Origin of the sequence: Nakamurella alba, from assembly GCF_009707545.1 — a bacterium.
GTDB lineage: Bacteria > Actinomycetota > Actinomycetes > Mycobacteriales > Nakamurellaceae > Nakamurella > Nakamurella alba.
This window is the reverse complement of the sequence record NZ_WLYK01000003.1, coordinates 1-57,203: the sequence shown is the minus strand read 5'-3', so window position 1 is coordinate 57,203 and position 57,203 is coordinate 1. Positions and strand designations below refer to the sequence as shown.

At 72.5% G+C, this 57,203-nt stretch carries 51 protein-coding genes and 2 pseudogenes (1 of these 53 running past the window's edge); 42 read left to right on the top strand and 11 right to left on the bottom strand.

The window, feature by feature from the left end; translation table 11 throughout:
- The 7 genes and pseudogenes from GIS00_RS10505 to glmM form a co-directional block, all read left to right on the top strand.
- Positions 1-312, top strand: the 3' portion of a protein-coding gene (locus GIS00_RS10505) for a DNA-directed RNA polymerase subunit alpha (RefSeq protein ID WP_154768418.1). 747 nt of this gene lie to the left of the window's left edge; the window shows 312 of its 1,059 coding nt (coding positions 748-1,059); the start codon falls outside the window, past its left edge; its stop codon occupies positions 310-312.
- A gap of 228 nt (positions 313-540) precedes the next feature.
- A complete protein-coding gene (rplQ, locus tag GIS00_RS29270; RefSeq protein WP_154768417.1) occupies positions 541-1,167 on the top strand; it encodes a 50S ribosomal protein L17 in 627 nt (208 codons plus the stop codon).
- 354 nt (positions 1,168-1,521) lie between these two features.
- A pseudogene (locus GIS00_RS10495) lies at positions 1,522-2,481 on the top strand (tRNA pseudouridine synthase A); the annotation flags it as partial.
- 265 nt (positions 2,482-2,746) lie between these two features.
- The gene (locus tag GIS00_RS10490) at positions 2,747-4,105 is read left to right on the top strand and encodes a DUF7373 family lipoprotein (RefSeq protein ID WP_154768415.1); all 1,359 of its coding nucleotides are present in this window, start codon (positions 2,747-2,749) and stop codon (positions 4,103-4,105) included.
- Positions 4,106-4,379: 274 nt separating this feature from the next.
- The gene (gene rplM, locus GIS00_RS10485; RefSeq protein WP_322097823.1) at positions 4,380-4,820 is read left to right on the top strand and encodes a 50S ribosomal protein L13; all 441 of its coding nucleotides are present in this window, start codon (positions 4,380-4,382) and stop codon (positions 4,818-4,820) included.
- Between the two features lie 66 nt (positions 4,821-4,886).
- Complete coding sequence (gene rpsI, locus GIS00_RS27460; protein WP_154768414.1) at positions 4,887-5,402, top strand: 30S ribosomal protein S9; 516 nt, start codon at positions 4,887-4,889, stop codon at positions 5,400-5,402.
- A gap of 7 nt (positions 5,403-5,409) precedes the next feature.
- On the top strand, positions 5,410-6,804 hold the full coding sequence (gene glmM, locus GIS00_RS10475) for a phosphoglucosamine mutase (protein WP_322097822.1): 1,395 nt from the start codon (positions 5,410-5,412) through the stop codon (positions 6,802-6,804).
- Between the two features lie 271 nt (positions 6,805-7,075).
- Here the strand turns inward: glmM and GIS00_RS10470 are convergent, their stop codons facing one another.
- A complete protein-coding gene (locus GIS00_RS10470; protein ID WP_154768413.1) occupies positions 7,076-8,011 on the bottom strand; it encodes a LysR family transcriptional regulator in 936 nt (311 codons plus the stop codon).
- Between the two features lie 73 nt (positions 8,012-8,084).
- Here GIS00_RS10470 and GIS00_RS10465 point away from each other — a divergent pair, with 73 nt between their 5' ends.
- Positions 8,085-9,008, top strand: coding sequence for an EamA family transporter (locus tag GIS00_RS10465; protein ID WP_322097821.1), 924 nt, complete (start codon positions 8,085-8,087; stop codon positions 9,006-9,008).
- A gap of 167 nt (positions 9,009-9,175) precedes the next feature.
- Here GIS00_RS10465 and GIS00_RS10460 read toward each other — a convergent pair whose 3' ends face one another.
- Positions 9,176-10,045: a hypothetical protein gene (locus GIS00_RS10460; RefSeq protein ID WP_154768411.1), complete on the bottom strand. Its 870-nt coding sequence runs from the start codon at positions 10,043-10,045 to the stop codon at positions 9,176-9,178.
- Positions 10,046-10,585: 540 nt separating this feature from the next.
- Between GIS00_RS10460 and GIS00_RS10455 the strand changes: the two genes are divergently transcribed.
- From GIS00_RS10455 to GIS00_RS10415, 9 genes are all read left to right on the top strand, one after another.
- Entirely contained in the window at positions 10,586-11,419 is an 834-nt protein-coding gene (locus tag GIS00_RS10455; RefSeq protein ID WP_154768410.1) for an amidohydrolase family protein, read from the top strand.
- A 214-nt stretch (positions 11,420-11,633) separates the two neighbouring features.
- The gene (locus GIS00_RS10450) at positions 11,634-12,155 is read left to right on the top strand and encodes an MSMEG_0572/Sll0783 family nitrogen starvation response protein (protein WP_154768409.1); all 522 of its coding nucleotides are present in this window, start codon (positions 11,634-11,636) and stop codon (positions 12,153-12,155) included.
- 10 nt (positions 12,156-12,165) lie between these two features.
- A complete protein-coding gene (locus tag GIS00_RS10445) occupies positions 12,166-13,221 on the top strand; it encodes an MSMEG_0568 family radical SAM protein (protein WP_154768408.1) in 1,056 nt (351 codons plus the stop codon).
- A 1-nt stretch (position 13,222) separates the two neighbouring features.
- Positions 13,223-14,650 carry an MSMEG_0567/sll0787 family protein gene (locus GIS00_RS10440; protein ID WP_154768407.1) on the top strand — a complete coding sequence of 476 codons (1,428 nt, stop codon included), beginning with the start codon at positions 13,223-13,225 and terminating at the stop codon, positions 14,648-14,650.
- The gene (locus tag GIS00_RS10435; RefSeq protein ID WP_154768406.1) at positions 14,647-15,516 is read left to right on the top strand and encodes a carbon-nitrogen hydrolase family protein; all 870 of its coding nucleotides are present in this window, start codon (positions 14,647-14,649) and stop codon (positions 15,514-15,516) included. Before GIS00_RS10440 ends, GIS00_RS10435 begins: the two co-directional genes overlap by 4 nt.
- Positions 15,509-15,826 carry an MSMEG_0570 family nitrogen starvation response protein gene (locus GIS00_RS10430; protein ID WP_154768405.1) on the top strand — a complete coding sequence of 106 codons (318 nt, stop codon included), beginning with the start codon at positions 15,509-15,511 and terminating at the stop codon, positions 15,824-15,826. Before GIS00_RS10435 ends, GIS00_RS10430 begins: the two co-directional genes overlap by 8 nt.
- Positions 15,823-17,079, top strand: coding sequence for an MSMEG_0569 family flavin-dependent oxidoreductase (locus GIS00_RS10425; RefSeq protein ID WP_154768404.1), 1,257 nt, complete (start codon positions 15,823-15,825; stop codon positions 17,077-17,079). The genes GIS00_RS10430 and GIS00_RS10425 overlap by 4 nt, the downstream gene beginning before the upstream one ends.
- Before the next feature lie 29 nt (positions 17,080-17,108).
- Positions 17,109-17,948 (top strand): carbon-nitrogen hydrolase family protein, encoded by an 840-nt coding sequence (locus tag GIS00_RS10420; protein ID WP_322097820.1) that lies wholly within the window; start codon positions 17,109-17,111, stop codon positions 17,946-17,948.
- The gene (locus tag GIS00_RS10415) at positions 17,945-19,111 is read left to right on the top strand and encodes an MSMEG_0565 family glycosyltransferase (protein WP_322097819.1); all 1,167 of its coding nucleotides are present in this window, start codon (positions 17,945-17,947) and stop codon (positions 19,109-19,111) included. Before GIS00_RS10420 ends, GIS00_RS10415 begins: the two co-directional genes overlap by 4 nt.
- Here the strand turns inward: GIS00_RS10415 and GIS00_RS10410 are convergent.
- Both GIS00_RS10410 and GIS00_RS10405 read right to left on the bottom strand, forming a co-directional pair.
- Positions 19,080-19,646, bottom strand: coding sequence for a hypothetical protein (locus GIS00_RS10410; RefSeq protein WP_322097818.1), 567 nt, complete (start codon positions 19,644-19,646; stop codon positions 19,080-19,082). The genes GIS00_RS10415 and GIS00_RS10410 overlap by 32 nt on opposite strands.
- Positions 19,647-19,700: 54 nt before the next feature.
- Complete coding sequence (locus GIS00_RS10405; protein ID WP_154768403.1) at positions 19,701-20,543, bottom strand: dienelactone hydrolase family protein; 843 nt, start codon at positions 20,541-20,543, stop codon at positions 19,701-19,703.
- Between the two features lie 84 nt (positions 20,544-20,627).
- Here GIS00_RS10405 and GIS00_RS10400 point away from each other — a divergent pair, with 84 nt between their 5' ends.
- The 4 genes from GIS00_RS10400 to GIS00_RS10385 all read left to right on the top strand — a co-directional run bounded on the left by GIS00_RS10400 (position 20,628) and on the right by GIS00_RS10385 (position 25,164).
- Positions 20,628-22,301 carry an AAA family ATPase gene (locus tag GIS00_RS10400; protein ID WP_322097817.1) on the top strand — a complete coding sequence of 558 codons (1,674 nt, stop codon included), beginning with the start codon at positions 20,628-20,630 and terminating at the stop codon, positions 22,299-22,301.
- A gap of 267 nt (positions 22,302-22,568) precedes the next feature.
- Positions 22,569-23,537, top strand: a complete 969-nt coding sequence (locus GIS00_RS10395) for a metal ABC transporter substrate-binding protein (protein WP_230313440.1) — start codon at positions 22,569-22,571, stop codon at positions 23,535-23,537.
- Entirely contained in the window at positions 23,534-24,301 is a 768-nt protein-coding gene (locus GIS00_RS10390) for a metal ABC transporter ATP-binding protein (protein ID WP_154768402.1), read from the top strand. The genes GIS00_RS10395 and GIS00_RS10390 overlap by 4 nt, the downstream gene beginning before the upstream one ends.
- A gap of 35 nt (positions 24,302-24,336) precedes the next feature.
- Entirely contained in the window at positions 24,337-25,164 is an 828-nt protein-coding gene (locus GIS00_RS10385; RefSeq protein WP_154768614.1) for a metal ABC transporter permease, read from the top strand.
- A gap of 170 nt (positions 25,165-25,334) precedes the next feature.
- On the opposite strand, the gene GIS00_RS10380 is transcribed toward GIS00_RS10385, so the two are convergent.
- A complete protein-coding gene (locus tag GIS00_RS10380) occupies positions 25,335-26,018 on the bottom strand; it encodes a metal-dependent transcriptional regulator (protein ID WP_154768401.1) in 684 nt (227 codons plus the stop codon).
- 223 nt (positions 26,019-26,241) lie between these two features.
- On the opposite strand from GIS00_RS10380, the gene GIS00_RS10375 reads away from it, so the two are divergent.
- The 6 genes from GIS00_RS10375 (at position 26,242) to tsaE (ending at position 32,712) form a co-directional block, all read left to right on the top strand.
- Positions 26,242-26,772: a 2'-5' RNA ligase family protein gene (locus GIS00_RS10375; protein WP_154768400.1), complete on the top strand. Its 531-nt coding sequence runs from the start codon at positions 26,242-26,244 to the stop codon at positions 26,770-26,772.
- Positions 26,773-26,956: 184 nt separating this feature from the next.
- Positions 26,957-28,840 (top strand): glutamine--fructose-6-phosphate transaminase (isomerizing), encoded by a 1,884-nt coding sequence (glmS, locus tag GIS00_RS10370; RefSeq protein WP_154768399.1) that lies wholly within the window; start codon positions 26,957-26,959, stop codon positions 28,838-28,840.
- A gap of 79 nt (positions 28,841-28,919) precedes the next feature.
- A complete protein-coding gene (locus GIS00_RS10365) occupies positions 28,920-29,297 on the top strand; it encodes a holo-ACP synthase (RefSeq protein ID WP_154768613.1) in 378 nt (125 codons plus the stop codon).
- A gap of 67 nt (positions 29,298-29,364) precedes the next feature.
- A complete protein-coding gene (locus GIS00_RS10360; RefSeq protein WP_230313438.1) occupies positions 29,365-30,819 on the top strand; it encodes an NAD(P)H-hydrate dehydratase in 1,455 nt (484 codons plus the stop codon).
- A 301-nt stretch (positions 30,820-31,120) separates the two neighbouring features.
- Positions 31,121-32,233 carry an alpha/beta fold hydrolase gene (locus tag GIS00_RS10355; protein WP_154768397.1) on the top strand — a complete coding sequence of 371 codons (1,113 nt, stop codon included), beginning with the start codon at positions 31,121-31,123 and terminating at the stop codon, positions 32,231-32,233.
- A complete protein-coding gene (tsaE, locus tag GIS00_RS10350; protein WP_154768396.1) occupies positions 32,230-32,712 on the top strand; it encodes a tRNA (adenosine(37)-N6)-threonylcarbamoyltransferase complex ATPase subunit type 1 TsaE in 483 nt (160 codons plus the stop codon). The genes GIS00_RS10355 and tsaE overlap by 4 nt, the downstream gene beginning before the upstream one ends.
- 227 nt (positions 32,713-32,939) lie before the next feature.
- Here the strand turns inward: tsaE and GIS00_RS10345 are convergent, their stop codons facing one another.
- Entirely contained in the window at positions 32,940-33,242 is a 303-nt protein-coding gene (locus GIS00_RS10345) for a hypothetical protein (protein ID WP_154768395.1), read from the bottom strand.
- A gap of 286 nt (positions 33,243-33,528) precedes the next feature.
- Here GIS00_RS10345 and GIS00_RS10340 point away from each other — a divergent pair, with 286 nt between their 5' ends.
- Positions 33,529-34,275 (top strand): hypothetical protein, encoded by a 747-nt coding sequence (locus GIS00_RS10340; protein ID WP_154768394.1) that lies wholly within the window; start codon positions 33,529-33,531, stop codon positions 34,273-34,275.
- Positions 34,276-34,504: 229 nt separating this feature from the next.
- Here GIS00_RS10340 and GIS00_RS10335 read toward each other — a convergent pair whose 3' ends face one another.
- Complete coding sequence (locus GIS00_RS10335; protein ID WP_322097815.1) at positions 34,505-36,097, bottom strand: amidohydrolase; 1,593 nt, start codon at positions 36,095-36,097, stop codon at positions 34,505-34,507.
- 246 nt (positions 36,098-36,343) lie between these two features.
- Positions 36,344-37,399 carry a LacI family DNA-binding transcriptional regulator gene (locus GIS00_RS10330; protein ID WP_322097814.1) on the bottom strand — a complete coding sequence of 352 codons (1,056 nt, stop codon included), beginning with the start codon at positions 37,397-37,399 and terminating at the stop codon, positions 36,344-36,346.
- Positions 37,400-37,624: 225 nt separating this feature from the next.
- On the opposite strand from GIS00_RS10330, the gene tsaB reads away from it, so the two are divergent.
- From tsaB to groL, 5 genes are all read left to right on the top strand, one after another.
- A complete protein-coding gene (gene tsaB, locus GIS00_RS10325; protein WP_322097813.1) occupies positions 37,625-38,365 on the top strand; it encodes a tRNA (adenosine(37)-N6)-threonylcarbamoyltransferase complex dimerization subunit type 1 TsaB in 741 nt (246 codons plus the stop codon).
- 7 nt (positions 38,366-38,372) lie between these two features.
- A complete protein-coding gene (gene rimI / locus GIS00_RS10320; RefSeq protein WP_154768391.1) occupies positions 38,373-38,855 on the top strand; it encodes a ribosomal protein S18-alanine N-acetyltransferase in 483 nt (160 codons plus the stop codon).
- A complete protein-coding gene (tsaD, locus tag GIS00_RS10315) occupies positions 38,852-39,943 on the top strand; it encodes a tRNA (adenosine(37)-N6)-threonylcarbamoyltransferase complex transferase subunit TsaD (protein ID WP_154768390.1) in 1,092 nt (363 codons plus the stop codon). The genes rimI and tsaD overlap by 4 nt, the downstream gene beginning before the upstream one ends.
- Before the next feature lie 294 nt (positions 39,944-40,237).
- A complete protein-coding gene (gene groES, locus GIS00_RS10310) occupies positions 40,238-40,537 on the top strand; it encodes a co-chaperone GroES (RefSeq protein ID WP_407666833.1) in 300 nt (99 codons plus the stop codon).
- Positions 40,538-40,714: 177 nt separating this feature from the next.
- Entirely contained in the window at positions 40,715-42,340 is a 1,626-nt protein-coding gene (gene groL / locus GIS00_RS10305) for a chaperonin GroEL (RefSeq protein ID WP_154768389.1), read from the top strand.
- Between the two features lie 1,159 nt (positions 42,341-43,499).
- Here the strand turns inward: groL and GIS00_RS10300 are convergent.
- Entirely contained in the window at positions 43,500-43,787 is a 288-nt protein-coding gene (locus GIS00_RS10300; protein ID WP_154768388.1) for a WhiB family transcriptional regulator, read from the bottom strand.
- 602 nt (positions 43,788-44,389) lie between these two features.
- Between GIS00_RS10300 and GIS00_RS10295 the strand changes: the two genes are divergently transcribed.
- From GIS00_RS10295 to GIS00_RS10275, 5 genes are all read left to right on the top strand, one after another.
- Positions 44,390-44,986, top strand: a complete 597-nt coding sequence (locus GIS00_RS10295) for a response regulator transcription factor (RefSeq protein WP_322097811.1) — start codon at positions 44,390-44,392, stop codon at positions 44,984-44,986.
- Positions 44,987-45,269: 283 nt separating this feature from the next.
- Positions 45,270-45,950, top strand: a complete 681-nt coding sequence (gene shbA / locus GIS00_RS10290) for an RNA polymerase sigma factor ShbA (protein WP_154768387.1) — start codon at positions 45,270-45,272, stop codon at positions 45,948-45,950.
- The gene (locus GIS00_RS10285) at positions 45,950-47,446 is read left to right on the top strand and encodes a hypothetical protein (protein WP_154768386.1); all 1,497 of its coding nucleotides are present in this window, start codon (positions 45,950-45,952) and stop codon (positions 47,444-47,446) included. Before shbA ends, GIS00_RS10285 begins: the two co-directional genes overlap by 1 nt.
- 94 nt (positions 47,447-47,540) lie before the next feature.
- Positions 47,541-49,130, top strand: coding sequence for an IMP dehydrogenase (guaB, locus tag GIS00_RS10280; RefSeq protein ID WP_154768385.1), 1,590 nt, complete (start codon positions 47,541-47,543; stop codon positions 49,128-49,130).
- A 149-nt stretch (positions 49,131-49,279) separates the two neighbouring features.
- Positions 49,280-50,416: a GuaB3 family IMP dehydrogenase-related protein gene (locus GIS00_RS10275; RefSeq protein ID WP_154768384.1), complete on the top strand. Its 1,137-nt coding sequence runs from the start codon at positions 49,280-49,282 to the stop codon at positions 50,414-50,416.
- Here the strand turns inward: GIS00_RS10275 and GIS00_RS28920 are convergent.
- Positions 50,376-51,437, bottom strand: coding sequence for an AraC family transcriptional regulator (locus tag GIS00_RS28920; protein ID WP_154768383.1), 1,062 nt, complete (start codon positions 51,435-51,437; stop codon positions 50,376-50,378). The genes GIS00_RS10275 and GIS00_RS28920 overlap by 41 nt on opposite strands.
- A 235-nt stretch (positions 51,438-51,672) precedes the next feature.
- Between GIS00_RS28920 and GIS00_RS10265 the strand changes: the two genes are divergently transcribed.
- Positions 51,673-52,146, top strand: coding sequence for an anthrone oxygenase family protein (locus GIS00_RS10265; RefSeq protein WP_154768382.1), 474 nt, complete (start codon positions 51,673-51,675; stop codon positions 52,144-52,146).
- A gap of 10 nt (positions 52,147-52,156) precedes the next feature.
- On the opposite strand, the gene GIS00_RS10260 is transcribed toward GIS00_RS10265, so the two are convergent.
- Entirely contained in the window at positions 52,157-53,365 is a 1,209-nt protein-coding gene (locus tag GIS00_RS10260; RefSeq protein WP_196073223.1) for a CorA family divalent cation transporter, read from the bottom strand.
- Between the two features lie 286 nt (positions 53,366-53,651).
- Between GIS00_RS10260 and GIS00_RS10255 the strand changes: the two are divergent.
- The 3 genes and pseudogenes from GIS00_RS10255 to GIS00_RS10245 form a co-directional block, all read left to right on the top strand.
- A pseudogene (locus tag GIS00_RS10255) lies at positions 53,652-54,593 on the top strand (ROK family protein); the annotation flags it as partial.
- A 164-nt stretch (positions 54,594-54,757) separates the two neighbouring features.
- Positions 54,758-55,945, top strand: a complete 1,188-nt coding sequence (nagA, locus tag GIS00_RS10250) for an N-acetylglucosamine-6-phosphate deacetylase (protein ID WP_322097809.1) — start codon at positions 54,758-54,760, stop codon at positions 55,943-55,945.
- 580 nt (positions 55,946-56,525) lie between these two features.
- Positions 56,526-57,203 (top strand): right-handed parallel beta-helix repeat-containing protein (locus tag GIS00_RS10245; protein ID WP_196073222.1); only part of this gene is annotated, 678 nt, incomplete at its 3' end.

Genomic DNA, 57,203 nt, shown 5'->3' with positions numbered 1-57,203 from the left:
CCGATCGAGGAGATGGACCTCACCGTCCGCTCCTACAACTGCCTCAAGCGCGAGGGCATCCACACGGTCGGCGAGCTGGTCTCGCGGACCGAGGCCGACCTGCTGGACATCCGGAACTTCGGCCAGAAGTCGATCGACGAGGTCAAGGTCAAGCTGCACGGCCTCGGCCTGTCGCTGAAGGACTCGCCGGCCGGGTTCGACCCGGTCGCGGCGGCCCAGGCGTACGGCGGCAGCGACTGGAGCGACGGGGACGACACCCCGTTCTCCAACGCCGCCTCGGACGACGACTACGCGGAGACCGAGCAGATCTGATGTGACGACCGACGGTCCGCCGCGCCCGGGAAACCGGCGCGGCGGCCGGACGGTCAGGTCCACCCGGCCACCGGGTGGGCGGCCGGTGAGAGCTGATGTCCTGCAAGGGATGCCAGCTGCACTGGCCGGACGCGGACAGGAAACGTCGGGCCCCGGGAGTTCGCTCCCGGACCGCCCGCCTCACCCGGACCCGGTCGGGTTCCGGACCACGAACACGAAGGACATGAGATGCCCACGCCCACCAAGGGTCCCCGCCTCGGCGGATCGCCGAACCACGAGAAGCTGATCCTGCGCAACCTGGCGCAGTCGCTCTTCGAACACGGCCGCATCACCACCACCGAGGCCAAGGCGAAGCGGCTCCGCCCGTACGCCGAGAAGCTGATCACCACCGCGAAGCGGGGCGATCTGCACGCCCGTCGCGAGGTGCTGAAGGTCATCCGCGACAAGGACGTGGTGCACAAGCTGTTCGCCGAGATCGGGCCGTCGTTCGCGACCCGTGAGGGCGGCTACACCCGCATCATCAAGACCGCCCCGCGCAAGGGCGACAACGCTCCCATGGCGCTCATCGAGCTCATCGGCGAGGAAACCGTCGCCTCCGCCGCGAACCGGGCCACCCGGCGTGCCGCTCGTGTCCGTTCCTCCGCCGCGGCCGCTCCGGCCGCTGCCGAGGCTGCCGAGACCAACGCTGCCGAGACCACCACCGAGGTCGAGGACAGCGCCGCGGTCGAGGCTGTCGAGGCCCCGGCCGAGGACGGCACCACCGAGTCCCAGGCGGCTGCCGCGGCCGAGGAGGACCCGGCGGAGGGCGCCGACGTCGAGGTCGCCGAGGCGGACGATGCGGACGAGAAGAAGTAGGCAGTTCACCCGGACCAGGGCAGGACGCGGCGACGGCTGACGGACCTGACCGGCACACGGACCGACGGGCCCGCCACCGAGGAATCGGTGGACGGGCCCGTCGGTGTGTCCGGGGTCGGTGCGGCCGGGACCGGGTCCGAGGGAGATGTGGCCGCCGGTGACGGCGGTGCGGACGCGGGCATCGCTCCGCCTTCCGGCACTGCTCCGCCTTCCGGCACTGCTCCGCCTTCCGGCACTGCTCCGCCTTCCGGCACTGCTCCGCCTTCCGGCACTGCTCCGCCTTCCCCCACTGCTCCGCCTTCCAGTACTGCGGCGACCGGCATCCGGGACGTCCTCCCAGGACCGGTCGACCCGATGGTCCGGCTGCGGCTCGACCTGTCCTACGACGGCACCGACTTCGCCGGGTGGGCGGTGCAACCGGGCCGCCGTACCGTCGCCGGTGCGCTCGGCGAGGCCCTGCAGGTGCTGTTCCGGGCACCGGTCCCGCTGGTGGTCGCCGGCCGGACCGATGCCGGCGTGCACGCCACCGGGCAGGTGGCGCACATCGACGTGCCGGTGCCCGGCCTGCTCGCCCTGACCCCACGGGACCTGGGCGGGTCAGGCCACGGCCGCCCGACGACACCCGACGGGCATGGCTACTCCAACGGCACCGGCACCCGTGACGGCCCGAGCAGCTCCGTCAGCGCCGGCAGTTCTGGGGGCCGCAACGATCCGGTCGAGGCCGCGGCGCTGCATGCTGCCTGCCGGGGGCTGCTCCGGCGGCTGTCCGGTCTGCTGCCGGCGGACGTGCGGGTGCGGTCGGCCGACGTCGCCGCGGCCGGCTTCGACGCACGGTTCGCGGCGATGCGGCGGCACTACGAGTACCGGATCGGCACGGCCGAGTGGGGCGTCGAGCCCCTGCAGCGCGCCGCGGTGTGGAACCTGCGCCGCACCCTCGACACAGGGGCGATGGAACGGGCGGCGGCGGCACTGGTCGGCCTGCACGACTTCGCCGCTTACTGCCGCCCGCGCGAAGGTGCCACCACCGTGCGCGAGCTGCAGGCGCTGCGCGTTCGCGCCGCCGGTGACCACCTGGTGCTGATCGAGGTCACCGCGGACGCCTTCTGCCACTCGATGGTCCGGTCGCTCGTCGGGGCGCTGGCCACGGTGGGGGAGGGTCGCGCCCCGGTCGACGCCCCGGCCCGGCTGTTGGCAGCCGCCCGGCGGACCTCCGAGGTCCGGATCGCCCCGGCCCGTGGGCTGACGCTGGTCGGTGTCGACTACCCGGCGGACGCGGACCTGGCGGCCCGGGTGTCGGTCACCCGCGCGGTCCGCGAGCCCACGGGTGCCGAGGATTCCGTCCTGATCGGCAGTTCCGTCGTGGCAGGGGATCCGGCTCGGGTCGTGAATCCGGGGCCGTCCGTGGATCCGGGGCCGACCGTGGACCGGGGCACGCCGGCGGGCGCGGGCACGGGAGTCGATCCGACGCCGGCCGTGGATCCGGCGGACACGGCCCGGGGGTCAACCCCGACCGGGTAGCGTCGGGCCGGAGACGGACCCGTCGGCGGAGTCGGCCGGCGGGCGGAAGAGGTGGGTGGCGATGGAACGGATCCGCACGCGGCACGGGGTCGGGCGGCAGGCCCGACGGGCCTGGCTGGTGGCCTGTACGACCGCACTGGCGCTGGTAGCCGCGGGCTGTGCCTCGACGATCTCCGGTGTGGCGCAGACGGTTCCGGGTGCCGCTCCGGTCACCTCCTCCACCGCACAGACCACGGGGTCCACCGAGTCCACCGGGTCCACCCGGACGACCGACACCACCGGCTCGACGGAGACCACGGAGAGCACCGGCTCGACGGAGAGCACCGACACCACGGAGAGCACCGAGCAGACCGACACCACCTCCGGCGGCGGCGGTACCGGTGACTACCCGACCACCCCGCGGGACATTCCGGCGACGCCGGCCTCGGAGGAGTCGGCCGCGCTGCTCGAGTCGCGCCGGCTGGCCTCCGTGGTGGTCGTGCCGACGTTCGTGGACGCCGACTTCACACAAGTGGGCTCCATCTCGACGCTCCCGCTCAAGGGCCCGTCCGCGCTGGTCGTCGTGCTCAACGACCCGGTACCCGAGGTCGCCCGCCGCGGCGGGATGATCTCCGGATTCGCGGCCTCCCGCAGCACCACGGACAGCGACTCCGGCATGGTGACGATGGTGCTGCAGTACGGCACCGCCGCTCAGGCGACGAAGGCAGTCACCGACCTGACGGCCGCCTCCGCGGACAAGGAGTCCGACACCGGGAAGCTGACGGTCCCCGGCTACGACAAGGCCGGCGGCTGGACCGGGAAGAGCTCCAGCGGCGGCACCTACTCGCACGCCTTCGCGGCGGCGGGGGAGTTCGTCCTGTACTCCTGGGTCGACAGCCCGGCCGACGCCTACGACCAGCCCGCGCTGATCGCCAAGGCCTTCGACGCGATGACCGCGTCCGCCGACGCCTTCACCCCGGCCTCCGGGGACGCGCTGATGAAGCTGCCGACCGACACCGACGGGTTGCTGGCGCACACCCTGGCCAACACCGGGGACAACGCCACCGTGCACGACGGTCTCTACGACTCGTCCGGCGTCCTGGTGTGGGACACCGATCCGATCGGTACGAAGGAGCTGTTCGCCGACGCCGGGGTCGACATCGTCGGCCTGGGCCGGACCAACGTCTACCGGGCCGCGGATGACGAGGGGGCGGCGATGGTGCGGGACGCCTTCGTCGAGTTCACCCTCGGGACGGACGGCGGCTGGACGGAGTTCTCCCCGGATGCCTCGGGCGAACCGAAGTGCGCGCAGCAGGCGCTCAACTCGGTCTACTACTGCATGGCCACCTCCGGGCGGTACGCGATCGAGCTGTCCGCGTCCTCGGAATCGGACCTGATCGCCGCGCTGAACGCCCAGTACCAGCTGCTGCAGTCGATCTGAGTCCACCGCGGCGGGGACACGCCGCGGACGCTCCCGCGGCCCGCCCCGGTCGTTTTGCCATGACCGCCTGCGACGGGTAATCTCGATGGTCGGTGTGCCGCTCGTGCGGCACCTGTAGGTCGTGCCGTTCCCGCTGTGCCGTTCCGGAGTGATCCGGCCCGGACCCGTGCGGGCCAGGGGTGCGGACCATTGTCGCCGCCGGCAGCGGTGGGCGGCAGCGCCACCGGCACCCCGGACGGCGTGGACAACCGGTGAGAGACGAAGAGGCATATCCGTGCGCACGTACAGCCCGAAGTCAGGCGATGTGACCCGCGCCTGGCACGTGATCGACGCGACCGACGTGGTGCTCGGCCGCCTGGCCAGCCAGGCCGCGCAGCTCCTGCGTGGCAAGCACAAGGCGATCTACGCGCCGCACGTGGACACCGGTGACTTCGTGGTCATCATCAACGCCGAGAAGGTCGCGGTGCTCGGCCAGAAGCGGGACCACGTGCTGTATCGGCACTCCGGTTACCCGGGCGGCCTGCGCGCGCAGACCGTGGGCGACCTGCTGGACACCCGTCCGGACAAGCTCGTGGAGAAGGCCGTCATCGGCATGCTCCCGCACAACTCCCTGGGCCGTTCGATGGCCCGCAAGCTCAAGGTGTACTCGGGTGCCCAGCACCCGCACACCGCGCAGCAGCCGCAGCCGTTCGAGATCACCCAGGTCGCCCAGTAGTTCATGACCGGGCACTGCCCGATCCGCTGAACCACTGACCACGCCACATTCCGGAAGAGCGAGTACATGAGCGAGAACCCCGACCTGGACGCCCAGGTCACCGACACCCCCGAGGCCACCGAGGAGGTTGTCGTCGACGTCGCCGTCGAGGAGGAGGCCCCCGAGGTCGTCCCCTCCGTGGTCCGCGTCGCCGTCGACCGTCCGGTGCAGACCGTCGGCCGCCGCAAGGAGGCCATCGTCCGGGTCCGCCTGGTCCCCGGCAACGGCACGTTCACCCTGAACGGCCGCACGCTGGACAACTACTTCCCGAACAAGGTGCACCAGCAGCTCGTCAAGGAGCCGCTGGTGTCGCTGGAGAAGGACGGGATCTACGACGTCTTCGCCACGCTGTCCGGTGGCGGCGTCACCGGCCAGGCCGGCGCGCTGCGGCTGGGCATCGCCCGCGCGCTGATCGAGCTGGACGAGGCCGATCGCCCGGCGATGAAGAAGGCCGGATTCCTGACCCGCGACGCGCGGGCCAAGGAGCGGAAGAAGTACGGCCTGAAGAAGGCCCGCAAGGCACCTCAGTACTCGAAGCGCTGATCCCCTCGTGGGTCGGCTCTTCGGTACCGACGGGGTGCGTGGTCTGGCCAATGCCGACCTGACCCCCGTCCTCGCTCTCGAGCTCGCGACCTCCGCCGCCCGGGTGCTCACCGGCACCCGGGCGGTCGGCGTCTCCGGACCAGGATCGGTGACCGCTCCTGCTCCGTCCGGCGGGCCCGGCCGGGTCCGGCCGGTCGCCGTGGTGGGCCGGGACCCGCGGGCGAGCGGCGAGATGCTCGAGGCGGCGGTCGCCGCCGGGCTCGCGTCCGCCGGCGTCGACGTCGTGCTGCTGGGCGTGCTGCCCACCCCCGGCGTCGCCTACCTCACCGGCGAGACCGGTGCGGCGCTGGGCGTGGTCATCTCCGCCTCGCACAACCCGATGCCGGACAACGGCATCAAGATCTTCGCGGCCGGTGGGCGCAAACTCGACGACGCGGTCGAGGACGCCATCGAGGCCGACATGCAGGCCACCCCCACCGAGGGACGCCCGGTCGGCGCCGAGGTCGGACGGATCCGTCGCGACGAGGTCGCCGTCGAGTCCTACCTGCAGCACCTGCGCGCGGCCACCCCGCACGACCTGACCGGCCTGCGCATCGTCGTCGACTGCGCGCACGGCGCGGCGTCCGAGCTGGCCCCGGAGGCCTATCGTCGGGCCGGCGCCGAGGTCGTGGTCATCGGCGGCGACCCGGACGGCCTGAACATCAACGAAGGCGTCGGCTCGACGCACCTGGACGGCCTGCGCGCCGCGGTGCTCGAGCACGGTGCCGATCTCGGCGTCGCGCACGACGGTGACGCCGACCGCTGCCTGGCCATCGCCGGTGACGGCAGCGACGTCGACGGGGACGCGATCCTGGCGATCCTGGCCACCTCGCTGGCCGGCCGTGGCGAGCTGGCCCACGACACCGTGGTCGGCACCGTGATGGCGAACATCGGCTTCCACCGGGCCATGGCGGCCGCCGGGATCACCGTGCGCACCACCGCGGTCGGCGACCGGTACGTGCTGGAGGAGATGCGCGAGGGCGGGTACTCGCTCGGCGGCGAGCAGTCCGGCCACATCGTGCTCGCCGACCACGGGACCACCGGCGACGGCATCCTCACCGGTCTGCAGCTGATGGCCCGGGTGGCCGAGACCGGCCGCACCCTGGCCGATCTCGCCTCGATCGTGCAGCGCTTCCCGCAGGTGCTGCTGAACGTCCGGGTCACCGATAAGTCCGTGGCCGGAGCGGCGTCCGTGCTGGAGGCCGTGGCGGCCGCCGAGGCCGAGCTGGGTGACGCCGGCCGGGTGCTGCTCCGCCCGTCGGGCACCGAACCGCTGGTCCGGGTGATGGTCGAGGCCGCCACCACCGAGCAGGCCGGCACCATCGCCGAGCGCATCGCCAAGATCGTCGCCGACGCCGCCTGACCCACCCCGCAACTCGCCCCGATCCCACCCCGCACCCCGCCGTTGGCGCGAGGATCTTCTTCGCAGGCGCGCACGAAAGGGGCGACTCCTGTCCGACCCGTCCCATTCGCGACAACTTCCGACGCGTCGTCGACGCCGGATCCCGCCACCCTGCGTGGATCATCGCCGTCCGCATGGGCGAACTCGTCGACTTCTGTCCCACCCGTACCGTTCTCGGCCGAAACAGCCATGCCGAGAGCGTTGATCCAGGCGCGGGTCGTGGTCGGCGAGGTCAGCCGGTCGGGGCCGTGGGTGTCGCCGGGGCAGCGGCCGGGACCGGATCGGTGAGGGCGGCGAGGCGGGTCGAGACCTCCTGCACCGCAGGGCTCTCCGACATGGTCTCCCGCCAGACCAGCCAGAGCCGGCGGACCGGCACCGGATCCCGCAGCGGCACTGCCACCACGCCCTGCGGCAGTGCACGGCGGCCCAGTCGTGGGACCAGCGCGGCGGCGAGACCCTGTGCCACCACCTCGATCTGGGTGTCGTACTCACCGGAGTACCAGCGGATCGGCGGCAGCCGGTCCTGCTGCTCGAACATCACCGTGAACCACTCGTGGCACAGGCTGCCCGGTGGTGAGCAGGCCCAGGTCTCGTGCAGCAGCTCGCCCGGGGTGAGGGCGGGACTGCCGGCCAGCGGGTGCCCGGCCGGCAACAGCACGTCCGCGACGTCCTGGCCGATGACCCGGCCGGCGACGTGGGCGGGGCGGTGCAGCGGTACGCCGCTCCAGTCGTGCGCGACGGCCATGTCCGCCTGGCCGGCCGCCACCATCGCGACGGCCTCCGGTGGGTCCTGCTCGAGCACGGTGAGGGTGAGGCCGGGCAGTTCGGTGATCAGGGCTGCGGCCATCGGCGCGACCAGGCCGCGGACGGCGGTGGCGAAGGCGACGAGCCGGAGACCGCCGGTGGGGGCGGCGGTCTCCAGTCGGGAGCGGATCGCCTCCAGTTGTCCGAACAGCCGCCGGCCGTCCTCCACCAGCAGCCGGCCCTGCTCGGTGAGCACCACCCCGCGGCCGACCCGCTCCAGCATCAGCACGCCGGTCTCCCGCTCCAGCCGCTTGACCTGCTGGGAGATCGCGGACGCGGTGTAGCCCAGGCTCTCGCCGGCCGCCGCCACGGATCCGGCGCGGCCCACCGCCATCAATGCGCGCAGTGCCACCAGGTCGATCATGCAGCGATGCTACCGAGTGGCGTACAGGATCATTCGCTGGACGTTGATGATGCCGGCCGTGGAAGATGACCCGGTGAAACTGCGTGACACCCTGCTCGCCGTCCTGGTCGCCCTCATCTGGGGCGCCAACTTCGTCGTCATCGACGAGGGTCTGGACGGCATCCCGCCGCTGCTGTTCGTCGCCATCCGCTTCGTCGTGGTGCTGATCCCCGCCGTCTTCCTCGTCCGCCGTCCGCAGGTGCCGTTCCGGATCATCGCGGCCGCCGGCCTGCTCACCTGTGTCGGCCAGTTCGGTCTGCTGTACACCGCACTGAAGCTCGGCATGCCGGCCGGCATCGCGTCGCTGGTGCTGCAGGCCCAGGTGATGTTCACCGTCCTGTTCGCCGCGCTGGCCCTGCGCGAGCGCCCGACGGTCCGGCAGTTCATCGGTATCACGGTCGGCGGGATCGGTCTGGTGCTGGTCGGTGTCGGGCGCTCGGCCGGGACACCGCTGCTCGCGCTGATGCTCACCCTGGCCGCCGCGGTCGCCTGGGCCTCCGGCAACATCGTCACCCGCAAGGCCGGCGTCACCTCCGGTCTCGCCTTCACCGTCTGGACCGCCACGGTCGTGCCGGTACCGATGTTCGCGCTGTCCTTGGTCGTCGACGGGCCGTCGACCGTGTGGCACGCACTGGGCAACCTCGGCGTCGGGGCGCTGCTGTCCACCGCGTACACCGCCTACCTGGCGAGCCTGGTCGGGTACGGGATCTGGAACAGTCTGCTGGCCCGGTACCCGGCGGCGTCGGTCGTGCCGTTCACCCTGCTGGTGCCCGCGGTCGGCATGCTCACCGCCTGGCTGGTGCAGGACGAGGTGCCGGAGGTCGTCGAGCTGATCGGCGGTGTCGTGGTGCTCGTCGGGGTGGCGGTCACCGCGTTCGCCCGCCGTCGCCGGTCCGCCGCCGAGCCGACCTTCCTGCCGGTTGATCCGGGCCGGGCCGCGACCACCCGGTCCGGCTGAGGCCGCGGCCGCGCGCCCCACTGATCGCGCGCTCGCCGCGTGGTCGCCGCCCACACGTGACCTCCCGGAACATGGACTGCGCCCCACCGGAATCCGGTGGGGCGCAGTTGCTGTCGGCGCTGTGCTGTTCTGTCGGTGCTGTGTTGTTCTGTCGGCCCTGTGCTGCTTCAGCGCTCGTCCGGCAACCAGCCGGCGACCTGCAGGTAGCGGTGCGACCGCTGCAGGCGGGCGACGCCGCCGATCAGCTGGGCCACGGTGAGGCCGGCGAGAAGGGCCCAGAGGAGGGCGCCGACGGCGCTCGCGGTGACCGCGGCGAACAGCACCTCCATGATCACCAGCACACCCAGCAGCACGGAGCGCGGCAGGAAGCCGATCACCGTCGCGCGGGCGATCTCCAGGGTGGCGCGCCGGGCCAGCGGCTCGGTGGCCGGGACGCCGGTGGCGAAAGCCCGGCGCACCGCGCGGCGGCCTTCGGCGTCCATCCCGCTGACGATCGGTGCCGGGGCCACGGCCATCCCGTCCGCCCGGCGGCTGCGGCCGAGCAGCACGGCCGTCGCGGCGAACATCAGCGCGAGCGGCAGGGCCAGCGAAGCCGCCACGATCCACCAGCCGGCCGCCCCGTCGTTCCACGGCTCCTGCAGCAGCAGCACCGCGATCAGCAGCGCACCGATCATCGCGCCCTGCCGGATGTTCTGCCGCCGGTAGCCGAGTGACCGCGCGGCCCGCTCCCGGCTGTCGAGATCGGTGGGTCCGCCGGTGATCCCGGCCGCGCCGTCGGCTCCGGAGAGCCCCCCGGTCGTCTCCGTTGCCGGGATCTGCTCGATGGCCGGCCCGACCGGGCCGCGGCCCGCACCGGCGTGGAAGGCGGCGAGATCGGCCTGCAGGGCGCGCAGGTCCCGCAGGCCCATGTCCCGCTGCACCGTGTCCTGCCGCCCCATGCCCTCGGCACGGCCGGCGATGCCGTTGCTCGTGATGTCGCTGCTCGTGATGCGGCCGCTCGTGGTGCCGGTGCCGATCTCCTCGTGCTGTGTGCTCATCATCGTGGCCTTTCCCGACCGTGCTGCTCGTGTCGCCTCCCGGCGACCCCGGTGCCGTCCACCGGATCTGTTACCAGCCTCGTCCCGGACGGCGCCGCGGGATGTCGGCCGATCGGCCGGAGCGCCGGTGGAAAGCCGGCTCCACCGATCGGTGGACCGGCCGGCCCGGGCGGGGTCCTGCACGGGTGCACCGGGACGGCATAGGGGTGCACCGGGACGGCCCGACGTCGTCGCGCCGGCGGGTCTGACCGGCGGACCGCCCGTGCGGCATCGGGGCAGCGGCGCGGACCCACGTCGGCCGGGTCGGGCGGGGAAGCGGGTCGGACCGGCGACCGCGCGCGCGGCATCGGGGCAGGAGCGGGGGTGCCCACGTCGGCCGGGGCGGCCGGGGAAGCGGGTCGAGCCGGCGAACCGGGTCGGGCCGGGAAGCGGACGAATCCGGCGATGTGTGACGGTGAGATGACGCGCACGTCGCGCCGCGACACCTGACGTTGTTCCGGATCGAACCCATCCGCAACAACCGGGCCGCCTACTGGAGTCATGACAGCGGGCACCCTGGCCGATTCGCATCGGCACATCGGGCGGCTCCCGGCGTTTCCGTTCTACGGCGGACCCGCGGTGCACCCGGATCTCGCGGCGCGGGAGACCGTCGCCGAACTGCTGCAGGACCTGGCCGCCGAGCGCACCGAGCGGGCGCTGATCCTGCCGAACTACGGCGTTCCGGACGTCGAGATCTCCTTCCGTCTCAACGATCTCGTGCTGGAGGCGGTGCAGAACCAGGACCGGCTCGTCTGTGGGCTCTGGGTGTCGCCGAAGTCGGCGGACGCGGCGCTCACCGACAAGGCGCTCGGCCTGGCCGGCGAGCCGGGCGTCCGGGCCCTCAAGACCAGCTTCCTGCTCGGCGGCGGCGTCGACGACCCGGACTGCCAGGACGGCCTGGGGAAGATCTTCGCCACCGCCCGGGAGCACGGGCTGGTCGTGCACGTGCACACCTCACCCGGCGCGGCGAGCGACATCGACAAGGTGGGGCGGCTTGTCGATCGCTACGGCGACGACGTGGCCATCCACCTGGTGCACATGGGCGGCGGGATGAGCGGTCACATCAAGCTCATCTCCGGTCGTTTCTTCGACTGGATCGAGGCCGGCAAGAAGGTCTACACCGACACGTCGTGGGCGATCGGCTTCGCGCCGCGCTGGCTGGCCGACGAGATCGAGCGCCGCGGGATCGGCCACGACCGGGTGCTGTTCGCCAGTGACGAGCCGTGGGGGGACCACGCCGGCGAGCTGGCCCGCCTGCAGGCCGCCGTCGGCGACGGGGAACTCGCCCGCGCCATGTTCACCGACAACTTCGCCGCCCTCTACGACCGACCCTGACCGCCCCGGACCTGACCTGATTTGACCGACACATCCTGCCCCAACGGCCCCGACAGCCCCGCACCGTCCCGCAAGCCGATCAGCTCCACCGACATCCACTGCCGTACAGCCGATGTCAGCACCGCACCACCGCACGATCCGCCCACCAACCGCATCACACGCCACGGCCGGTACCGCCCGGTACCGGCCGAGTCACAGCCCGAAAGGACCGTCCATGCCGTTCGAGGACAGCATCGCCGAGAACATCGCCGCCTCGCTCGCGGAGATCCCGCACCCCTCACTGCCCAAGGGCAGCAACATCTACGGCAGCACGAAGATCTTCCCCGACTTCCAGGCCGAGCCCGGGCAGAGCTACTTCACCCTGGTGCACGGCATCGCCCACGAGTCCTCGGTGAGCTTCGTGGCGATCCTGCAGGCCACCCGTGCCCTGCGGAAGGGCTTCGAGTCGGCGATGTACTTCTACGGCCCGGGCGCGATGAACTGCATCGCCAACCGCGGCTTCCCGACCACCGGCGACAACGCCTTCCCCGGCGAGCAGAACATCAACGGTGCGCTGGAGACGTTCATCGCCGAGGGCGGCACCGTGTTCTGCTGCCGGTTCGGGCTGTCCCTGCACGGCCTGCGGGAGGAGGACCTGATCGCCGGCGTCATCCCGTCGCACCCGCTGGACGTCCAGGACGCCCTCATCTACTACGCCCGCAAGGGTGCCATCATCAACTCGACCTACATGGTCTGAGGCGTCGACGATGACCGGTCTCGGAACGCGGGTCGACCTGGTTCTGCGAGGATTTCGGTTCGAAGCGCCGGTGCGCCGCGGCCCGGGCGCCGGTCCCAGCGACGACGGGCACGTGCTGGTCGGCGGTCTCGGCGCCGCCATCCCGCGCAACCCGCAGTCGCCCTACGAGGTCGTCGACGGCCGGGTGCTCTACGACGGCGACGACACCGGACTGGACCTGGAGGTGGTGGCCCGGCCGCGGTTCTACGACCTGGCCACCACCGACGGGGTCCCGTTCGAGAAGCTGGCCCGGCTGCACGGCAAGGACGTGCTCGCCACCACGGTGGTGCAGACCTGCGTCCGGTACGACGAGGCCGAGCGTTGCCGGTTCTGCGCGATCGAGGAGTCGCTCGCGGCCGGTGCCACCACCGCGGTGAAGACCCCGGCCCAGCTGGCCGAGGTGGCCCGGGCGGCGGTGGATCTGGACGGTGTCCGGCAGATGGTGATGACCACCGGCACCTCGAACGGCAAGGACCGTGGCGCCAGGCATCTCGCCCGCTGCGTGCGCGCGGTGAAGGCGGCGGTGCCGGAGCTGCCGATCCAGGTGCAGTGCGAACCGCCGGGCGACCTGGCGGTGCTCACCGAGCTGCGCGAGGCCGGCGCCTCGTCGATCGGCATCCATGTGGAGTCGATGGACGACACGGTGCGGGCCCGGTGGATGACGGGCAAGTCGACGGTGTCGCTGGACGAGTACCGCGCCGCCTGGCGCGAGGCGGTGCGGGTGTTCGGCCGCAACCAGGTCTCCACCTACCTGCTCGTCGGCCTCGGTGAGGACCCGGACGAGCTGGTGGCGGCCGCCGAGGAGCTCGCGCTGATGGGCGTGTACCCGTTCGTCGTGCCGTTCCGGCCGATCCCGGGCACGCTGGCCGCGCAGGATGGCGCGGCGCCGCCGCGGGCCGACGTGCTGGAGGACGTGACCCGACGGGTCGGCAAGGTGCTGGTGCACCTGGGCATGCGCGGGTCGGACCAGAAGGCCGGCTGTGCGGCGTGCGGCGCGTGCGGCCTGCTCTCCGGGGTCGGTGCTTGAGATGGCCGCTCACACCAGCGATGTCACCGCCCTGGCGGAGAACGTGCTGACCGGCCCGATCACCCGGGTCGCGCCGCCACCCGCCTTCACCCTGGGCCGCGCCGAGTTCGACTGGGAGGTGCAGGAGTACCGGAAGCTGCGCCGCCAGGTGTTCGTGCAGCAGCAGGAGCTGTTCACCGGTACCGACCTGGACGAGCTGGACGCCGACCCGCGCACCGTCGTCGTGGTGGCCCGGGACGGCCGCGGCGAGATCGTCGGCGGGGTGCGGCTGTCCCCGGCCACCGACCCGGACATCGGCTGGTGGACCGGGTCCCGGCTGGTGGTGGCCCCGCAGGGACAGGCGCTGCGCGGGGTGGGCAGTGCGCTGGTGCGGGCGGCCTGCGTGATCGCCGAGTCCGCCGGGGTGCTGCGTTTCGACGCCACCGTGCAGCCGCAGAACGAGGTGCTGTTCCGCCGCCTCGGCTGGCAGCGTGTCCGGGAGACCAGCGTGCAGTCGCGGCCGCACGTGCTGATGCGGTACCCGATCGAGAGGATCTCCCGACTGGTCCGCGGCACGAAGGCCCCGCTCGCCGGCCTGCTGGACGTCCTGCAGAGCGGCGACAATTCGTTGGGTGGAGATGGTTTCGTCGGGGACGACGGTGCACCGGTGCCGGGCAGCGACGTCATCGCGGCGAGCGACGCCATCCTGCCGTCGATGGTCGAACGCACCCCGGAGTGGGCCGGTTGGTGTGCCGTGCTGGTCAACGTCAACGACCTCTCCGCGATGGGTGCGACCGCGGTCGGCCTGCTGGACAGCCTCGGTGCGCGGGACGTCTCCTTCGCCCGCCGGGTGCTGACCGGGCTCAAGGACGCCGCCGACGCCTGGCGGGTGCCGGTGCTCGGCGGGCACACCCAGCTCGGCGTGCCGGCCTCGCTGTCGGTCACCGCCCTCGGCCGCACCGACCGTCCGGTGGCCGCGGGCGGTGGCCGGAGCGGCGACACCGTCAGCGTCACCGCCGATCTCGGCGGGCAGTGGCGGCAGGGTTACGCCGGCGCGCAGTGGGACTCCACCTCTGTCCGCACCTCCGACGACCTGGCCGCGATGGCCGGCTGTGTCGCCGCCACCCGGCCGCGGGCCGCCAAGGACATCAGCATGGCCGGCCTGGTCGGCACGCTGGGCATGCTCGCCGAGGCGAGCGGCACCGGCGCCGAGCTGGACGTCGCCGCGGTGCCGCGGCCGGATGCCGCCTCGGTCGGCGACTGGTTCACCTGTTTCCCGGGTTTCGGGATGATCACCACCGACCGGCCGGATCGCACCGTCGCACCGGCCGGGCCCGCCGTCACCGCCTCCTGCGGACGGCTCACCGACGGCGCCGGGGTCCGGCTGCGCTGGCCCGACGGCGAACTCACCGACGTCCTGGACGTCGTCACCGGATTGGGGAAGGCATGACCACCACCACGATCAGCGCGGTCGCGGCGCCGTTCGGCCGCGACCTCGAACAGGGGCTCGCCGACATCGGCGGCCACATCGCCCGGGCGCGAGCCGCCGGGGTGGAGCTGCTGGTGCTGCCGGAGGCGGCGCTCGGCGGTTACCTGTCGGCGCTCGGCGGTCCCGGCGGACCGGACGCCGCCCCGGTGGGTGGCCGCACATTGCCGCCTGCGCTGACCCTGGACGGCCCGGAGATCGCCCGGATCGTCCGCCAGGCCGGGGATCTCACCGTTGTCGTCGGCTTCTGCGAGGACCTGGACGGCCGGCGTTACAACACGGCCGTCACCCTGCACGGCGACGGTGTGCTGGGCGTGCACCGCAAGGTGCACCAGCCGCTGGGCGAGAACCTGTCCTACGAGGCGGGCGAGGGCTTCGCGGCCTTCGAGACGCCGGTCGGCCGGATGGGCACGATGATCTGTTACGACAAGGCCTTTCCGGAGTCCGCGCGTGCGCTGGCCCTGGACGGTGCGCGGATCATCGCCTGTATCTCCGCCTGGCCTGCCTCCCGCACGGCGTCGGCGGGAGATCTCGCGCAGGACCGCTGGACCCAGCGGTTCGATCTGTTCGACCGCGCGAGAGCGCTGGAGAACCAGGTGGTCTGGGCCTCGGCGAACCAGTCCGGGACCTTCGGATCGCTGCGCTTCGTGGCCAGCGCGAAGGTGGTCGGACCCGGGGGCGACCTGCGTGCCACCACCGGCACGGCCGAGGGGGTGGCCACCGTGTCGGTCGACGTCGAGGCCGAGCTGGACACCGCCCGCCGGGCGATGTTCCACCTGCGCGACCGGCGCCCCGAGGCCTACACCGCGGAGGTCGGCAGCCATGCCTGAGATGACCATGCGCGTCCGCTGGCCGGACGGGACCCTGCAGGACTGCTACTCGCCGTCGCTGGTGCTGCACGACCACCTGACCCCCGGGACCACCTATCCCGTCGGTGATTTCGTGGATCGGGCCGGACGTGCGCTGCACGAGGCCTCGGAGCGGGTGCGTGCGAAGTACGGCGTCGCCTGCACCTCGGCGATGGGCACGCTGGCCGACATCCACGAGCATGCCGCCGGGCACGCCGACGCGGCCGGCGTCGAGGTGCTCACCATGCTGCCGCCGCTGCCGGCCGCTGTCCAGGGTGGAGGTGCACGATGAACGGGCCCGGGACCGAGTACCAGGACGTCGTTGTCATCGGCGGCGGGCAGGCCGGGCTGTCGATCAGCGCGCTGCTGCTGGCCGACGGCATCGACCACGTGGTGCTGGAGCAGGAGACCGTTGCGCACGAGTGGCGCGACGGCCGTTGGGACAACTTCACGCTGGTGACGCCGAACTTCCAGTGCCGGCTGCCCGGATGCGTCTACGACGGGCCCGACCCCGACGGCTTCATGCGCCGTGACGAGGTTTACGAGTGGGTCCGGTCCTACGCCGGGCGGACCGGCGCGCCGGTCCGCGAGCACACCGCCGTCCGCCGGCTGGAGCAGGTGCCCGGCGGCGGTTTCCGGGTCGCCACCGACGCCGGTGTGCTGCACGCCGGGCAGGTCGTCATCGCCACCGGCGGCTACCACCACCCGGTGGTGCCGGGCTTCGCCGACCGGCTGCCCATCGGTGTCCGGCAGCTGCATTCCAGCGAGTACCGCAGTGCGGCAGCGCTTCCCGATGGTGATGTGCTGGTGGTCGGCACCGGGCAGTCGGGGGCGCAGATCGCCGAGGACCTGCTGCTGGACGGCCGCCGGGTGCATCTCGCGGTCGGCGGCGCCCCCCGGGTGGCCCGCTTCTACCGGGGCCGGGATTGCGTCGCCTGGCTGGAGGACATGGGCGTTTACGACCGCGGCATCACCCCGGATGCCGCCGGCCGGGCGCAGCGGGACAAGACCAACCACTACGTGACCGGCCGGGACGGCGGCCGCGACATCGACCTGCGCGACTTCGCCCTGCGCGGCATGCAGCTCTACGGCCGGATGATCGACATCGTGGACGGGCAGGCCTGTTTCGCGCCCACGTTGACCCGGTCGCTGGACGCCGCCGACGCCGTGATGGAGAGCATCAAGAACGACATCGACGGCTGGATCGCCACCCAGGGCATCGACGCGCCGGTGGAGCAGCGGTACCGGCCGGTGTGGGTGCCGCCGACCGAGCCGACGGCGCTGGAGCTGGCCGGGGTCGGCGCGGTGGTCTGGGCCATCGGTTACCGCGGTGACTACAGCTGGCTGGACCTACCGGTCTTCGACGCCGCGGGCCGGCCCGAGCACGACCGCGGGGTGACGCCGGTGCCCGGCTGCTACTTCCTCGGTCTGCCGTGGCTGCACACCTGGGGCTCCGGCCGGTTCGCCGGGATCGCCCGGGACGCCGGTCACCTGGCCGGGGTGATCGGCGCGCGTTGCCGATCGACGGCGGGTGTGCTGGTCTGAGCGGCGTGCAGGTGGCGCGAAGTGGTCCGGTGCGGCTGGCGGCCGTCGCCGGCCACTTCGGTCGCGACCTGGAGCGGGCCCTGGTCAAGATGTCCGGGATCGTGCAGGAGGCCCGCAAGCAGGCGGTCTCGCTGCTGGTCTTCCCGGACGCGGTGCTCGGCGGGTACCTGGGCGACCTGCGCGACCCGACCACCCAGGAGTTGCCGGTCCCGCTCGCGCCGGACGCGGAGGAGCTGCGCCGGGTGGTGGAGATGGCGCAGGACATGGTCGTCTGCTTCGGGTTCACCGAGCTGGGCACGGTGCCCGGGGTGCGGTGGAACTCGGCGTGGTGCGTGTCCGGTGACGGGGTGCTCGGTACGCACCGCAAGGTGCACCAGCCGGCCGGTGAGTCGCTCGCCTACGCCGCAGGAGACACCTTCGCCGCCTTCGACACCCCGATCGGCCGGATGGGGATGCTGATCGACTACGACAAGACCTTCCCGGAGTCGGCCCGGACCCTGGCCGGCGACGGCGCGCAGATCCTGGCGTTCCTGTCCGCCTGGCCGGCCAGCGTCACGGACCGCGCCGCCCGGCTGCCGCAGGACCGGCAGTCGCGCCTCTTCGACCTCTACGACTGCGCCCGCGCGGCCGAGAACCAGGTGGTGGTGGTGTCCTCCAACCAGACCGGTGTGTCCGGGCGGCTGCGCTTCCTCGGTCAGGCGAAGGTGGTCGGGCCCGGTGGCGACGTGCTCGCCCACACCTGGACGAAAGGCGGGATGGCAGTCGTGGACATGGATGTCGAGGCCGAGGTGCGGCGGGCCCGCCGGGTGCTGCACCACCTGGCCGAGCTGCGGCCGGACGCGTACGCGCCGGGGAACCTGCCCCTGTGACGACACCGAACGCAGCGACCACAGCGAACACCGGGGATCTGCCGCGGATCGCCCTGCTCACCTACTCCACTCGGCCCAGAGGCGGTGTGGTGCACACCCTCTCGCTGGCCGACGCGCTGGTCCGGCGCGGGGTGGAGGTCGACGTCTGGACCCTTGGTCGCGGCGGTGACACCGCGTTCTTCCGCCCGGTGGACGACCGGGTCGGTATCCGGGTCGTCGACTTCCCGCCGCAGGACGACGAGTCGGTGGGGGACCGGATCGTCCGGTCGATCGCCGTGCTGCGGGCCGGTTTCAACCCCGATGCCTACGATCTCGTGCACGCGCAGGACTGCATCAGCGCCAACGCCGTCGACCGGTGCATCCGCACGGTCCACCACCTGGACACCTTCAGCACCCCGGAGCTGGTGGCCTGCCACGAGCGGGCGATCGTCCGGCCGTACGCGCACCTGTGCGTCTCGGCCGCGGTGGCTGCCGAGGTGCAGCAGGGCTGGGGCATCACGCCGACGGTCATCCCGAACGGGGTGGACGCGGCGCGATTCGCCGCGGCGGCGGGACTGTCGGCGGCGGAGGACCGGGAGATCTGGCGCCGGCGGTACGGCGACTACGTGTTGGCCGTCGGCGGGATCGAGCCCCGCAAGGGCAGTCTCGACCTGCTGGAGGCCTTCGCGCTGCTGCGCCGGGACCGACCGGAGCTGCAGTTGGTGTTCGCCGGCGGCGAGACGCTGTTCGACTACCGCGACTACCGCGCACGTTTCGATGCCCGCGCGGCGGAACTCGGTGTCACGCCGCAGGTACTGGGACCGGTCCCGCACGACGAGCTGCCGGCGTTGGTCGCCGCCGCGGGTGCCCTGGCGTTCGTCTCCACCAAGGAGGGCTTCGGTCTGGCGCCGATGGAGGCGCTGGCCGCCGGGGTGCCGGTGGTGGCCCGCGACCTGCCGGTGCTGCGCGAGGTCTTCGACGGCGCAGTCCGTTTCGCCGCTGATCCGCCCTCCATCGCCGCCGCTCTGGCCGACGCGCTGGACCGCCCGGACGCCGGTCTGCGGGCCGCGGGGGAGCAGTTGGCCGACCGGCACTCCTGGGACGACGCCGCGGCCCGGCACCTGGAGTTCTACCGCACGCTGACGAGCGCGCTCAGGAACCGAGTCGCGCGCGCAACTCCGTGAGGTTGGCCCGGATCCGGCCCACCGCGGGCTTGGTGGGCGCCGACCCGGCGAACTGCCGACCCGCCGGCGTGTCCAGGAAGGTCTCCGCCGCTGCCAGCGAGGCGGCGAGGTCGTAGCCGGTCTCCAGCCAGATCGAGTTGCCGTACCGGTCGAGTTCCACCAGCGGGCGCGGCAGCGTGAAGAAGGTGTTCGACGCGTAGGTGCGGATCCGGTTGATCACCCCGTCGCCGAAGTGCACGTGCTGCATCGCCCGGAGAGTGTCCTGCTCGTAGTGGATGTCGAGCACGATGGCGCCGCTGTCGGTGGCCGGGTCGTAGGAGATCATCGGCACCGTCACCCCGGTGATCAGCGCGAACCACCAGGCGTTGTTGTACTCGACGAAGAACCGCAGCGGCATCCGCCGGTCGTCCGACAGGGTGGTCTGCAGGTAGCCCTGGTCGAGGTCGAACAGCCCGGGTTCGAACTGGCAGCCCTCGTACATGGTGCGGAACCGGGCGAGCAGCGCGAGACGCTCCTCCGCGGCGGGTGCGGTCACGCTGTCCTCCGGTCGGCCGGGCTGGTGGTCCGTGTCGGTGGTCCGAGCGGACGGTCAGTGCTTGCGCGCGGCGGCCCGGACCTCCTCCGGATCCTCGACCTTCGTGCCCTTGATCTTCCCGTCGAGCTCGTCGGCGAGCTGGTCCTGGCCGTCGAGGTGTCGGAGGAAGAAGGCGGCGGCCAGGGTGCGGGTCGCCTTCTGCGCGGCGGTGACCCCGGAGCTGCCCATCAGGGCGGTGGTCCAGTGCGTGCCCTCGGGCAGGCCGAGGTGGCCGACACCCTTCATGGTGCGCAGCTGGGTCGGGCCGCCCCACAGCGCGGCGATCTTCGCGCCGTCGGCATCGATGTCCTCGCCGGCCATGTCGTCGTCCCCGCCGACCAGGTGCAGGCTCGGCGTCATGATCCGGGCGCCTGCCGAGATGGCCGACGGCCGGGTCTCGGCGGCGGTCACCGTGACCACGGCCTTGATGTCCGGGTCGGCGCCCGCGGCCAGCACGGCCGCGCCGCCGCCGATGGAGTGGCCCATCACCCCGGCCTTCGCCGGGTCCACCCGGACCCGGCCGCCGCCCAGTCGGCCGGCCGCGGCGATGGCCAGCGCGTTGCGCAGGTCCAGGGCCAGCCCGCCGTGCGAGGCGATCGGGCCGCGGGCGGTGTCCGGGGCGACCACGACGATGCCCCACGAGGCCAGGAACTTGAAGGTCTCGGTGTACCGGGAGACCGGCTGCATCCAGCCGTGGCCGAAGGCGACCACCGGCAGGCCGCGGCCGAAGACCGGGGTGTAGACGACGCCGCGCAGCCCGGCCCGGTCCAGCCGGCCGGACGCGACCCGGTGCGGGCCCTTGAAGTCGAAGTACTCCAGGGAGGGACGGCTGATGCTCGGAGCAGGCGTACGAGCCATGCGGACCTCCCGGGACGGCGGACTGACCTCCGTAGAGTAACGGCCGGAGGCGCCGGACCCCGGCCCGCTCGAGGAGGGACAGACGTGAGCAGCAAGGCCACGCCGGAACCGGCCGACGGCGTCTTCGCCGGCAACCTGCGGCGGTTGATCCGGGCGCGGTTCCCGCTGCTGTCGATCGAGACGGCGGAGGAGTCCCGGGTGCTGTCCGAGATCGCCCGGGTGGCCGGGGACAACCGCTCCCTGAAGCCGCAGCGCCAGGTGTACCGCTGGACCACCTCCGAGGGGTTCGCCGCACTGGGCCAGCCCGGCAACCCGGACACCCGCACCCCGCTGGCCGCACTCACCGCCGCTGCCGCGCTCACCTCGCCGGCCGTGGTCGTGCTGTTCGACCTGCACCCGTGGCTCGGCGGGCCGAACCAGCCGCCGGACACCCAGGTGGTGCGTGCGCTCAAGGACACCGTCCGCTGGTTCACCGAGTCCTCTGTGCCGCGCACCCTGATCCTGGTCTCGCCGACCCCGCGCATCCCGTCCGACCTGGAGGCCCTGGTCACCGTCGTCGACTTCCCGCTGCCGACCGAACAGGAGCTGCGGGAGATCCTGGACCGCACCATCTCCCGGAACTCCGGGCCGGGCGGCATCCAGGTCGACGAGGCGGACAACGCGCTGGAGCGGCTCACCAAGGCGGCGCTCGGCCTGACCATGGTCGAGGCCGAGAACGCCTTCGCCCGGGCCATGGTCGAGGACGGCCGGCTGTCCGCCGACGACGTGCCGCTGGTCACCGCGGAGAAGTCGCAGACCGTCCGCAAATCCGGTGTGCTGGAGGTGGTCTCGTCCACCGTGCGGCTGGAGGACGTCGGCGGGCTGGACAACCTGAAGACCTGGCTGACCAAGCGCAGCGGGTCGTGGCTCGACGAGGCCCGCAGCTACGGGCTGCCGGCGCCGAAGGGCGTGCTGGTCACCGGGGTGCCGGGCTGCGGGAAGTCGCTGACCGCGAAGGCGATGGCCTCCGCCTGGTCGCTGCCGCTGCTGCGGCTGGACATCGGCCGGGTGTTCGGCGGGCTGGTCGGGCAGAGCGAGCAGAACATCCGACTGGCGCTGCGCACCGCGGAGGCCGTCGCACCCTGCGTGCTCTGGATCGACGAGATCGAGAAGGGTTTCGCCGCAGGTGCTTCCGGTCAGGGTGACAGCGGCACCAGTGCGCGGGTGTTCGGCACCTTCCTCACCTGGATGCAGGAGAAGACCAGCTCGGTGTTCGTGATGGCCACGGCGAACAACATCTCGCTGCTGCCGCCGGAGTTCATGCGCAAGGGCCGTTTCGACGAGATCTTCTTCATCGACCTGCCGACCTCGGTGGAGCGGTCGGTGATCTTCGCGCTGCACCTGAGGGCCCGGCTGAAGGCCGGCCCGGCGCTGGGTGACCTGGCCGTGGACGACGCCCTGCTGGCCGATCTGGTGGCGGCGACCGAGGGTTTCTCCGGTGCCGAGATCGAGCAGGCGGTGATCTCCGCCTGCTTCGACGCCTTCGACGGCCGGCGCACCCTCACCCGGGAGGACCTGCTGCGGGCGATCGAGCACACCGTGCCGCTCTCGGTGACCCAGGCCGAGCAGATCACCGCGCTGCGGGCCTGGGCCGACGTGCGGGCCGTCGCTGCCTCCGCCCCGGAGGCCCGTGCCGGCTACCTGACCACCGGCCCGGACGAGATCCATCCCGTCGACCCGGCCACCCTGGTGCGGGGCGGGCGCCCGGTCGAGAGCTGACGGACCGGCACCACCGTCGGACCTACGCACCGTCGTCTCCGGACCGCTGGGGGCCCACACCACCGACGGAACCACGCACCGTCGTTTCCGGACCGCTCGGTGCCCACCCCTCCGACGGTCACACACCGCCGACGGACCCACACCGCGGACCAACCGCCGTTCGCGGCGGTCCTGCCCTTGTCGTTGTGGCAGGCGCCACCCCACCATCGGTAGAGTTCGGTGCACCGAACTCTCGACGCAGGAGAAGCCGAACAGTAGTGTTCGGACATGGGATCAACGCGCGGCGGCGGAACACGGATGCGCCGCGCGGTGGCCGCGCGCGTGCTGCTGGTGCTGACCCTGCTGCTGGTGGCCTGCGAGCCGCGTCGCTCCGGCGCCTCGGCCGACGACGGCCGACCGCTGGTGCTGACCACCTTCACCGTGCTCGCCGACATCGCGCGGAACGTGGCAGGGGAGGACCTGCGGGTCGACTCGATCACCAAGGTCGGTGCCGAGATCCACGGCTACGAGCCGACTCCCGGTGACCTGCGGTCGGCGGCCGATGCAGACCTGATCCTGGACAACGGGCTGAACCTCGAACTGTGGTTCGCGCAGTTCGTCGAGGACCTGGACGTCCCGCACGTGGTGGTGAGCGACGGCGTCACGCCGATCGACATCACCGAGGACGCCTACGCCGGGAAACCCAATCCGCACGCCTGGATGTCGCCGCTGAACGTGCAGATCTACGTGGACAACATGGTGGAGGCCTTCGCCGAGCTGGACCCGGCGCACGCCCGGGGGTTCGCCGAACGGGGTACCGCCTACAAGCAGCAGCTCCAGCAGGTGCAGGACGAACTGACCGCCGGGCTCGCCGAGCTGCCGGCCAACCGCCGGGCGCTGGTCAGCTGTGAGGGGGCTTTCTCCTACCTGGCCCGGGACGCCGGCCTCACCGAGGAGTACATCTGGCCGGTGAATGCCGAGCAACAGGCCACCCCGCAGCAGATCGCCTCCGCGATCGAGTTCGTCCGCGCCGACGCGGTGCCGGCCGTGTTCTGCGAGTCCACCGTGTCCGACGCCCCGATGCGACAGGTCGCCGAGGCCAGCGGGGCGCAACTCGGCGGGGTGCTGTACGTCGACTCGCTGTCCGAGGCGGACGGCCCGGTGCCCACCTACCTGGACCTGATCCGGCACGACACCGACACCATCCTGGCCGGGCTGACCGGCACCACCACGGCCGCGGGAGGTGCGAGCGGATGAGTGCTCTGCCGATACCGGTTGCCGCGCCGGCACTGTCGATCCAGGGGGTGACCGTCCGCTACGGCGAGGTGCTCGCGTTGGATGCCGCGTCGCTGGAGGTGGCCGCCGGGCGGGTGTGCGGGCTGATCGGGATGAACGGCTCCGGGAAGTCGACGCTGTTCAAGTCGGTGATGGGCATGGTCCGCCCGGATGCGGGCCGGGTCGAGGTGCACGGCGAGTCGCCGGCGGTGGCCCGCAGACGCGGGATCATCGGGTACGTCCCGCAGAGCGAGGACGTCGACTGGACCTTCCCGCTGCTGGTGCGCGACGTGGTGATGATGGGCCGGTACGGCGGGATGGGACCGATGCGCCGCGCCCGCAGAGCCGACCGGATCGCCGTCGAGGAGGCCCTCGAACGGGTCGAGCTCACCGAGTACGCCGATCGGCAGATCGGCCGGCTCTCCGGCGGCCAGCGCAAGCGCGCCTTCGTCGCCCGTGGCATCGCGCAGGGGGCGACGGTGCTGCTGCTGGACGAACCGTTCGCCGGCGTCGACAAGCGGTCCGAGGCCACCATCACCCGGCTGCTGCGCGAGCTCGCCGCCGGTGGCGCCACCGTCATGATCTCCACCCATGACCTGCACGCGCTGCCCGACCTGGCCGACGAGGCCGCGCTGCTGATGCAGCGGGTGCTGCTGCACGCCGGTCCGGAGGAAGTGCTGCGTCCGGAGAACCTGGCCCGTGCCTTCGGTCTCGACGTGATGCAGCGGTCGGAGGTGGACCGGTGATCGACGTGCTGCTGGATCCGCTCGGCTACGACTTCATGGTGCGGGCGCTGATCACCGCGGTCGTCGCGGCGGTGGTCTGCGCGGTGCTGTCCTGCTGGCTGGTGCTGAACGGCTGGTCGCTGATGGGCGATGCGGTCTCGCACGCGGTGCTGCCGGGCGTGGTGCTGGCCTACGTGGTCGGCGCGCCCTTCGCCCTCGGGGCCGTGGTGTTCGGGTTCCTCGCGGTGGCACTGATCGGCGTGGTGCGGGACACCAGCCGGGTGAAGGAGGACGCGGCGATCGGCATCGTGTTCACCTCGCTGTTCTCCCTGGGGCTGGTGCTGATCTCGGTGACCCCGAGCCAGACCGATCTGAACCACATCATCTTCGGGAACCTGTTGGGCGTCAGCGGTTCCGACCTGGTCCAAGTGCTCGTGCTGGCCGCCGTCGCGCTGGGCATCCTGCTGTTCAAGCAGCGCGACTTCACCCTGTACGCCTTCGACAAGGTGCACGCCCACGCCATGGGCCTGAACCCGCGGCGGATCGGCGCGCTGCTGCTCGGCCTGCTCGCGCTGACCGCGGTGGTGGCGCTGCAGGCGGTCGGTGTGGTGCTGGTGGTCGCGATGTTGATCATCCCCGGCGCCACCGCCTACCTGCTGACCGACCGGTTCGGCCGGATGCTCTGGATCGCACCGCTGTTGTCCGCGGTGTGCGCGGTGGTCGGGCTGTACGTCAGCTACTACCTGGACACCGCATCCGGCGGCATGATCGTGCTGGCTCAGGGGTGCGTCTTCCTGCTGGTGTACCTGTTCTCGCCGCGTCAGGGGATCATCGGCAAGCGGATCGCCGCGTCCCGGCGGCGGACCGCGGCCCTGGCCGGCTGACCCTGCCGGGGGCGTGTCTCCCAACCCCGGATCGTCGCGAGCGACGTCCTGTCGGGCCGGCGGCAAGGCGGTCGAGGAGCTGGGAATCCTGGTTGGCTTTCCGACGAGACCAACGAAGTCGACGGTCCGACAGGGCGGTGCGCAGCAGATTCGGGGTTGGGAGACATGCCCTAGCTGCCCTCGCCGCCGGACACCCAGATCGCAGCGCAGGCAACGTTTCCCAGCCCGGCCTGCTCGTCCCGGCCGACGACCCGGATGCGCACCTCGTCGGAGAACGGCTCGCCGGGCAGCACCTCGAGCTCGGCGTCCACCACGATGCCGCGGGCCGCGAAGTACTGCAGCATCGGTGCGCTGGCATCCGAGATGCGCTCCACCCGGACGGTCCGGCCGGTCATCGACGCCGACAGGTTGACGGCCTGCGGCGGGCTGACCTCGCCCCGCGCGGACGGGATCGGGTCGCCGTGCGGATCACGGGTGGGGTGGCCGAGCATCCGGTCGATCCGGTCGATCAACGTGTCGGAGGCGGCGTGCTCGAGGTTCTCGGCCTCGTCGTGCACCTCGTCCCAGCCGTAGCCGAGCACCTGCACCAGGAAGGTCTCGATCAGCCGGTGCCGGCGGACCATGGCGACGGCGAAGGTGCGGCCCTGGTCGGTGAGCGAGATGTGTTTGTAGGGGGTGTGCTCCAGCAGGCCCAGCTCGGTGAGCCGGCGGACCGCGTCGGACACCGAGGACAGCCGCAGCCCGGACTTCTCCGCGATGATGGAGGTGGTGACCGGTGCGTCGGACCACTCCTGCAGGGTCCAGATGATCTTGAGATAGTTCTGCGCGCTGGTGGTCAGGTCCGACACGCGCATGCCGCTGAGCCTAGGGCATGCAGGACCGGGTGCAGCCGGACAGTGGTGCGTCCGACGGGCTCGCGGACCCGCCGCCCGGCCGGTGCGGGAACGCTGTGATCAGGTACGCGGGTGCCGGCGGCGGGCGGTGTTGTCGGTGCGGTGCGGTGCGGTGCGGTGCGGTGCTGTGCGGTGCGGTGCGGTGCGGATCAGGACGCGGCCGAGGCGGAGAAGGAGGACGGCGATGGTGCAGTCGGTGGAGCTGCTGCCCGACGCCGCGACCGAGGCGGAGGTGCGGCGACGGTGGTCGCTGCTCGGCGCCGCCGGGCTGCCGCACTCCGGGTTGCACACCGGGGCCTCGAACCGCCCGCACATCACCCTGGCCGTCGCGCCGGAGTTGCCGGCCAACCGGGAGGACGACATCGTCCGGGCGATCATCGGACTGCCACTCCGGCTCCGCCTCGGCGGTCTGCTGCTGTTCCCGCGCGGTCGTGGCGGGGTGGTCATGGCGCTGGCGGTGACGGTGTCCGCGGAGCTGCTCACGCTGCAGGACGCCGTGCGTCGGGCGGTCGGCGACGACCGGCTCGGGCACCAGGCGCCGGGGGAGTGGACCCCGCACGTCACCCTGGCCCGACGGCTCGATCCCGGCCAGGTCGCCGTCGCGCTGGGCATCTCCGGGTTGGCCGCGGACATCGACGGGACCGGGGTCGCGGTGCGCCGCTGGGACGGCGACGCGAAGCAGGACCGGGTCATCTCCTGCGACGTCCCGTCCTGAACCCGTGTCCGGTCGGGAACCGGTGACCGCCCCGCCGGGTCCGGATGTCCGACATCCCACAGCAGGCAACCTGCGGCCCCGTCGCGACGACCGGCCAGGACGCCCCCGGACCGCCTCACCGGCGAGGTCGGCACGCTCGCGGACCTGCGGTTCGGGCGGTGCCCGAGCGGCTAGCCTGATCGGCATGTGTGGCATCGTCGGGTACACCGGTCCGAAGCAGGCGCTGCCCGTCGTCCTGGACGGTCTGCGCAGGTTGGAGTACCGCGGGTACGACTCGGCCGGGGTGGCGGTGCTGCCGGAGCCGGGTGCGGACGGGCTCGCACCCGACGCGGTGCAGCAGACGGCGAAGAAGGCCGGTGTGCTGGCGAACCTGACCGCCTACGTCGACACCGGCGCGGTGTCGCTGGCCGGGCGGACCGGGATGGGGCACACCCGGTGGGCCACCCACGGCGGCCCGACCGACCGCAACGCGCACCCGCACACCGACCGGTCCCGCCGTACCGCGGTCATCCACAACGGGATCATCGAGAACTTCGCGCCGCTGCGTACCGAGCTGGAGAATTCCGGCATCGAGCTGGCCAGCGACACCGACACCGAGGTGGTGGCGCACCTGCTCGGCGCCGCCTTCGACACCGGCGCCACCGCCGGCGACCTGGCAGCCTCGATGGCCGCGGTGTGCCGCCGGCTGGAGGGCGCCTTCACCCTGGTCGCCACCCATGTCGACGCCCCCGGCGTGATCGTCGCAGCCCGGCGCAACTCGCCACTGGTGGTCGGCGTCGGCGAGGGCGAGATGTTCGTGGCCAGCGACGTCGCCGCGTTCATCTCGCACACCCGCGAGGCGATCGAACTCGGCCAGGACCAGCTGGTGGTCATCACCCCGGACGGGTACAAGATCACCTGCTTCTCCGGCGGCGAGGCCGACTACCGCACCTTCCACGTCGACTGGGACCTGGCCGCGGCCGAGAAGGGCGGCTTCGCCACCTTCATGGACAAGGAGATCGCCGAGCAGCCGGCCGCGGTCGCCGACACCCTGCGCGGTCACTTCGACGGCACCCGGATCGTGCTCGACGAGCAGCGCCTCGGCGAGGACGAGCTGCGCACCATCGACAAGGTGTTCGTGGTCGCCTGCGGCAGCGCGTACCACTCCGGTCTGGTCGCGAAGTACGCCATCGAGCACTGGACCCGGCTGCCCGTCGAGGTCGAGCTGGCGTCCGAGTTCCGGTACCGCGACCCGGTGCTGGACCGGGACACGCTGGTGGTGGCCGTGAGTCAGTCCGGCGAGACCGCCGACACCCTGGAGGCGGTCCGGCACGCGCGGCGGCAGCGGGCCCGCGTGCTGGCCGTGTGCAACACCAACGGTTCGCAGATCCCGCGGGAGTCCGACGCCGTGGTCTACACCCACGCCGGGCCGGAGGTCGGGGTGGCCTCGACGAAGGCGTTCCTGGCACAGATCACCGCGAACTACCTGGTCGGACTGGCGCTGGCGCAGGCCCGCGGCACCAAGTACGCGGACGAGGTGGCCCGCGACTTCCAGGCGCTGTCCGAGATCCCGCGCGCCGTCGAGCAGACGCTGGAGCTGCTGGAGCCGGTGCGGGAGCTGGGCCGGTCCATCGCCGACTCGAAGGCGGTGCTGTTCCTCGGCCGGCACGTCGGTTTCCCGGTGGCCCTCGAGGGTGCGCTCAAGCTCAAGGAACTCGCCTACATGCACGCCGAGGGCTTCGCCGCCGGCGAGCTCAAGCACGGCCCGATCGCGCTGGTTGAGGAGGGGCTGCCGGTCGTTGTCGTCACCCCGTCACCGAAGTCGATGCCGTTGTTGCACAGCAAGCTGCTGTCCAACATCCGCGAGGTGCAGGCGCGTGGTGCGCGCACCATCGTGATCGGCGAGGAGGGGGACGACACCATCGCGCCGTTCGCCGACTTCCTCATCGAGCTGCCCCGGGTGCCGGCCCTGCTGCAGCCGCTGGTGTCCACCATCCCGCTGCAGGTACTGGCCGCCGAGATCGCCCGCACCCGCGGGTACGACATCGACAAGCCGCGCAACCTGGCCAAGTCCGTCACCGTCGAGTGAGCCGCCGCACGGGATGCGGGGATCCGTTGCGCCGCAACCCCTCCCGGAGCCCTTGATGATGTCGTTCCCGTCCGGCCCGATGCCGTCCGGCGTGGTCGGCATCGGCATCGACGTGGTGGCGATCGACCGGTTCGCCGCCACCCTGGAGCGCACCCCGGCCCTGGCCGACCGGCTGTTCACCCCCGCCGAACGGCTCACCCCGTCCGGGCGGCCGCGCGGGTCCGCCTCGCTGGCGGCCCGGTTCGCCGCCAAGGAGGCGGTCGCGAAGGCCCTCGGGGTGCCGGCCGGGATGGACTGGCATCACTGCCGGGTCGAGACCGCCGCGTCCGGGCGGCCGGAGCTGGTCATGTCCGATACCGTGGCGGATGCCGCTGCGGCGCAAGGGGTGTCGTCCTGGCAGCTGTCGCTCTCGCACGACGCCGGGATCGCGGCCGCGGTGGTGCTGGCGCTGCGCTGATCCGGGTACCGCAGGCTGATCCGGGTACCGCAGGATGGAGATCCCCTCGTCGGCGCAGGAGCAGCAGATGACCATCGCCACACCCCCGACCTTCGGTACCCCACCGACCCCGGGGATCCCCTCGTGCACCGTGGCGCAGATACGGGACGCCGAGCGTGCGGCGCTGGCCCGCACACCGGAGGGTGCGCTGATGCGGCGTGCGGCCGGGGAACTCACCACGGCGGTGCTCGACGCCCTGGACGGCCACGTGGTGGGTCGCTCGGTGGTGCTGCTGGTGGGTGCCGGGAACAACGGCGGTGATGCGCTGTGGGCCGGTGTCGCGCTCCGTCGGCGCGGCGGCGCGGTGACGGCCCTGCTCACCGATCCGGCCCGGGCGCACCCGGCCGGCGCCGCCGGCCTGCGCCGGGTGGGCGGCCGGCTGCTCGATGTCGCACGGGCAGATGTCGAGAAGCTGCTCGCTGCAGCAGATGTGGTGATCGACGGGCTGGTGGGACTGGCTGCCCGCCCGCCGCTGCGGGAGCCGGCGGCGTCCCTGGTCCGGCTGGCCAACCGCTGCGCGGCCCTGCGGGTCGCCGTCGACCTGCCGAGCGGTCTGGACCCCGACTCCGGCGTCGCCACCGGCGAGATCTTCGATGCCGACGTCACTGTCACCTTCGGTGGCGCGAAACCCGGCCTGCTGGTGTCCACCTCGGCGGGCCGGGTGGTGGTCGCCGACCTCGGGATGGCGCCGGACCCGGCGGTGGCATCGGTCGGTGTGCTGACCGACCAGCTCGTCGCCGGCCTGCTGGCCGACCCGGGCAGCGGCGACGACAAGTACTCCGGCGGCGTGGTCGGCATCGTCGCCGGGTCGGCGCAGTACCCGGGGGCGGCGGTGCTGGCGGTGGGCGGGGCGGTGCGGCTGCGGCCGGGCATGGTCCGCTACGCCGGTCCACAGGCCGCGGCTGTGGTGCAGGCCTGGCCGGAGGTGGTGGGTGCCGATGACCCCTCCCGGGCCGGACGGGTGCAGGCCTGGGTGGTCGGGCCGGGTGCCGGCACCGACACCGCCGCCCGGGACCGGCTGGTCACGGTGCTCGCCGCCGACGGCCCGGTGCTGGTGGACGCGGACGGGCTCACCCTGCTGGCCGCCGAACCCGCCTTGCTCGAGGGCCGGCGCGGACCGCTGGTGCTCACCCCGCACGAGGGCGAGTTCGCCCGGCTGTTCCCGGACCTGGACCTCACCGACCGGCTCGGGGCCGCACGAGCGGCGGCCGCGTCCACCGGTGCGGTGATCCTGCTCAAGGGGCATCGCACGGTGATCGCCGCCCCGGACGGGCGGGCCTACGTCAACACCACCGGCAGCAGTTGGCTGGCCACCGCCGGGTCCGGGGACGTGCTGGCCGGGGTGATGGGCTCGCTGCTGGCGACCGGGATCGACCCGCTGCTCGCCGCCGCCGCCGGCGCCCACCTGCACGGGCGGGCGGGGGAGCGGGCCGCCCACGACCGCGCCGCCGGCGCCCACCAGCTCTGGGACCGGCTGCGCTGAGCCGTCCGGACCGAGCTCGCATCGGGACGGCCCGTCCGCAGCGCTGTCGATGGTGTCGGGGCATGTCCCGCCGGGTGCTGCCCTGCCCGTCTCCCCGTCGATGGTGCTCGCACCACGGACACCCGCACCCGGCACCCGGACAGCAGATGCCCGGTGGGCCCCAGCGGCATGGTGTGATCGTCCGGCCCGCGTGAGGTTCACCCGGGTGGCGAGTGCCATCGCGACGAACGGGTACGTCTCCCACCGATGAGCCGGCGGCAGGGCAGGTCGGACCAGCAGGGATCAGGAAGGGAGCGCCCGGGTGAGCACGTGGGGCCGGATCGCCGGGATCGCCGGCATCGCGACCGGCGTGATCGGTGCCGCCGCGCTGGGCGGGGTCACCGCGCAGCGGCGCGCGGTCCGGCGCTACCACGTCACCGCCACCGGTGAGGACCCCGGCGAGCCGTACGACGCACTCGAGGCCGACCGCGTCTACTCGGTGGTCGCCGACGACGGTGTGGTGCTGCACGTCGAGGAATCCGGACCGGTCGACGCCGACCTGACCATCGTCTTCGCCCACGGCTGGACCCTGCGGTCCGGTGCCTGGCACTTCCAGCGGCTGGGCCTCGCCGGTCCCGGGTTCGGCTCGGGCGACGGACCGGTCGCCCGGATGGTGTTCTACGACCAGCGGTCCCACGGGCGATCCGGTCGGGCGGACGAGGACCACGTCACGATGGCCGATCTCGCCGGCGACCTGGCCGCCGTCATCGCCACCGCCGTCCCGGACGGGCCGATCGCGATCATCGGCCACTCCATGGGCGGCATGGCCACCATGACGCTGGCCGGGCTGCGCCCGGATCTCTTCGCCGAGCGGGTGCACGGCGTCGGCCTGGTGTCCACGGCGGCGACCCGGATGGCGCTGCCCGGCATCGGCCGCACCCTGATCAGCACCGGCAACCCGCTGTTCCGCGCGGTCACCGCCACCGCGGCGCGCTACCCGAAGGTCATCGAACGGACCCGGTCGGGCAGTCGGGACGCGGTCTGGCTGCTCACCCGGACCCTCGGCTTCTCCCGGGAGAACGTCCCGGGGGACCTGGTCGACTACCTGGACGAGATGATCTCGTCCGTGCCCATCGAGGTGATCGCCGACTTCATCCCGGCCGTGATGAACGTGGACACCGCGGACGCGCTGCCCGCGCTCGCCGACATCCCGACGGTGCTGATCGTGGGTGACAAGGACCGGATGACCCCGATGAGCCGCACCGAGTTCATCGCCGAGGCCCTGCCGCGGGCGGAGATGGTGGTGATCCCGGACGCCGGGCACATGGCGATGATGGAGGCGCCGGTGGAGGTCAACGACGCACTGCGGCCGATGTTGCTGGCCGCCGTCGAGCACGCCGCCGCTGCGACGGCTGCGCGGGAGGCGGCGCGATGACCACTGCGGAGGAACGCCCGGTGCTGCACCGCGAGCTGCCGACGGAGGCGGACGCCCGGGAGCTCGGCCGGCGGATCGGCGAGCTGCTCCGCGCCGGCGATCTGGTCCTGCTGTCCGGGCCGCTGGGCGCCGGCAAGACCACCATGGCCAAGGGCATCGCGGTGGGGATGGGCATCACCTCGACGATCATGTCGCCGACCTTCGTCATCGTCCGGGTGCACCGGCCGACCGACCCGGGCGGGCTGACCCTGCTGCACGCGGACGCCTACCGCCTCGGCAGCGTGGCCGAGATGGACGACCTGGACCTGGATCTCGGTGCAGCGGCGGCGGTGGTCGAGTGGGGGGACGGGGTCGCCGAGCAGATCGCGGACGGTCATCTCCGGGTCGAGCTGGTGCGCCGGCCGGACGACTCACGCGGTGCCACGCTTTCCGCCGCCGGCAGCGACTGGGAAGAACGTTTGCAGACCCTGCGCGACTGATCCGGAGTGGAGGTCGGTGACCGGGCCGGGAGCCCTCCCTGGGCAGTGCACCCAGGGCGTGTCTCTCCATCCCGGATGGTCGCGAGCGCCGTCCTGTTGGGCCCTCGGCAAGGCGGTCGAGGAGCTGGGGATCCTGGTTGGCTGTCCGACCTGGCGAACATCTGTCAACGCATCCGACTGTTTTCTCAGGGCGGTGCGGAGCAGATCCGAGGTGTGGGAGACACGCCCTACAGCACGATGCTGCCGGTGCGGCGATCCACCAGTTCGGTGCTGGACGCCGCAGTGGAGATCGGCGCCGGGGCGGCCGTCGGTGCCCCGGCGGTTCCCGCGCCGGACAGCGCTGCCGCGGTCGACACCGGCCCGATCGCCAACAGGCCGGCCGCGACGATCCCGGCCGCCCACCGTCGCCCGTGACCGGACCTGGACTGCGCTGCCGCATCCGGGCGGCGCGAAGCGGACGTCTGCAGGGCCGTCGGGATCAGCCGGGTGCCGAGGAGACGGGTCGGGGCCGGGGTCGCTGGTGTGGTCATGGGAGAGACTCTGGCCCGCGCTGCATGGTGCGGGCTGGACCTCACCTGTGAGCCTGCTGAGCACGCGGCGTGGTCGGGAGAACCGGCCCGGTGTCCCCGGACGGTGGCCCGCTCGCCCGGGAGAGGTCACCACAGGCGGCTGGTCACCGAGGGTGACGGCGTGGCACCGATCGGGTGGTGGCGAGCCGTTCGGCGGAGTCTCATCCGCAGATTTCCAGGATTGGTTCCCCGATTCCGCGTCATAGCGAGCACCTCGGCACGTCTTGATCGTGTGACGAGAGGACAGATGCCCGAGCAGGGCCGGGACGGGAGCGTGGCGCTGGCGCACGACGGCCCCGGGTCCGCGGACGACCGCACCCCCGCACGTGAGCTGTTGGACCGCTGGTGCGCCGCCGACCCCGTGATCGAGCAGGTGCCGGCCTCGGCCCGCCGCGTCTGTGCCGCCGTGCTGGACGGCACCGACCCCCGGCCCACCGTCGCCGACCTCGGCCGTGCGGCGGGCGGACTGCTGACCGCTTCGGAGCTCGTCACCGCGGTGCGGACACTGGCAGTGGTCGCCGTCCTCGACGACGACCTGGCCGACGCGCTGGTGGAGGTGGCGCTCGCCGCCCGGCACCGCCAGGAGGTCTCGCTGGACCTGAAGGCGATGGTGCACGACCCGCTGTCCGGTCAGGACTCGCTGGCCGGGTTCGTGGTGCGGTTGCAGGACCGGCTGGCGACCGGCCATCGGGCTTTCGTGGTGACGGTGCGCTCGGCCGCGGGCGGGGACGTCTGGGGACGGCTGCGCTCCGCGATGGACGCCGGACGACTGCGCGAGCTGGTGCCGACCGCACTCGCGCTGACCGCGCTGCCTGATGGCACGCTGCTCGTGGTGCTGCCCGACCGGGCCTCCGCACGGCACTGCCGGCGGATGGCCGGTGCCCTGCTCGACCGGCCGGCGGCGGTGCACGAAGCGGTCCCGGACCGCCCGGGCCGGCCCGGGCCCGACGAACTCAGCTGGTGGCTGGCGGGGATCCTCGGCACCACGGACTGAACCGCGACCCGATCCGGGGTGGCCGAGTCCTCCGGGGCGCGGCCGTCGCCAGTTGCTGTGCGACGAGGGGTGCACAGCGATGGTGGACCGGTGCGACCCCGGGGACCGGGAGGACCGCTGGTCGTTCCGTTCCGTGCCCTCCGGTCGGACTCTGCCCAGTGGTCGGAGCAGGGCCAACACAGCGTCGGCGGGCGGCGACCGGGGATCCGCTCGCCGTTCGGACGACAGATCATGCCTGGTGGACGATCTCGCCGTCGACGACGGTGAGAACCACCCGGGCATCGGCGATCCGGCCCTCCAGTGCGGCGAGATCGACGTCCGTCAGGACGATGTCCGCACGACTGCCGACGGACAGATCTTCGGCGTCCGGATCGTGGTTGACCGCTGCCGACCCGGCGGTGAACGCCCTCAGCGCGGTGTCCAGCGACAGCTCCTCCCCGGCGAGGAAGACCGGGCTGTCCCGGTCGTCCGGGTCGCGGCGGCGCACAGCCACCTCGAGCTGGCGCAGCGGGTCGGCCGTGGTGACCGGCCAGTCGCTGCCCATCGCCAGACCGGCGCCGCTGTCGGCGAGGGTCCGGAACGGGTACTGCAGCGCGGTGCGCCGCTCTCCCAGGAACGGCGCGGTGAGCTCGTCCATCTGGGGTTCGTGCTGGGCCCAGTAGGTCTGCAGGTTCGCGGTGACGCCGAGTGCGGCGAACCGTGGCAGGTCCGCCGGGTCGATCACCTGCACGTGCGCGATGTGATGGCGCAGTCCGGGGTCCGGCCGCCGGGTACGGGCGTGCTGCACGGCGTCCAGCGACATCCGGACGGCACGATCGCCGATCGCGTGCAGGTGCACCTGGAAGCCGTGCTGCTCCAGCAGATCGACGGCCGGGGAGAGGATCTCGGGGTCGACGTAGACCAGGCCCCGGTCGGCGCCGGGCATCCCGTCGCACCGGCAGTACGGCTCGAGCAGTGCACCGGTGCTGTTCTCCAGCACCCCGTCGACCATGATCTTCACGGTGGTCGGTGCGAACGTGCTGTGCCGCAGGGCGTCCCGGCGGTCGGCCAGTTCGTCGAGCTGCTCCAGGCCACGGTGCCGGTCCCACCACAGCGCGCCGACGGTCCGGGACCGCAGCCGGCCGTCGACGGCGAGCGAGTGGTAGGCCCGCGCGGAGTCCGGCGTGACCCAGGCATCCTGCCAACTGGTGACACCCCAGGCGTGCAAGCGGGTCTGGGCCGCGAGGATCGCCGCGGCCAGATCGTCGACGCCAGGGGCCGGCAGCACATCGGTCTCGAAGGCGTAGGCCGCGCCCTCGTGCAGCATGCCGGCGGGTCGGCCGTCCGGGTCCCGCTCGATCCGGCCGTCCGCGGGATCCGGTGTGGTGTGGTCGATCCCGCCCCGGCGCAGCGCCTCGGTGTTCGACCAGGCGCCGTGCACGTCGCGGTTGTAGAGGAAGGCCGGTCGTCCCCCGGTGACTGCGTCCAGCACCTCGCGGCGGGGCAGACCGCCCGGGAAGTGTTCCATCGACCAGCCGCCGCCGGTGACCCAGCCGTCGCCGGGATGCGCCTGCACCCAGGCCGCGATCCGGGACAGGTAGGCGTCGGCGTCCGGGGCGCCGGCGAGGTCGACGGTGAGCATGTTGCGTCCGGCGGTGACGGGGTGCACGTGGGCGTCGACGAAGCCGGGCAGCAGGGTGCCGCCCCCGGCGTCGACCACCTCGGTGGAGGGACCGGTCCAGTCCGCCGACCCCCGCGGATCGGCGGTCGCGCCAACGATCCGGCCCGCGCGGACAGCCAGCGCCGCAGGACCGCCGATGGCGGGAGCGGCGTTGCGGATCACCAGGTCCGCCTGGCCTGCGCCGGTACCGCGGTCGGCGGATGTCGGGACGGGCGGCGTGGGTCGAGTTGCTCCGGGGTGGTGCATGTCGTCCTTCCGGAGCCGGTACTGACGGGATGTGCGGTGCGGTGCGGTGCGGTGCGGTGCGGTGCGGTGCGGTGCGGTGCGGTGCGGTGTTCGTGTTCGTGTTCGTGTTCGTGTTCGTGTTCGTGTTCGTGTTCGTGCTCGTGCTCGTGCGGAGTGGCGGGGTCAGGTCCGGAGCGGGGTGCTCGCCCGAACCACCACCTCCCCGGGGACGGCGGGCAGGGCAGGGCCGTCGAATTCGTCGCCGCGCGGTGGCTCCGGGCCGTCGGCCGGGCCCAGGGCGAGTTCGAGCGCGCGCCGGCCGAGGTGCGCCAGCGGCACCCGGACCGTGGTGAGCGGCGGCTGGATGTCGCGCAAAGTGGTGATGTCGTCGAAGCCGGCGAGTGCCATGTCGCGCGGCACCTCCCAGCCCTGCTCCCGCAGCGCCGCCATCGCGCCGACCGCCATCACGTCGTTGACGGCGAACACCGCCTCGACCTCGATCTCCCGGTCCAGCAGTTCGGTCATCGCGACGTAGCCGCCGTCCCGGGTGAGCTGGGTGCCGATGATGTTCTCGGCAGGGAGATCGTGTCCGCAGTCGGCGAGCCCGGTGCGGAACCCGGAGAGCCGTTCCTCGCTGGTCTGCAGGCTCTCCGGGCCGGAGAGCACGGCGAAGCTGCGGTACCCGAGGGTCCACAGCACCCGGGCGAGACGCCGTGCGCCGCCGAGGTTGTCGAGCAGCACAGCGGGCACGCCCGGCAGCTGCTGGCCGACCGTGGCAACATGCCCGCCGGCCGCCGTGATCTGGCTGATCTCCATCAGCAACCGGCGCTCGGACTCCTCGTCGGTGAACCGCGAGCCGGCCAGGATCACCGTGCGGGCCCGGGCCCGGCGCAGCGCCTCCACGTGCCGGATCTCGGCCGCCGGGTCCCACAGGGTGGAGGCGATGGTGACGATGAGCCCGCGCTCGCCGGCGGCCGCCATCACCCCGGAGGCGATCGCGGCCGCGAACGGGTCGGCGATGTCGTGCACGACGAGGCCGACGGTGGAGGTCGCGCCCCGCGCCATGGCCTGGGCGTTCGCGTTGGGGGAGTAGCGGAGTTCGGTCGCGGCCCGCAGCACCCGGTCGCGCAGGTCGGCGCGCACGGTGCGGTTCGCGGCGCCGTTCAGTGCCCGGGACGCGGTAGCCAGTGACACGCCGGCCACCTTGGCGACATCGGCGAGCGTCACGTGGTCGGCCACCCGGCTCACGTTAGAGCAGACCGTGCCACCCCCACCCGCCGCGGCCACCCCTTCCCGCGATGATCAACTTCGCAGGCGCGTGGTTCCGGGGCGGCAAAGGGACGGGTGGGGCAGGAGTCGACGGTTTCGTACGCGCAGACGATGTTGATCATCGCGGGAACAGGGGGCCAGGCGCTGCCGCTCCGACCGGTCGGGGGTGGGCGGACACGCCCTAAGATCGTCCGCGTGCTGATCCTGGCCCTGGACACGTCGACGCCTGCGGTGACTGCGGCGGTGGCGACCGTGCGCCGGCCGCACGAGGTGGAGATCGGCCCGGACGGGCCCGGGCCGCTGCACGAGCTGCTCGCCGAACGCCTGGAGACCGACGGGCGGCGGCACGTCGAGCAGCTGATCCCGCTGGCGAAACAGACGCTGGGCGACGCCGGCTTCGGCCTGCGCGACGTCGACGCCGTGGTGGTCGGCCTGGGGCCGGGGCCGTTCACCGGCCTGCGGGTGGGCATCGCCACCGCGGCCGCGCTCGGCGACGCCCTCGAGATCCCGGTGCACGGTGTGCCCAGCCACGACGCCGTCGCCGGCGCGCACGCCCCGGCCGCCGGGGAGTTCCTGGTGGTCACCGACGCCCGCCGGCGCGAGGTGTACGCCTCGGCGTACCGCCCGGACGGCCGCCGGATCGTCGGGCCGGAGGTGCTGCCCGCCACCGGGCTCGCCCAGTGGCTCACCGCAGCCGCCGCCGCGCCGGTGCAGGTGATCGGGGCCGGCGCGGAACTCGCGGCCGAGCACTTCGGCCTGCCCGTCGTCCCGGTGCACCGGGAGATCGGCTGGGGGCTGGTCGAGCGCGCCATGCGGGCCCTGCTCACCGGCGCCGTGCCCGGCCCGCTCACCCCGCTCTACCTGCGCAAGCCGGACGCCGTCGAGCCCACCACCCGCAAGTCCGTGCTCGGTCCCGCCGCGCCGGGACAGCGGTGACCGCGCGATGACCCGACCCACTGCCGGCGACGCGCCGGCGCTGCACCCGCTGCGCTGGTGGCAGATCGACCAGCTCGAGCACCTGGAGCAGGTGCTCTTCCCCGGTGACTCGCCGTGGACCTCGGCGATGTTCTTCGCGGAACTGGCCGCCGGGCACCACTACTCGGTCGCGCTGGAGGGCGAGCGGGTCATCGGTTACGCCGGGATCGCGCTGGTCGGGCCGCCGGACGAGCCGGGCGGCGAGGCCGAGGTGCAGACCATCGGCATCGACCCGGAGTTCCAGGGGCGGGGTCTGGGGCGGCAGCTGCTGGCGGACCTGCTCGCGGCGGCACCCGGTCGCCGGGTACTGCTGGAGGTGCGCACGGACAACGTGCCGGCCATCAGCCTGTACGAGTCGGTCGGGTTCGTGCGGCTCGGACTGCGCCGGCACTACTACCAGCCCAGCGGTGCCGATGCCTGGACCATGGAGAAGGCGGTGAAGGCAGCATGAGTGCCCCGACTGGAGCGCCGGTGCTCGGCCCCGGTGCGGTGATCCTCGGGATCGAGTCCTCCTGCGACGAGACCGGCGCCGGTCTGGTCCGGATCACCGACGGCGGGCCGGAGTTGCTCGGCCACGAGCTGGCCTCCAGCCAGGACCTGCACGCCCGGTTCGGCGGGGTGGTGCCGGAGATCGCGTCCCGCGCGCACCTCGAGTCGATGACGGCGACCGTGCGCAGCGCCTTCGACAAGGCCGGCCTGCGGCACCGCGACGTGGACGCCGTCGCGGTCACCAGCGGTCCGGGCCTGGCCGGCGCGCTGCTGGTCGGCATCGCCGCGGCGAAGGCCTACGCGGCGGCCTGGGACGTACCGCTCTTCGGGGTGAACCACCTGGCCGGTCATGTCGCCGCGGACACCCTCGAGCACGGCCCGCTGCCCTCGCCCACCCTGGCGCTGCTGGTCTCCGGCGGGCACACCCAGCTGCTGAAGGTGACCAGCCTCGGCGGTGAGGTGCCCGACGCGATCACCGAGATCGGCACCACCGTCGACGACGCGGCCGGGGAGGCCTACGACAAGGTGGCCCGGCTGCTCGGCCTCGGTTACCCCGGCGGTCCGGTCATCGACAAGCTGGCCGCCGAGGGCGATCCCACCGCGATCCGTTTCCCGCGCGGTCTCACCGGGCCCCGGGACGCGCCCTACGACTTCTCCTTCTCCGGGCTGAAGACCGCGGTCGCCCGCCATGTCGAAGGGCTGCAGCGGGATGGGTTGCCGGTCCCGGTGGCGGACATCTGCGCCTCCTTCCAGGAGGCCGTCGCCGACGTCCTCACCGCCAAGACGGTGCGGGCGGCCACCGATCTCGGCATCGGCACCGTCGTGGTGGCCGGCGGCGTGGCGGCGAACTCCCGCATCCGCGGGCTGTCCGAGGAACGCTGTGCCGCGGCCGGTCTGCAGCTGCGGGTGCCCCGGCCCGGTCTGTGCACGGACAACGGCGCGATGATCGCCGCCGTGGGCGCACACGTCGCGCGGTCCGGGCGGCCGGTGTCGCCGGATGCGCTGGGCGGGGATCCGGGGCTCCCGGTCGGCACCGTCTCCGTGGCCTGACCCACCGCTCCGGTGCTGCCCGGCTCCGGCCGCAGGCCCGACGGCCGGACCGACGGCCCGGCCGGGCAGCGGACCGCACACGGCCGGACACCGGTTCACAGCGGTCTGCCATCGAAGTCCCGTCATCCGGACACCCCCGGCGGTTGAGGTCTGGCACTCTCGTGGTTAGAGTGCCAGTGAACGGTGCAGTGACGGCCCGGCACCCGCGACGACGGGCCGCCCCGGCTCCGTTCGCAGCAACAGGTCCAGCCAGTCATCCAGCTTTCACAAACCCCAGAAGGGGGAGGTCACACCGTGGCGAGCGTGAAGATCCAGCCGCTCGAGGACAAGATCCTCGTCCAGGCCAACGAGGCCGAAACGACGACCGCGTCCGGCATCGTCATCCCCGACACCGCCAAGGAGAAGCCCCAGGAGGGCACCGTCCTGGCCGTCGGACCGGGCCGTGTCGACGACAACGGCAACCGTGTCCCGCTGGACGTCGCCGAGGGCGACGTCGTCATCTACTCGAAGTACGGCGGCACCGAGGTCAAGTACTCGGGTCAGGACTACCTGATCCTGTCGGCACGCGACGTGCTGGCCAAGGTCTCCAAGTGATCGACGGCGGTGGGCCGGCTCGCTGAGCCGGCCCACCGCCTGGTTCTTCCCGCTGCGCCCCGGCCCTTGCACACCGCGGGGCCGGGGCGCAGTCGTGTTCCGGGGCGGTCGCGCCGTCGACGTGCGTGCCCGCCCGGTGCACCCCCAGTCCGTCATAGACCCAGAATCGAGTAGGACATGGCGAAGCAGATCAGCTTCGATACCACCGCGCGCGCTGCCCTGCAGCGGGGCGTGGACCAGCTCGCCGACGCCGTCAAGGTGACCCTCGGGCCCCGCGGCCGGTACGTGGTGCTGGACAAGAAGTTCGGCGGCCCGACCGTCACCAACGACGGCGTAACCATCGCCCGTGACATCGAGCTGGACGACGCGGGGGAGAACCTCGGCGCCCAGCTGGCGAAGACCGCCGCCACCAAGACCAACGACGTGGCCGGCGACGGCACCACCACTGCGACCGTGCTGGCCCAGGCCATGGTCGCCGAGGGCCTGCGCAACGTGACCGCGGGGGCGAACCCGCTGGCGCTGCGCTCGGGCATCATGCAGGCCGCGTCCCGGGTGGGCGAGCTGCTCGACTCCCGGGCCACCCCGGTGGCCGGTGACCAGCAGGCCATCGCCAACGTGGGCACCATCGCCTCGCGCGACGAGCACATCGGCGACCTGCTCGGCCAGGCCCTGTCCAAGGTCGGCGCCGACGGCGTGATCAGCGTCGAGGAGCACGGCGGGCTCGGCATCGAGCTCGAGTACACCGACGGCGTGCAGTTCGACAAGGGTTTCCTGTCGCCGCATTTCGCGACCGACCCGGAGGCCGGCGAGGCCGTCCTGGAGAACCCGCTGATCCTGCTGGTCCGCGACAAGATCTCGGCGCTGGCCGACATCCTGCCGCTGCTGGAGAAGGTCGTCGAGGCCCGCAAGCCGCTGCTGATCATCGCCGAGGACGTCGAGGGCGAGGCCCTGTCGACCCTGGTGGTCAACACGATCCGCAAGACCTTCCAGGTCGTCGCGGTGAAGTCGCCGTTCTTCGGCGACCGGCGCAAGGCGTTCATGCAGGACCTGGCGATCGTCACCGGCGCCGAGGTCGTCTCCCCGGAGGTGGGCCTGAAGCTGTCCGAGGCGGGCCTCGACGTGCTGGGCACCGCCCGTCGCGTCACCGTCACCAAGGACGACACCGTGCTGGTGGACGGCGGCGGTTCGGCCGAGGCGGTCGCCGACCGCTCCGCGCAGATCCGCAAGGAGATCGACTCCACCGACTCCGACTGGGATCGCGAGAAGCTGCAGGAGCGGCTGGCCAAGCTGGCCGGTGGCGTCGCCGTGATCAAGGTCGGCGCGGCCACCGAGACCGAAGCCAAGGAGCGCAAGCACCGCATCGAGGACGCCGTCGCGGCGACCAAGGCGGCCGTGGCCGAGGGGATCATCGCCGGTGGCGGGTCCGCGCTGGTGCACGCCGCCGCCGATCTGGCCGCACTGGAGACCGAGCTGTCGGGCGACGAGGCGCTGGGCGTCGGCATCGTCCGGCGGGCGCTGACCTCCCCGGCGTACTGGATCGCCGCGAACGCCGGCGAAGAGGGTGCTGTCGTGGTCGCGAAGATCGCCGACCTCCCGGTCGGGCACGGCTTCGACGCCGCGTCGCTGACCTACGGGGACCTGACCGCGGCCGGGATCATCGACCCGGTCAAGGTCACCAAGTCGGCGGTGGCGAACGCCGCCTCGATCGCCGGCATGGTCCTCACCACCGAGAGCGCCGTCACCGACATCCCCGAGGCCGCCCCGGCCCCGGCTGCCGGTGGGCACCACGGGCACGCGCACTGACGCCTGACCGGCAGGCCCGTCGGCCGACCGTGCAGGACATCCAGCACCACACCCAGCACCACCCGATGCAGCACTGACGGCATCGGCCAGTAGCACCGCGGAAGGGCGGTCCGGGATCTCCCCGGGCCGCCCTTCCTGCCGTTCCGGGCCCCAGGCCCCGGCGCCTCTGGCCAACGGCGCCTCTGGCCAACGAAACCCCGGGTCACGAAACCCCGGGTCACGAAACCTCGGGCCCACGGCGCCCCCGGCCAGCCCGCGCCCGGCCCATTCGCACCAGCCGACTCGTACGCGCCAGCCGGGCCGTTCGCGCCAGCCGGGCCGTTCGCGCCAGCCGGCCCGTTCTCGCCACCCGATTCGTTCGCGCCACCCGGCCCGTTCGCGCCACCCGACTCGTTCGCGCCTGCCGGCCCGCCACCTGATCCGGGCCCGTACCGACGGACGTGGTTGCACCGGGGGTGGACGCGATCACGGGGAGCGCCCGGCATCCGCGTCCGTGATGTCCCGGCCGGGGCATCGGTCCCACCCGGTCCCCGCTGCGCTCCGTCGATCGGGAACGCCGTTCTGATCACGCAGGGTGAGTGCACGATCGGAGGACCTTGGAACCGGCTCACCTGTCACGCGTCCGTGGAGAGAATCGGTATCTGCGACGGATGTTCGCCCTCCGGTTCCGCACGGAAAGGTGAAAGGGCTGCGCAACGACCTTCCTTCGGCCTACACTGAACGAGTGACAGATGGGTGAACGACTCGAAAGAGTGGCTCATCAGGCGCGGCGCTTGCGGCACGAGGCGCGAACGGCCGAGGCAAGCCGGCCCCGGTCGGTGCGACTGGATCGGATATCCGGCGGCTCGCCGGCCGGGGCATTCGTGCGTCGGGCGACGTGATGTCCAGAACCCGGCAGCGGAGCACTCGGCAGTGAGAGCAGCCAGCGATCAGGGCAGTGAGTGCAGTCGGCAGTGACAGCAGTGACAGCAGTGGGATCGGCAAGCGAGCGCAGTCGGTTGGCCAGGGACCGGACGGGGACACGGGGAAGGCGGTGGACATGGTGCAGCAGCACGGCGCGACGCACGGCGCATCCGGACGTCACCGGCACGCCCCGCCACGCACTCCCGTCAGGACGGTCGCGACACGCGGGTGGGGCCGGTCCGTCCGGACCGGCGGATCAGCTGGCCCGGGCGGCGGTGGTCAGGATCTGCTGACGCTCACCCTCGGACAGCCCGCCCCAGATGCCGTACGGCTCGTGCACCTCGAGGGCGTGCGAGCGGCAGGCGAGCAGCGCCGGGCAGTCCCCGCAGATCGCTTTCGCCCGCGCCTCGCGGCGCGCCCGCGCCGGGCCCCGCTCCCCCTCGGGATGGAAGAAGAAGGCGCTGGACAGCCCGCGACAGGCGGCGTCCAGTTGCCAGTCCCACAGATCCGCGTTCGGACCGGGGAGCCGTCGGGTATCGGCCATCGTGCTGCCCACCTCCACCATGTGCCGGGTGCCGGAGCGGGGGACGGCCGGCGCCCCACGGGTCCCGCACCGCAAGGACTCCGGTGCGGCAGGTTCCGTCGGGTGGCAGCGAGTCGGATCCCCGTTGATTCCGACGTCTTGGTGATCATGACCCTAGTCACATCCCGGCCCGGCGTTCAAGAGCCCGGGTGGGGTGCGAACGGGTGGTGCAACAGTGTGGCCGACGGTCGTCGCTCCGAAGAGCTTTCGGGGGAGTCCACCACCCCTGCCACCACCGGGTGGCTGATCACCCTGTGCCACCGACGATCGGCCGAAGGTATCCCGACTGTGCGCTCCGACGGGAATTTCTGGTCCGATCGGTCACCCATGAGCACGGTCGGACGTGGTTCGTCACACGGACGACTGACCTCTGAACGGAGGTTGTCAGTCGTGCCGAACATTGGGCAATCGGCTGGCTACACTCCGTCAGAACGAGTACGTTATGCGTGTCGGTTTGACCAGATTGCGCAACTTGCTGCAGGTGCAGGAACCCGAACGGGGAACACCCGCCCGGGAGGATCGACAGTCCGGCGCTCCAGCCGGCCCAGAGGGAGAGAACAACAGTGACGAGCGTGCTGATCTGCGACGAGCGCAGGAGCGCTCGTGACGGTCTCAACCGGGTCATGGCCGCGGTGCCGTCGGTGGACACCATCGACGCCGTCGGCAGCGGCGAGGAGCTGCTGAGCCGGTACGGCCGGGAGGCGGCCGACGTCGTCCTCATCGGCACCCAGCGGGCGCTGACCAGTGGCATCGAGGCGACCCGCCGGCTGCTGGCCATCCACCCTTCCGCCGTGGTCATCGTCTTCGGCTCGCCGGACGACACCGCCTCCATCGCCGCAGCGATCGCCTGTGGCGCCCGCGGGTTCCTGCGCTGGGACGCCACCCAGCCGGAGATCGTCGCCGCCCTCGCCGACACGCTGACCAGCCCGCGCATCCCCTTCCCCCGGGACGCGGTGGACGGCCAGGCCCAGCTCACCGAGCGCGAGCTGCAAGTGCTGCGCGGGATGAGCCAGGGGCAGTCCAACGGCGAGATCGGCAAGGAGCTGTTCCTCTCCGAGGACACCATCAAGACCCATGCCCGCCGCCTGTTCCGCAAGCTCGGTGCGCGGGACCGTGCCCAGGCCGTCGCCGTCGGCTTCCGCCGCGGCCTCGTCGCCTGAGCCGGCCGCGCTTCCGGCCGCGTCCACGCGCCCAGCACGCGACGCCCGCCACCCGTAGCGCACGGAAAACACCCGATACAGTGCCGGCGCCGTCCATCTCTCCCGGACGGCGCCGGTTCCGTATGACGGGGGCGGTGACCGGCATCCGGATTGCGGACACCCTTGCTCCGAATGATCCGGACGCCGTTACGATCAGTGATCCCGGGGGCGTGTCGATGACGCGCACCCGATCGGGGCGACCATGACTGCGTCGAGGGGTGTAACGGGTTTACCTGTCCGGACGATGGAAGACGCAGAGAACGAAGTCAGCGCGGGTGCCGCCCCACGCGCCGTTCCGGGCAGCGGCCCGGTCGCGGCGGGCGGGCGGCACGCGGAGCCGGCGGACCAGGCGGGGCGGATCGACCTGTTGGTCGACCGGGCCGTCGAGGGCGAACGCCGGGCGCTGACCGACCTTCTCGCCACGATCCATCCACTGGTGGTGCGCTACTGCCGTGCCCGCCTCTCCGGCGGGCACCGGTCGTTGTCCACCGACGATGACGTCGCCCAGGAGGTGTGCATGGCGGTCATGACGGCTCTTCCCAACTACCGCCGTGACGGACGCCCCTTCCTGGCCTTCGTGTACGGGATCGCCTCGCACAAGGTGGTGGACGCGCACCGCGCCGGTGGCCGGTCGCGCTCGGTCCCGGTGGCCGAGGTGCCCGATCGGCTGACCAACGAGCCGGGTCCGGAGACCCGTGCGATGGCCGGCGCCGCCGCCGCGACGATGGGTCGGCTGCTGGAGATGCTGCCCACCAACCAGCGCGAGATCCTGCGCCTGCGCGTCGCTGTCGGCCTGTCTGCCGAGGAGACCGCGGAGGCCCTGGGGATGACCGCGGGGGCGGTCCGGGTGGCCCAGCACCGTGCGCTCACCAAGCTGCGGGGCATCCTCGACGGCGACCTCGGACTCAGTGAGCAGTTGATCTGATGGGCCGCCACGAGAGCTTCGACCCGCTGGGCGGGTCGCCGTCCGACGACCTCGGCGCGATCGCCTGGGACGACCGCCTGCTCGACGAGATCGCCGCTGCGGCAGCGCTTCCGGCGCAGTCCCGACGGTCGGACCTGGACGCCTCCGATCCGTCGGACGACGATCTGTTCGGCGATGCCGGCCCCTACCTGCCGGTGCAGGCCGACCGCTCCGGTGACGACGCCGACCTGCCCGGTGATCCGCTGACCCAGCTGCTGATGCAGTGGCGCGGCGACCTCCGGGTCGACGACCTGCCGCCGGTCCCCGAGCTCCCCGCCGTGGCCGCACCGGCGCGGATCCGCAAGCAGCGCAGGGGTTTCCGTCCGATGATCGCGGTCGCCGCGGCCATTGCGGCGCTGCTCGTCGGTACTGCGACGGTCGGCTCGCGCACGGCCCATCCGGGCGACGTGCTGTGGCCGCTGGCCAAGATGCTGTGGTCGGACCGGGCCGACTCCGTGGCCGCCCGGGAGTCCGCTCGGATCGCCCTCGACACGGCCGAGACCGCGCTCTACTCCGGCGATCCCACCCGCGCGATCGTCGCGCTCACCTCCGCTTCCGGGGATCTGCAGCGGGTGCAGGAGGAGGACGGCCGGCAGGAACTGGAGACCAAGTACCAGGACCTCTGGACGAAGGCCACCTCCAGCATCGCGTCCACCACCGAGGTCGACGGCGGTCCCGCCGGTACCCCGACCGTTCCTGTCCCGGGCGGCGGCGGCACCTCGGGTGTTGTGACCCCCGGGGCCCCGACCACCGGCAGCACACCGCCGCCGGGGACCGGCGTCAACGTGCCGCCGGGCAGCCCGGCCGGTCCGGGCACGGACCCGGGCAGCGGTGGCACCGACCCCGGGACGGGTGGGGGAGAGCCGCCGACCGGGCCGACCGACCCGGGCACCCCGCCGGGTGGCGGCACCTCGCCCGCACCGGGCACCGGCGGCACGTCGCCGACCGGGCCGACCCAGAATCCCCCGGCGACGACGCCGCCGCCGGCACCGTCCACCACCCCGGACACCGGATCCGGCAGCACCCCGCCGTCCAGCGGCTCCGAGTCCGGCAGCAGTACGCCGCCGTCCAGCAGCTCCGAGTCCGGCAGCGGTAGCAGCACCCCGCCGTCGACGAGTTCGGAGACCCCGCCGGTCACCGACAGCCCGGCCGTGTCCGCCACCGAGCAGCAGCCGACACAGCAGCAGCCCACCCAGCAGCAGCCCACGCAGCAGCAGCCGACCCAGCAGCAGCCCACCCAGCAGCAGACCGGGCCGGTGCAGCAGGACGCGCAGCAGGACTCGACGCCGGGGGTCCAGCACTCCAGCTCGGCGCTGCAGGTCGCGCCCGCCGGCAGCGGGACGACCCTGGCCCAGCAGTCGGTGCAGTCGGAGCAAGCTGTGCAGCAGCGCACCGCGGCCGCCGGAACCGATGCGGTGAGCACCGGCACGTCCACCGGGGACTCCGCGAGCCGGTGACCCCCGGCGGCTCGCCTACGATGGAGCTGCCGATCCGGCGCCACTCGGCGGCCGGGCCGGATGTTCGCAGCACTCGCCGGCGGAAGGCACCCCGATGACCACGACCTCGTTCCCGCCCCTCACCGATCAGGTCGATCCCGAGGAGCCGGTCGTCCCCGACGGTCTGCCGGCGACCACCGTCGACACCCGGGATGCGCCGTCGGACGACAAGTTCTCGCTCATCGGGCTGACCTACGACGACGTCCTGCTGCTGCCGGACGCCTCCGACCTGGTGCCCAGCGAGGCGAACACCGCCACCCGGCTCACCCGGAACGTCTCGCTGAAGATCCCGCTGATCTCCAGCGCGATGGACACCGTCACCGAGTCGCGGATGGCGATCGCGATGGCCCGGCAGGGCGGCATCGGGGTGCTGCACTACAACATGCAGCCGGAGGACCAGGCCACCCAGGTCGAGATCGTCAAGCGGTCCGAGGCCGGGATGATCACCGACCCGATCACCTGCTCGCCCGAGGCCACCATCGCCGAGGCCGACGCCATCTGCGCGACGTACCGCATCTCCGGCGTCCCCGTCACCGACCCGACCGGCCGGCTGGTCGGCATCATCACCAACCGCGACATGCGGTTCGAGGTCGACATGACCCGCCCGGTGCGCGAGGTGATGACCCCGCTGCCGCTGGTCACCGCACCGGTCGGCTGCACCGGCGAGGTGGCGCTGGGCCTGCTGCGCAAGCACAAGATCGAGAAGCTGCCGCTGGTCGACGCCGACGGGAAGCTGCGCGGGCTGATCACCGTCAAGGACTTCACCAAGACCGAGCAGTACCCGAACGCCACCAAGGACGCCGACGGGCGGCTGCTGGTCGCCGCCGCGGTCAGCGTGAACGAGGCCGCCTACCTCCGGGCGATGGGCCTGGTCGACGCCGGGGTCGACGTGATCGTCGTCGACACCGCGCACGGCCACTCCCGGGCCGTCGCCGACCAGGTCGCCCGGCTGCAGCGCGAGGTCGGGCACAAGGTCGACATCGTCGGCGGCAACGTCGCCACCCGCGCCGGCGCCCAGGCGCTGATCGACGCCGGGGCGGACGCGGTCAAGGTCGGGGTCGGCCCCGGTTCGATCTGCACCACCCGCGTGGTCACCGGCATCGGCGTCCCGCAGGTCACCGCCATCCACGAGGCCGCCAAGGCCTGCCGCCCGGCCGGGGTGCCGCTGATCGGCGACGGCGGCCTGCAATACTCCGGCGACATCGCGAAGGCGATGGCCTGCGGCGCCGACACCGTCATGCTCGGGTCGCTGCTGGCCGGCGTGTCCGAGTCGCCGGGCGAGCTGATCTTCGTGTCCGGCAAGCAGTACAAGGCCTATCGCGGCATGGGCTCGCTGGGCGCGATGAAGTCGCGCGGGCAGAGCAAGGGCTACTCCAAGGGGCGGTACGGGCAGGACGACGTGCTCTCCGACGACAAGCTGGTCCCCGAGGGCATCGAGGGCCGGGTGCCCTACCGCGGCAAGCTGTCCGACGTCACCCACCAGTTGGTCGGCGGACTCCGCGCGGCCATGGGCTACACCGGTTCGCACACCATCGCCGAGCTGCAGCACGCCAAGCTGGTGCGGATCACCTCGGCGGGGCTCAAGGAGTCGCACCCGCACGACATCACCATCACCACCGAGGCGCCCAACTACTTCGACCGCTGACGGGTCGCCGTCGGGGTTGGTCGGCGGGCACCGCGTGGTACGGGATGATGATGCGCGCCGTCCCGGCGCCTGTCCGGAACGCGGCAGCGGTTGGGCAGCACGGTGCAGTGTCGAGGCAGCACAGTGATCGGTGAGGAAGTGGGCCACGGATGAACGAGACCGTCGAGATCGGCATGGGCCGGACCGCCCGCCGGGCGTACGGCCTGGACGAGATCGCGATCGTGCCGTCCCGGCGCACCCGCTCGTCGTCGCAGGTGTCCACGTCCTGGCAGATCGACGCCTACCGGTTCGAGATCCCGCTGCTCACCCAGCCCACCGATGCGGTGTCCTCGCCGTCGGTGGTCACCGCGGTCAACGCGATGGGCGGCCTCGGGGTGCTGGACGCAGAGGGTCTCTGGGCCCGGCACCACGACCCGGCCCGGGTGCTCGAGGGGATCCTCGAGGCCGGCTCCGGTGCGGACGGGTTCGACGAACAGGCCGTGGCCACGGCGCTGCGGTCCGCGTATTCGGTGCCGGTCGACCAGGACCTGCTGACCGAGGCGATCGGGACCATCAAGAAGGGCGTCGGCACCGTCGCCGTCCGGGTCTCGCCGCAGAACGCCGCGACCCTGGCGCCGATCGCGATCGCCGCGGGCGTCGAGCTGCTGATCATCCTCGGCACCATCGTCTCCGCCGAGCACGTGCAGCCCGACGGGCAGGCGCTCAATCTCAAGTCCTTCATCGCCGACCTGGACGTGCCGGTGATCGTCGGCGGCGCCACGAACTACCAGACCGCAACGCACCTGATGCGGACCGGAGCGGCCGGCGTCGTCGTCGGGACCGGCGGCGGCGTGCAGTCCAGCACCGACGCGGTGCTGGGCATCGAGGTGCCGATGGCCACCGCGATCGCCGACGCCGCTGCTGCCCGGCGGTCCTACCTGGACGAGACCGGCGGTCGCTACGTGCATGTCATCGCCTCCGGTGACATCAACACCAGCTCCGACATCGCCAAGGCCATCGCCTGCGGCGCCGACGCCGTGATGCTGGGGGAGCCGCTGGCCGAGGCGCAGGAGTCCCCGGTCGAGGGTTGGTACTGGCCGACCACCGCGGCGCACCCGGTGCTGCCGCGCGGTTTCGCCGGACCCTGCGGCACCGCCACGGTGCCGTTGGAGGAGCTGCTGCTCGGTCCCACCTCGTGGGCGGACGGCACCACGAACCTGTTCGGGGCGCTGCGCCGGGCGATGGCGAAGGCCGGCTACTCCGACCTCAAGGAGTTCCAGAAGGTCGGGCTCGCGCTGGTCCGCTGATCCGGGGCGCGTCGGCAGGACCGGCGCTGCGGTAGTCGCGTGGCGACCGGCCGAACTCCCGGCGGAACGCGGTGCTGAAGGCGAAAGGGTCGCTGAACCCCGCCGCTGCGGCGACCGCTCCGACCGGATCGGTGGAGTGCCGGAGCCGATCCGCGGCGAGGTCCAGCCGCCACCGCCGGAGGTGCGCCATCGGTGACGTGCCGAGCACGGCGGCGAAGCGGCGGGACAGGGTCGCCCGGGACACGTGGGCCGTCGCCGCGAGCGAGGCCACCGACCACTCCGCGGCCGGATCGGCGGACATCGCAGCCAGTGCCGGCCCGAGCACGGGATCCTCCTGGGCCTGCCACCAGGTCGGGACAGTCGCCCCGGGGCGCTGCCAGTGGTGGCGGAGGGCGGCGATCAGGACGAGATCCGCGAGCCGGTCGAGCACCGCCGTGCGTCCCGGGCTGGTCGCGGCCATCTCGGTGGCCAGCAGTCGCAAGAGCGCCGGCAGCTCGCCGTCCGACCCGGCTGACCCGTCGGACCTGCCGGATCTGTCGGCACCGGCGGCTGTGTCGGCTGTGTCGGCACGGTGGGTGCGGATCACGGTGCCGGGGGGCAGTGAACCCACCAGTCGGCCGCTGACCTGCCCGGGCAGCTCCCAGGTAGCGGTGAGCAGCACGGTGCTGCCGGCCGGGTCGTTGCCCCAGTCGGTGTGACCGGGGCCGAGAAAGGTGACCGGCGGCCGCCCGGGCAGCGTCCGGCACACCTGCCCGGGTTCGACCACCGCGTCCACCTCCGACGTCTCGGCATCGGTGAGATCGAGATCCGCTGCAGCGGCGGTGATCAGGACGTCGCCCGGCCCGAGACGGACCGGAGCGTGGTCGATCCCGGATACCACCACGGTCCCGGCGGCCACCACCACCAGTCCGAGGGTGGCGTGATCCGCGAGCCGGATGCCCCAGGGCGGGGTGAAGACGCACCGCAACAGGAACGGCCGGCGGGCGGCATGCCCGTCCAGGACCGCGGTGATGGTGTCCACGTCGGTCTCCTGTCGTCCGGGCCCGATCCCGGGAGTGCGAGATTCCCGCCGGTGAGATTCCGCGGGTCAGGCTCCGTTGCCGAAATTCATGCTGCTGAGACCCAAGCAGCTGAGACTCCAGCCGCAGAGACCCAAGTTGGTGAAACCTTCATGGGGGCGTGGGTGAGAGTTTCACCGAGGTTTCTGCGTGTCTACCCCATGGATCGTCTCACCGAGGACCGGCAGGCTCAAGAGCATGAGCACAATTCTCACAGCACTGAACGCCACGACCGCGGTGAGCTGCGCCGTGCTCGGCGGATCGTTCTTCGTCTTCTCCAGCACGGTGATGCCGGCGCTCGGCAGGCTGCCGGACGCCGAGGGGCTGCGCGCGATGCAGCGGATCAACGAGCTGGCGCCGCGCAGCCTGCTGATGCTGCCGCTCGCCGGAGCCGCGCTCGTCGGGGCCGCGGCAGCGATCACGGCAGGTCTCGACGGCACGGCACCAGGTCGGATCGCGGCGATCATCGGCGGTGCCTGCGGACTCGCCTCCGGGCTGATCACCGCGAGCTACCACGTGCCCCGCAACAACGCCCTCGGCCGGATGTCCGACGACGCAACGGGTCTCGCCGCTTGGCGGCGCTACCGGCCGGGATGGACCCGGTGGAACTCGGCGCGGGCCGCGGTGGCAGTGGCGGGCGCCGTGGCCTCAGGGATGGCCGCGCTGTCGTGAGTCGGGCCGCTCAGAGCCAGCCCTTGCGGCGGAACAGCAGGTACAGGACCAGGACCGCGACCAGCACCACGACGACCGAGACGACCACCCCCGTGGTGGTGCCGTAGCCGGGGTACGGGACGTTCATGCCCATGAAGCCGGTGACGAAGGTGGGCACGGCGATGATCGCGGCCCAGCCGGCCAACTTCTTCATCACCGTGTTCAGCCGGACATCGGCCAGCGACAGGTTCGTCTCGTAGACCGAGGCCAGCACCTCCCGCATCGCGTCGGCGCCGCCGGCGTTGTGTGCGGCGTGGTCGGCGACATCCGCGAACTCCCGGGCACTCCGGGTCCCGAGCAGGGTCTCGGCGGCGTCGGTGGGGTCGTCGCCGTCACGCCGGGCCGCGGCGGTGGCCAGGTCGGAGGTGATCGAGCGCAGCGGCACGGCGACCCGACGGAACCGGGTCACCGAGCGACGGAGGCGGAAGGCGGTCAACTGCTCCTGCTTGCCCAGCGGCCGGTCGTCGAAGAGCTGGTCCGACAGTTCGTCGACCGCATCCTCCATCTCCGCGAGCACGGCGGTGTCGTCGTCGACGAGCCGGTCGATGATCATGTGCAGCACGGCCGGGACCCCGTCGGTGAGTACAGCATCGGTCCCGGACCGCAGGTGCTTCTCGAGGTCGTCCGCGACGTCCGGGTCGACCAGCAGGACCACGGTCCGCGGTCCGGCCAGGATCGAGACCCGGGTCTTGGTGAGATCCCCGGTGGCGGCGTCGAAGACGTGGTGCGGCAGCACCGCCACCATGGTCCCGCCGACCCAGTCCAGCTTCACCGACTCGTCGTCCCCCAGCACGTCCTCCACGCCCAGTGCGTCGACCTGCAGGAAGTCGACTGCCGAGGCCAGGGCACCGGTCTGCTCGCGGGGGAGCAGTGCCCAGGCCATGGCGGTGTGGTCGGCGCGCAGGGTGGAGGCCACCGTCGGCTGGGACGGGTGCTCGTCGAGCACGGCGCCGTCGCGCCAGAGGAAGGCCCGGAAGTCCGGACCGGCGGCACTGCCGGTCACGTCGTCAGCGCCGTTGCCGGTCGTGGCCCCGCCGTTGGCGGTGCCCGTGCCCGTGCCCGTGCCCGAGCCCGAGGCCGAGTCGCCGCCACCAGTGACGCTGCTGCCGGAACTGGTGTTGCCGGAACTGGTGCTGCCGGAACTAGTGCTGCCGGAACCGTCGGTCCGCGTACTGGTCACGGCTTCCATCATGGACTCGCGCAGGGCGGAGCCGGTGGCGACACCGGAACGGCCGCGCGGCCCGGTCGCCCAGCGGGCATGTTCTAAGGTGAGCCCAGCAATCGCGATGCTCGAAGTTGCTCTCATTCGCCGGACTACGAGCAGGGTCAAGCATTCATGGGTCAGGATCGAGCAGTCGCTCGGGAGGTGGCGGGAACGCCACCCCATCGCCGAGGCTCAGGTCAGGGACGAGCGATTGTTCGTACGACGTAGCGTCGTCACGCAGGGCATCACAGTGCAGAGCAGGCTGGGCGGACACGGAACGGAAGGTGTGCCGGTGACCGGGGACCGGGTCGTCGCCGTCGACATCGGCGGGACGTCGATCAAGGGCGCCGTTGCGGTCCGGGTCGACGGCGGTGTGGAGCTCGTGGGTCCGTCGGTGCGGCGCGCCACGCGGGCCGTCGACGGGCCGCAGGCCGTGCTGGAGGCGGTGCTGTCGGTGCTGACCGAACTCCAGGGACAGGCGCCGGACGTCGTTGCGGCCGGCGTCGGAGTGGCCGGGACCGTCGATGCGGCAGCAGGTCTCGTCCGGTTCTCGGCCAACCTCGGCTGGCGCGACCTGCCGCTCGCCGGGATCGCCGCGCAGCACACCGGACTGCCGATCGTGCTCGGTCACGACGTGCGCAGCGCCGCCCTCGCCGAGGCCAGGCTGGGTGCAGGTCGGGACGAGAACTTCGTCTGGTTCGTCTCTCTCGGCACAGGTATCGCCGGCGGGCTGATCACGGCCGGACAGGTCGATCCCGGTGCCACCGGCCAGGCCGGGGAGTTCGGGCACATCGTGGTCGACCCCGGCGGTGACCCCTGCGGCTGCGGCAACCGGGGGTGTCTGGAGACGTTGGCGTCGGCGTCCAGGGTGGCCGCTCGGTACCGGGCGCTCACCGGCGTCGACACCGGCGCCGCCGAGGTGGCCGCCGCCATGCGCGCGGGAGACGCGGCGGCACAGCAGATCTGGGACGACGCCGCAGAGGCGCTCGGGGCCGGGTTGGCGACGGTGACCGCTCTGCTGGACCCAGGTGTGGTGGTGCTGGGCGGAGGGCTCGCGCTGGCCGGCGACCTGCTGCGGGATCCGGTGGCGACCGCCCTGGCGCAGCGCCTCACCTTCCGCAGGCCGCCGCCGGTGCGGGTGACCACTCTGGGCGACCAGGCCGGACTGCTCGGCGTCGCGCTCGCTGCCTTCGACGACCTCGACGTCGACCGGTCGGCACCCGATCCGGCCAGGGGTGCTGCGGTCGGCTCCGACGGCAGCGCCGCCGATCCGGCCACGGGCGCTGCGGTCGCCGCCGTCGGGTCCGCGGCCGATCCGGCCAGGGGCACTGCGGACCCCGCCGTCGGGTCCGCCGCTGAGGCCACGTCGTGAAAGGAACACCGAGTCGACTGGTCCTGACCAGCCACTGCATCGTCACTCCGGAGGGCCCGGTCGACGGCTGGCTGTCGGTGAAAGGCGGGGTGATCGACGGACTCGGGCCGGGCCGGCCCCCCGCGGTGTCGAGCAACGACGAGGTACTGCACCTGTCCGGCCGCCTGTTGCCCGGATTCATCGACCTGCACGTGCACGGCGCCGGCGGTGCGTCCTTCGACGACGGCGCTGCGCAGATCCACGATGCGGTGGCGGTGCACCGGAGTCACGGCACCACCGGCACTCTCGTGTCGCTGGTGACGGCGCCGCTGTCGGATCTGCGCATCGCGATCGCCGCGGCCGGAGCGGCCGCCGCGGCCGACCCGCGGATCCTCGGACTGCATCTCGAGGGCCCGTTCCTCTCGCCCGACCGGGCAGGTGTGCACGAGCCCACCGCCCTGATCCACCCGACACCGGCGGCGGTGGACCAGCTGCTCGAGGCAGGGGAGGGGCGGATCCGGGCGGTCACGGTGGCGCCCGAACTTCCCGGCGGAGCAGCGGCGGTCCGGCAGCTCGTGGTCGCCCGGGTGCATGCTGCGATCGGTCATTCCGACGCCGGGTACGACGTCGCGCGGGCGGCCTTCGACGACGGCGCGGACCTGGTCACCCACGCGTTCAACGCCATGCGGCCACTGCACCACCGGGACCCGGCGATCGTCGGGGCCGCCGCCGATGCCGGGGACGTGGTGCTGGAGGTGATCAACGACGGTGTGCACCTGCACCCCGGCACCGTGCGGCTGCTGCAGACGCTCGCCCCGGACCGGATCGCGCTGATCACCGATGCGATGGCCGCAGCGGGCGGTTCCGACGGGTGCTACCACCTGGGCCGGGCCGAGGTGTCCGTCGAGGCCGGGGTCGCACGGCTGACCTCCGGGCCGGCAGTGGGTGCCATCGCCGGTTCGACGCTGACGATGGACGCCGCCCTGCGCCATGCCGTGTGCGAGGTCGGTGTCGACCTCACCGCTGCTGCCGCTGCGGCGTCGACGGTGCCCGCCCGGCTGCTGGGGCTGGACGGTTCGATCGGCGCGCTCGCTGTCGGGCTCCGGGCCGACGTCGTCGTCATGGACGACGATCTCGCAATCGAAGCGGTGCTGCTGGACGGTGCCTGGGCGGACGACCGCCGACCGCGAACCCGGCAGGACTGAGCACCGTGCTGCGGTGATGTCGCAGGGCGGGTCGGACGGCGGCCCGCCCGCGGTCCGGCCGGCCCGGGATCGGTCTGCGCCAGGGCGTGACGAGGGTGCTCCGGTACGAGGTGATGTCGGCGCGGGGTGATGGGTGATGTGGCACAAGTGATCCGGCGCGGTTGGACATGGCACGGATGACCCGGTGCGGGTGAATCGGCGCGCGGAGATTGGGCACCGGTGATCTGCCACTGGTGACCCGGCGCGGTCGGCAGGCAGTCATCGAGCGGGCCCGGGGATCCGCGGCGACGAGTCCGGTCGGGCCCCGCGGAATTCACCCGGAGGAGTCCGTGGACGATCCGCGGCGTGACGCCGGGCGGCCGTCGGTCACCGCACGTGCACGTTCGGCGGCCCGCCACGGAGCGTCACCGTGTCGCGGTCGGGTGGCCCGGTCCACTTCCAGGTGTGACCGCTGCCGAGGGTGATCGCCGCACGTGACGGGGCCGCGCGAGGGTCGCGTGAGAGGTGACGGGGAGTTGCGTCTCCTCACTGTCAGCGACAGAAGCCCTGCTCCACCCGAGACCTCAAGGCAGCGAAAACGATGTTCTCCTCCATCACCACGGCAGCCCCGGACCGCCGGACCATGCGCACCGTCGTCCGCGGCGTGCTGGCCACCACCCTGGCCGCCGTCACCCTCGCGGCCACCGCGACGGTCGCCTCCGCCACGACCACCGCCGGCCCCCGGACCCTCTCGGTGTCGCCGACCGGCGCCGGCAAGACCTGCACGGTGGAGGCGCCGTGTGCGCTGACCACCGCGGTCTCGTCCGCCGTCGGTGGCGACACCATCGAACTGGCCGGCGGTTCCTACGGCAACATCGACGTCCGCGGCGGCAAGGCCACCACCACCGCCCCGGTCACCGTCCGCCCCGCCACCGGCGCCACCGCCACCTTCGGCCGCCTGGGCACCTACGCCCCCAACCTGGTGTGGAAGAACGTCACCGTCACCATCACCTTCTACATCTACTCCACCGCCACCGGCACCACCGTCGACGGCGCCCTGCTCGACGGCGGCGGCATGTTCCTGCGCTCCAACAACGTCACCGTCCGCAACTCCGAGTTCCGCGACGGCTCCTCACTCGACGGCATCCAGATCTCCCGCGCCACCAACGTTCTCGTGGAGAACAACTACGTCCACGACTACAACCAGACCAAGGGCGGCTCCACCGGCTACCACGCCGACTGCATCCAGATCTACGACGCCAACAAGATCACCCTGCGC

Excerpts from the sequence above, each read along its gene's own strand:
- rplQ (WP_154768417.1), top strand. The coding sequence starts at position 541 with ATGCCCACGCCCACCAAGGGTCCCCGCCTCGGCGGATCGCCGAACCAC.
- GIS00_RS10490 (WP_154768415.1), top strand. The coding sequence starts at position 2,747 with ATGGAACGGATCCGCACGCGGCACGGGGTCGGGCGGCAGGCCCGACGG.
- rpsI (WP_154768414.1), top strand. The coding sequence starts at position 4,887 with ATGAGCGAGAACCCCGACCTGGACGCCCAGGTCACCGACACCCCCGAG.
- GIS00_RS10470 (WP_154768413.1), bottom strand. The coding sequence starts at position 8,011 with ATGATCGACCTGGTGGCACTGCGCGCATTGATGGCGGTGGGCCGCGCC.
- GIS00_RS10460 (WP_154768411.1), bottom strand. The coding sequence starts at position 10,045 with ATGAGCACACAGCACGAGGAGATCGGCACCGGCACCACGAGCGGCCGC.
- GIS00_RS10455 (WP_154768410.1), top strand. The coding sequence starts at position 10,586 with ATGACAGCGGGCACCCTGGCCGATTCGCATCGGCACATCGGGCGGCTC.
- GIS00_RS10450 (WP_154768409.1), top strand. The coding sequence starts at position 11,634 with ATGCCGTTCGAGGACAGCATCGCCGAGAACATCGCCGCCTCGCTCGCG.
- GIS00_RS10445 (WP_154768408.1), top strand. The coding sequence starts at position 12,166 with ATGACCGGTCTCGGAACGCGGGTCGACCTGGTTCTGCGAGGATTTCGG.
- GIS00_RS10440 (WP_154768407.1), top strand. The coding sequence starts at position 13,223 with ATGGCCGCTCACACCAGCGATGTCACCGCCCTGGCGGAGAACGTGCTG.
- GIS00_RS10435 (WP_154768406.1), top strand. The coding sequence starts at position 14,647 with ATGACCACCACCACGATCAGCGCGGTCGCGGCGCCGTTCGGCCGCGAC.
- GIS00_RS10430 (WP_154768405.1), top strand. The coding sequence starts at position 15,509 with ATGCCTGAGATGACCATGCGCGTCCGCTGGCCGGACGGGACCCTGCAG.
- GIS00_RS10425 (WP_154768404.1), top strand. The coding sequence starts at position 15,823 with ATGAACGGGCCCGGGACCGAGTACCAGGACGTCGTTGTCATCGGCGGC.
- GIS00_RS10405 (WP_154768403.1), bottom strand. The coding sequence starts at position 20,543 with ATGGCTCGTACGCCTGCTCCGAGCATCAGCCGTCCCTCCCTGGAGTAC.
- GIS00_RS10395 (WP_230313440.1), top strand. The coding sequence starts at position 22,569 with ATGGGATCAACGCGCGGCGGCGGAACACGGATGCGCCGCGCGGTGGCC.
- GIS00_RS10390 (WP_154768402.1), top strand. The coding sequence starts at position 23,534 with ATGAGTGCTCTGCCGATACCGGTTGCCGCGCCGGCACTGTCGATCCAG.
- GIS00_RS10385 (WP_154768614.1), top strand. The coding sequence starts at position 24,337 with ATGGTGCGGGCGCTGATCACCGCGGTCGTCGCGGCGGTGGTCTGCGCG.
- GIS00_RS10380 (WP_154768401.1), bottom strand. The coding sequence starts at position 26,018 with ATGCGCGTGTCGGACCTGACCACCAGCGCGCAGAACTATCTCAAGATC.
- GIS00_RS10375 (WP_154768400.1), top strand. The coding sequence starts at position 26,242 with ATGGTGCAGTCGGTGGAGCTGCTGCCCGACGCCGCGACCGAGGCGGAG.
- glmS (WP_154768399.1), top strand. The coding sequence starts at position 26,957 with ATGTGTGGCATCGTCGGGTACACCGGTCCGAAGCAGGCGCTGCCCGTC.
- GIS00_RS10365 (WP_154768613.1), top strand. The coding sequence starts at position 28,920 with ATGCCGTCCGGCGTGGTCGGCATCGGCATCGACGTGGTGGCGATCGAC.
- GIS00_RS10360 (WP_230313438.1), top strand. The coding sequence starts at position 29,365 with ATGACCATCGCCACACCCCCGACCTTCGGTACCCCACCGACCCCGGGG.
- tsaE (WP_154768396.1), top strand. The coding sequence starts at position 32,230 with ATGACCACTGCGGAGGAACGCCCGGTGCTGCACCGCGAGCTGCCGACG.
- GIS00_RS10345 (WP_154768395.1), bottom strand. The coding sequence starts at position 33,242 with ATGACCACACCAGCGACCCCGGCCCCGACCCGTCTCCTCGGCACCCGG.
- GIS00_RS10340 (WP_154768394.1), top strand. The coding sequence starts at position 33,529 with ATGCCCGAGCAGGGCCGGGACGGGAGCGTGGCGCTGGCGCACGACGGC.
- rimI (WP_154768391.1), top strand. The coding sequence starts at position 38,373 with ATGACCCGACCCACTGCCGGCGACGCGCCGGCGCTGCACCCGCTGCGC.
- tsaD (WP_154768390.1), top strand. The coding sequence starts at position 38,852 with ATGAGTGCCCCGACTGGAGCGCCGGTGCTCGGCCCCGGTGCGGTGATC.
- groL (WP_154768389.1), top strand. The coding sequence starts at position 40,715 with ATGGCGAAGCAGATCAGCTTCGATACCACCGCGCGCGCTGCCCTGCAG.
- GIS00_RS10300 (WP_154768388.1), bottom strand. The coding sequence starts at position 43,787 with ATGGCCGATACCCGACGGCTCCCCGGTCCGAACGCGGATCTGTGGGAC.
- shbA (WP_154768387.1), top strand. The coding sequence starts at position 45,270 with ATGGAAGACGCAGAGAACGAAGTCAGCGCGGGTGCCGCCCCACGCGCC.
- GIS00_RS10285 (WP_154768386.1), top strand. The coding sequence starts at position 45,950 with ATGGGCCGCCACGAGAGCTTCGACCCGCTGGGCGGGTCGCCGTCCGAC.
- guaB (WP_154768385.1), top strand. The coding sequence starts at position 47,541 with ATGACCACGACCTCGTTCCCGCCCCTCACCGATCAGGTCGATCCCGAG.
- GIS00_RS10275 (WP_154768384.1), top strand. The coding sequence starts at position 49,280 with ATGAACGAGACCGTCGAGATCGGCATGGGCCGGACCGCCCGCCGGGCG.
- GIS00_RS10265 (WP_154768382.1), top strand. The coding sequence starts at position 51,673 with ATGAGCACAATTCTCACAGCACTGAACGCCACGACCGCGGTGAGCTGC.